Origin of the sequence: Niallia sp. MER 6 (genome assembly GCF_023714395.1) — a bacterium.
Lineage (GTDB): Bacteria > Bacillota > Bacilli > Bacillales > Cytobacillaceae > Niallia.
On record NZ_JAMAUK010000002.1, the window covers coordinates 1 to 56,038 of the forward strand.

Sequence of the window (56,038 nt, forward strand, 5' to 3'; positions counted from 1 at the left end):
CCCACGTGTTACTCACCCGTCCGCCGCTAACTTAAAAAGCAAGCTTTTTAAGTCCGCTCGACTTGCATGTATTAGGCACGCCGCCAGCGTTCGTCCTGAGCCAGGATCAAACTCTCCGATAAAGAGTAAGATTAGCTCATTTGCTAAACTCTAGCTTTTTGTTGCTTTGTTTTCATCTTTATAACGCAAGTTATAAAAACGATTATTGTTGACGTTTTGTTTGTTCAGTTTTCAAAGAGCAATCTGTTTCATTTAATCGCTTGCTTCAGAAGCGACTTTATCAATTTACCATGAAAGCAATCTTAATGTCAACAACTTTTCAGAACTTTTTTATTTCATCTAAAATCCCTTGTTGAGGACGAGAAATAATATACCATGTATATTTTTAATTAGCAATACATTTTTTAAGTTTTTATTCGTAAGAAAACCAAATTTTATCCCAGGCTCTAGTTCCTTCCTATATCTTAAAATAAACACACCATTTGTTCAGTTATTTTTAATAATAAGAAATACTAATTAAAAAATGCCGATATAATGATTGCAAAAACAGGTTACATACTATGAAGATAAAGAAAATTATCCTCCGTCTCCATTACATATGATAATCGGAAACCTCATGTTTTCAACCTCTTAATAATGGTTATATACGCTACAAAATAGAGAGAAAGGAAAATCCACTAAAAAACTTAAGTATCAATTGTGTTTTATTGATAAAAAATACAAGCGGACTAAAAACATAAATAAAAGAGCTTTAAGCCACATAATTATATAACAACCAGATTACAGGAGGTATTATGCTTATCGACATCGACTTCTTAGTTAAATTAGGGATTTCAACAGGACTTGGCTTGATTATCGGTTTAGAAAGAGAAATAAAAAGGAAGCCTGTTGGCTTAAAGACAAGTCTTGTTATCAGTATTGTGAGCTGCCTGCTCACTATTGTTTCTATAGAGGCAGCATATAAGTTTCCCGGGAGCGAGTTTGTAAATATTACAATGGACCCCCTTCGCCTTCCTGCACAAATTGTTTCCGGCATCGGCTTTTTAGGAGCTGGGGTAATATTGAGAAGAGGGAATGACAGTATCTCCGGGCTGACGACAGCAGCACTAATTTGGGGTGCCGGTGGAATTGGAATTGCAGTTGGGGCCGGTTATTACATAGAAGCTATCGCAGGTGTAACCCTTTTATTAGTGAGCGTAAAGTTTGTTCCTTTCCTTATGAGCCTTATCGGTCCTAGACAGCTAAGAGAAAAAGAAATAAAAGTTAAGCTCAAAGCAACGGAAAAGGAAGATGTTGCAACTATTATTGCAGCCATAAGAGAATTGAAAGCAGGCATTAAAAACCTGCGCATAAAAGACTTAGAAACCGGTGAACATTCTATCAACTTAATTTTAATAGTTGATCAAAAAAGAGAGTTAACAGAATTCTATAAAGAAATTTCCGGTATTAATGGCGTCAGGGAAATTGAAATAGAAAGCTTAAATTGATTATATTGACCAAATGGGTGGAGAGGTATCTCCATCCATTTATTGTTTTTTAGTTTAGTTATTGCAATATTTCTGAAAATATGTATAATATAATTTATCATCAACCAAACGGGGGCTTAGCTCAGCTGGGAGAGCGCTTGCATGGCATGCAAGAGGTCGTCGGTTCGATCCCGATAGTCTCCACCAACATACATAAATTCAGAAGACATTTGTCATCAATGGCAAATGTCTTTTTTACGTTCTTTTCCCTCTCATTTTAAATCGATATATTTTTCTTCCAAACCTTTCCTTGTATAATATTTTTATATCGAAAAATTCTAAAAAATACAGTGTAAAAAAAAATTATATTTTGTCGGATTTTATGGATTATTTGTCGCACATTCTGTATAATCATGCTTATTGAATTTTTTCAATAAGTTAAAGGAGGTTTTTCATTTTGGGTAAAGCATTAATTATTGGTGCTGGCGGTGTAGCAAGTGTTGTTGCACATAAATGCTGTCAAGTACCTGATGTATTCGAAGAGATTTGTATTGCAAGCAGAACACTTTCAAAATGTGAAGCGCTTAAAAATAAATTAGACGGCGGCAAAACGAAGGTTTCTATTGCCCAAGTCGATGCAGATAAAACAGAAGAAGTAATTGAGTTGATCAACAGCTTCAAGCCAGATGTAGTTATTAACGTGGCATTGCCATACCAAGACTTAACAATCATGGATGCATGTCTTGCAACTGGTGTTCACTACCTTGATACAGCTAACTATGAGCCGCCAGAAACAGCTAAGTTTGAGTATAAATGGCAGTGGGATTATAAGCAAAAATTCGAAGAAGCTGGACTAACAGCACTATTAGGCAGCGGTTTTGATCCAGGTGTTACTGGTGTATTTACTGCTTATGCACAAAAACATCATTTCGATGAAATCCACTATATCGATATCGTGGATGCTAATGGTGGAGATCATGGTTATCCGTTCGCGACTAACTTCAACCCTGAAATTAATATTCGCGAAATCACTGCAAACGGCCGCTATTTCGAAAATGGCGAGTGGGTAGAAACTGCACCTCTTTCTGAAAAGAGAGAGTATGACTTGGCAGAAATCGGACCTAAAAACATCTATCTTCTATACCATGAAGAATTAGAGTCTTTAGCTGTAAACATTAAAGGTGTGAAAAGAATCAGATTCTGGATGACATTCTCTGACAATTACTTGAACCACCTAAAAGTTCTTGAAAATGTTGGTATGACATCTATCGAGCCTATTAATTATGAAGGCAAAGAGATCATTCCGTTGCAGTTCTTGAAAGAATTGCTTCCAGATCCTGCTTCACTTGGACCTAGAACTAAAGGTAAAACAAATATTGGCTGCATTATCCAAGGTATTAAAGACGGCAAGCCAAAAACATATTATGTATACAATGTATGTGACCACCAAGAATGTTACAGAGAGGTTGGCTCACAAGCAATTTCATATACAACAGGTGTTCCGGCGATGATCGGTGCTATGCTTATCATTAAAGGACAATGGAAAAAGCCAGGCGTATACAATGTGGAAGAATTCGATCCAGATCCATTCATGGATGCATTGAACAAACACGGATTGCCATGGCAGGAGAACTTCACTCCAACTCTTATAGATTGAGAGGAAAGCAATGAAAAACATTGAATTTGATAAAGTACCATCTCCTAGTTATGTAGTGGACGAGCGTCTGCTTAAGAAAAACTTGGAGACATTGAACTATGTTCAGGAAAGAACTGGTGCTAAGATTCTTCTTGCATTAAAAGGATTTTCTATGCATTCTGTATTTCCACTTGTTTCAAAGTACCTTACAGGAGTAACTTCAAGCTCTTTGTTTGAAGCTAGATTAGGTTTTGAAAAGATGGGAAAAGAAGTTCATTCATATGCACCAGCATATGTGGACAGCGAGTTCGATGAACTGATGTTATACACGGACCATATTGTCTTCAATTCTTTTGCACAATGGGACCGTTTTAAAGATAAAGTAAGAAATGCTGACAAAAAAATTGATGTCGGAATTCGTATTAATCCAGAGTACTCTGAGATTGAAACAGAACTTTATAATCCTTGTGCACCGTACTCTAGATTCGGTGTTACATTGGATAACTTCGATGCTGATCGGCTTGATGAAATCGATGGCCTTCACTTCCATACAATGTGTGAGCAAAACTCTGACACTTTAAAGAGAACCCTTAAAGTAGTTGATGAGAAGTTTGGCGAACATATTAAAAAGGTTAAGTGGCTGAACCTAGGCGGCGGCCATCATATTACAAGACCAGATTATGATATCGAAACATTGATTGAATGCATTCTGTATTTGAAAGAGAAATATGATGTTGAGGTCTATCTAGAGCCTGGTGAAGCAATTGCTCTAAATACAGGTTATCTGGTAAGTACAGTTCTTGATGTTATGAAAAACGGAATGGACTTGGCTATTCTTGATACATCAGCTACTTGCCATATGCCTGATGTTCTGGAAATGCCATACAGACCTAATATCATCGGTGCTGGTATGCCTGGTGAATATGAGTACACATACAGACTAGGTGGAATGACTTGCCTATCTGGAGATGTCATCGGTGACTACTCCTTTAAAGAGCCATTAAAGCCTGGCGATAAAATTGTTTTCTGTGATATGGCTCATTATACAATGGTAAAAAATCATATGTTTAATGGTGTAAATCTCCCTTCTATCGTATCTTACAATGACGAAGAAGGCATTAAAGTCGTAAGACAATTTAAGTTTGAGGATTACAGCAACCGCCTTTCATAAGAAATGAACCCCTTCTCTAAATTAGAGAAGGGGTTTTTTCATGCATATTCCTTCCTGAAAAGGGTAAGTGGAAAAGGATAATAGTTAAAACTAGTAGGAAATAGGGGTGACAGGAAATGAAGCGTATGGAAAACAAAGTAGCTGTCATAACAGGGGGGGCTTCTGGTATTGGTAAGGCCTCTGCCATTCGTTTAGCAAGAGAAGGAGCAAAAATCAGCATACTCGATATGAATCAAGAAAGAGGCATCACGGCCACAAACGAGATTGCAGAGCTAGGCGGCGAGGCAATCTTCTTTCAAGTCGATATAACTGATGAAGAGCAAGTGGCAAACGCAATGGAAGAAACCTTTAATAAATGGGGAGAAATTACTACCCTTCTTGCAAATGCTGGGATTGTCGGAACATTGTCTCCAATCGAGGATTTTTCCACAAAAGATTGGGCTAATACAATCAATAACAATGTCGTCGGAACATTCGAGACTGTTAAGCAGGCAATTCCTTATATGAAAAATAACGGAGGAACCATTACTGTTATTAGCTCTGTTAGTGGTAACCGCCGATTTGCTCAAAAAGGTTTTTCCGCTTACAGTACATCCAAGGCAGCAATTGCAGCATTTGCTAAAATGGCTGCAATTGAGTTGGCACCATATAAAATTCGGGTAAATGCCATTTGTCCAGGTACTATTGATACGAATATTTTTGAATCCATTAAAGAATCCAATCATCCAGATGAGATACAGTTTCCATTTGGCATTCCGGAAGAGGCAATCCCGCTAAAGTCAGATGCAGGCAAACCAGAAGAAGTAGCAAATCTATTCCTGTTCTTAGCATCTGATGAAGCCTCTCATCTGACAGGAACTGAAATTTATGTCGATGGTGCAGAAACATTAATAAAAGGATAGCAGGAGGAATAACATGCCTTACAACGATGTGAAAGATCTGCCAGAATCAGTACGCAATAACCTGCCTTTTCATGCTCAGGAAATTTTTAAAGAAGCGTTCAATGCTTCCTTAGATGAATATAAAAAAGAAGAAACAGCGTTTAAAGTTGCTTGGAGTGCTGTTAAGAACAAGTACCATAAAGATAAAGATGGAAATTGGACAGCCAAGGATTAAAAAAAGACATCAGCCTGTCTGCTGATGTCTTTTAAGCAATGCTTAACCGTTTGTAAGTTTCCCTTCTGTTGATACTTGCCATTCAAATCCATATTTATCCTCGACTTGTCCATACAAAGGGCTCCAAAATGTTTCTTGCAGGGGCATTTTTACTTTGCCGCCTTCTTGTAAGGCAGCAAATACTTTCTTTGTGTCCTCAATATTTTCCAAAATGATTGCGGTAGTAACATTCGTGCCTATTGTGTATGGCATTCCTGGAAATGTGTCAGAAAGCATTAAGTCCGTATCGCCTACCTTCAGCTGTGCATTTAACACACGGTCTTTAGCTTCTTCTGGAATTGGCATTTCAGGATTTGGAGGCATGTCACCAAAAAGCTGCATACTTATTACCTCAGCATTTAGTGCATTTTTATAAAATTCCACTGCTTCATTACCATTCCCATTAAAAACGAAATAAGGGTACATTGATTTAATCATGATCCCACTCCTTCTTCCCTGAATATTCACTAATATTCTCTTTCATTTAACAAATTCCTTCTGATTATACAAAAAACAAATTTGACCTCTAAAAGATTAGAGGTCAAAAGGAATGCTTATTGATAGCCGTTTTCACGATTTGCAGCTTCGTCTTTTACTTCTTCTCTGAATGCATTGATTGATTCTTCTCTTCTTTTGTTTTTAGCTTCTATGTTAGCTCTTTCTTCTGAGGAAGCAAATGCCATTGTCTCTTCAGACTTATCAATATTATCTAATGTATTTTCAATCATATCTTGTAGTTTCTCTACATTATCTGCTCTGTTATCTGGATTTGGACGATTATTTGTCATGTCATTTCCTCCTGTAATTTAAAATACTATAGTATTTTGTTTATTTCTTGGTTTTTTATACACAGGAGAAATATGTTATTCCAATACTTTAACATAGATAAAAAGAGGAAAAACATAAATGTCTTTCCTCTATTTATCAGCTTATAATAGGAAGGGTAATCATCACACATGTTCCCCAGCCTTCCTTGCTTTTCACGGACATTTGCCCGTTATTTTCCTGCAAGAGTCGATTACACACCGTTAAACCGATACCGTTGCCTTTTTCTTTACTTGTATAATACGGTTCCCATATTTGACTGAGAAGCTCTTTGTTGATGCCTTCTCCATTATCTATTATTCGGATGCGAACCATATCAGATTTACTATCAATGATCATCTTGACTTTCCCGCTTCCACCATGGATAGCTTCCAGACTATTTTTTAATACATTGATGATTACCTGCTTGAAATGCGATTTCTCCATAGATATAAACGCATTTTTTTCTTGTCTGTTTACTACAATAATTTCCTTATTCTGTTCAATAGCCAATGCCTGGAACAAAAGCTTAATATTTTGCAATTCGACACTCGGAAGAATGGTTAATAATTCAGCTCTTACAGCTGCTTTAGCTTCAGGCTTGCCAAGAATAAGTAATTCCTTTAATACCTGATTAATTCGGTCTATTTCTTCCAGAAGAATATCTTCAAAGCCAGTTTTATCACTTTTTTCTTTTAAAAGCTGGATAAAGCCTCTTATTGTCGTTAATGGGTTTCTGATTTCATGAGCAACACTTGCAGCCATTTCTCCAACAACCTTCAGCTTTTCAGAAGAGATGATCAACTGTTCGCTTCTCTTTTGCTCTGTTATATCCATTCCAAAATAAATAGTGCGTTTATTTTCGTTATTATAATAAAGTTCTTTCCTGTCCCACAGTATATAATGAACCTTCCCATTAACATCAATGTAATTTTGTGGCTTTACTGTTTCCATACTGATTTCTTGCAAAATAGTCGAAATTGATTCGCCTAGCAAATCAATTTCGGTCTTTTTCAATAACTTACATAATGAATCATTTATTTTAATGATTGTATTTCCATCTATTACTAGAAGATAATTCGGGTTTATATTCATAATTGTTTCAAGCTGTTCACTCTGCTTCCGCAATTCTCCGTTCATTGCATTTATCTTGAATGATTGCATTTGAAAAAAGCCAATAAATAATATAATTGCAGCAAAAATAGAATTGAAACTAGAGTAATATAACGGAATAAAAGCAAAACCGCTTAAGTTGCCGTTAATGAATATAAGAAGAGCAGCCGCTACCAACTTTATATAGAATCTTTTATCACCAATGTCACGAACCTTTGTCGTAATAAACAGCAACAGAAATGTATTAAGATAGCCGATAACTATGTTTAACATGAATAGCAGATTACCTACGCCATACACCGGCAGCAAGTGTGATGGTGCTAACAGCTTAGCATCTTTCCATGTGTATGACACAATCCCAAAGTCAGTAAAGTTAACAATATAGACAACTAACGTATAGAGAATAAAAAAAGTCAGAATTCCTTTATTTAAAAGCCATCTGTATTTTTTCAACTCCCTATTTTTCCACACTAAGTAATAGGAGAAATAGTACATTATTGGCATAATAAAAATAGAGCCGCCCCTAAAAAAGCGAAACAGACTATCTATCCATTTGAGGGGAAGTACATTTTCTGCATACAGTGTTGCAACATCCATTTGCCAAAAAGATAACATCCCCAAAAATAGGGATAGGGTTACAGCAAGTCTCGTTTTTGAAAAAAACAGGACAGTCAGGGAAATGATGAGTGGTATCATCGCTACCATCATCAATAAAATAAATTCCATCTTAAATCCCTCCTGTCCGATACCGCCTGATGTATATTCATATGATTACACTTAAATAGCAATACTGCTGTAATCAAGGATGTAGTATTTGTTATCATGATGAGTGGTGTTTCCCCAATATAAGTTTTCTTCTTATTTTACTATGAAATGTCTCTTTTGAGTAAAAAGTCTCGTTTTTTTTCTGAAAGAAAAAAAGCAATATGGCTTTAAGATTACCTTTAGCCATGTTGCTTTTTAATCAGTTCCAGCTGTTAGTTAATGAAACTTTACCTATTGCCTTTCCTGCTTCCAAATATTCATGTGCCTTGTCTGCTTCTGTAAAGGAGAATTCCTCTTCATCCACAAGCGGATTAAGCTCCCCGTTCGCCACAATCTCGGCAATTTTTTGAAGGATAGCTCCATGCTCCTTCCTTGATGATTCATCTATTATTTTCAACAGCATAAACGTAACATGCAAGGATAGACCTTTGGCGTGCATCGGTGAAAGGTCATGTGTTGATCTTGCAGCAATGGCAAGAACTGTACCATGTATGGCTGCTGCTTGGAATGATTTATCTAAATTCGTTCCGCCAACCGTGTCAAAAACAGTTTGAAATCCGTTGCCTTGTGTATATTTTTCAACATACTCACTAATAGATTCTTCCTTGTAGTTAATTACTGTATCTGCTCCTAATGATTTTGCTATTTTTGCTTTTTCATTTGAGGAAACAGTTGTATAAACCTCTGCTCCCTTCCATTTTGCAAGCTGAATGGCAACATGACCAACACCGCCTGTTCCACCATGAATCAACACTTTTTGTCCCGCAGAAATATTCCCTTTTTCAAAAAGGGCATCCCAAGCGGTAATGCTTACTAATGGCAAAACAGCAGCTTGCTTCATGGTGATGTTTTTTGGTTTATGTGCTAATAACCGGGCGTCTGCGAGCATATATTCAGCTAACGCACCACCTGTTCCTTTAAAGCCGCCAGCACAGCCAAATACTTCATCTCCTGCTTTAAAGTTGTCAACACCCTCTCCTACTTCCTCTATAACACCTGCTACATCGCCATGAAGAACTGCTGGTAGCTCTGGGGAAGCGGCAGGAACTGCTCCTGCTCTAATTTTTACATCAATAGGATTTACACTTGATGCCATTACTTTAATAAGTACATAACCTTTTTTAATAGTGGGTCTATCCATTTCTGATTCACGGAATACAGACGCATCACCATATGAATGAACTAGCATTGCTTTCAACATCATCTCTCCTCTCCATTATCTATTATTTTACAGAAAACAGGCATAATCTGCATTGGTTTTAATTTCACCAAAAAAGGTTATTAGAAAAATAACTTGCTAGCTGCATTATTACAGAACAACCATACAGGAGGAGTTATTATGAGTGACATGTCAAATAAGGTAGCAATAATTACAGGTGCGGCATCAGGGATTGGCCATGCAGCCGCTATCTCTCTAGTTAAAAGTGGAGTTAAAGTAGCATTGCTCGATTTAATTCCTGAAAACTTAGAATCTGTTGATAAGGAAATAAAAGAACTTGGCGGAGAAGCAATCATTTTAGAAGCAAATATTTCTGATGCCTGTTCCATGAGTACAGCATTTGATTATGTCATTAAAAAATGGGGTAAGCTTGATATTGTTTTTGCTAATGCAGGAATTAACGGGAAGGTCTCCCCAATTGAACATCTCTCTCCAGAGGATTGGGACATGACTATGGAAACCAATCTTAAAGGAACCTTCCTTACATTAAAATATGCTGTTCCTCATATGAAACAAAATGGCGGAAGTATTATTATTACTAGCAGCATTAACGGCAACCGAACTTATTCAAGCTTTGGTATGTCAGCATATAGTACTTCTAAAGCTGGTCAGGTTGCCTTTGGCAAAATGGCAGCATTGGAGCTGGCTAAATATAAAATAAGAGTAAATATCATTTGCCCTGGTGCAATTGATACAAATATTGAAGAAAACACGTTCCGAGAGGAAGAAAAATTAAAGGAAATTGCCATACCGGTAGAATATCCTGAAGGAAGTCAGCCGCTTGCACAAAAGTCAGGTGAGCCAAAACAGGTAGCTGATTTAGTTCAGTTCCTGAGCTCAGATGCCTCCAGCCATATCACTGGAACAGAAATTTATATTGATGGCGCTGAATCACTGCTTTAATAAACAAAGGCTAAAGGGGTTACTCCTTTAGCCTTTGTTATTTTCTAGCAAGCAAGTGAGTAAGTATTTAAAACGAATTGTGCTACAATACACCTTATAAACTTACGGGAGGTAATAGATAATGAATCAGGTAATAGAGACTTTAAAACAGCATCGTTCTTATCGAAAATACGAAAACAAACCAGTTCCTAAAGAAATGGTTGAGGCTATTTTGGATTCAGCGCAAGCTGCCCCTTCATGGGCGAATGGACAGCAGGTTACTGTTATACTAGTAGAGGATACAGCAAGGAAGGAAAGATTAGCAGAGCTTTGCGGAAATCAGCAGCATATTAAGGAAGCACCAATATTTTTAGTATTCTGCATGGATTTCTACCGGACAGAGCTTGCAGCCAACCTGGAAAACACTGCTTTTGGTGCTGCTGATCAATCAGACTTGCTTCTTGTTGGAGCAACAGATGCTGGAATTGCCTTGGCAAATGCGATAACAGCTGCTGAATCCTTAGGGTTAGGGACTGTTCCTATTGGCGGAATAAGAAGAAATGCACCAGAAGTTGTCGAGTATTTACAGCTTCCTAAATATGTATTGCCTATCTCTGGTTTAAGTATTGGCTTCCCAGCTGAAGATCCTGGTGTTAAACCACGACTTCCTAAAGAAAGCTATGTTCATAAGGAAACTTATAACAGTGATCAAATCGGTTCATTAAAAGAATATAACGATATTTTTAAGCAATACTTGCAAGAACGGGGCAGTGAACAAGCTAACTGGACAAACAGGGTGGCAAACTTTTATAAGCAGCCCTATTACCCAAGTCTAGGACCATTACTGAAAAAACAAGGCTTTACTGCGAAAGATCTGAGCGAATAAAAAAAAACATCCTCCCTTAAATTTCGGAGGATGTTTTTTTGGCTACTGGCCAAGCTTTGGGAAGGTAATTTCAAATTTTGTCCCTTTTTCCAGCTCACTGTCAACCTTAATAGTGCCTGAATGCTTTTCTATAATCCACTTAGCAATAGACAAGCCTAATCCAGTGCCTTCCATATCTGTCCTTGATTGCTCCACTTGATAAAACCGGTTGAAGACTTTTGGTATATCTTGTTTTGGGATGCCAATTCCGTTATCTTTCACCTCTAATTCTACAGTGTGAGTTTTAGCTGTGGCATTTATAGCAATCGTGCCTCCCTCACCTGTGAATTTCATGCTGTTATCCACTAGGATGACAAGCAGTTGGTGAATACGTTCCTTGTCACCGATCAGCTTGATAGGTGACCTTGTATCAGTATAAATTCTTTTGCCTTGAAACTCTGCGATATCGGCATACTGGTCAATCACTTCCTGGATGAGGAGATTCAAGGCAAATTCTTGCTTCGATATTTCCATTTGATTTGAGTCGCTTCTGGCAAGTGTCAGCAAATTTGTGACGAGCTTGTTCAATCGTCGTGTTTCCTTTGAAATGACTGAAATATCTATAGCCTTTTCTTGAATGGTGGCATCAGGCTCTTGGAAGAGCAGGTCTGTTCTTGTTTGGATGACTGCTAAAGGTGTTCTCAGCTCATGGGAGGCATCTGATACGAATTGCTGCTGAGATTCCCATGATTTTTGAATCGGTACAAGAGCTCTTCCAGCAAGGAAATAACCAGCCATTATGGCGAAGATGCTTCCTGCCAGCACACCTACTGTCATAATAATAATCAATCGGTTCAGCATTGATTTTTCTGGATCAATGCTGCGGATAAATTGAATTATTTCCTTTGATCCATCCTCCATTGTTACTTTAACAGCAATCGTGTTATAACTGTAGCCGCTGACTGTCTGCTTCTCTACAATCTTATCGTATTGCTCTGGATAGAAATTCTCGAATTCACTCGCATAATTCATAATGTCTTGGGAAATAACATCAATTTCCTTATCGTCTGTCCACTTAATAACAGAGATTTGCCGGGGCGGCTCTTGCATTGGTCCCCTTCCATCTCTTTGTTCAAAATGGCTGATCGTTTCCGCCGTTTCTTCCAAGGACTGATTAATATCCTTATATATTTGCTTTTCGGTATAATGATAAATCATCACACCGAGGACTACCATTAATAAGATAAATACAAGCGAGTTAAGGAAGGTTAGTTTAATTCTTGTTTTCTGGAACATTATTTATCCCCTTATACTCTTTTTAAAATATAGCCAACACCTCGGACTGTTTGAATATCTTTATGATAGGCGAATTCTTCTAATTTTTTACGCAGTTGGTGGATGAACACTTCCACAATTGCAATCGTCGTATCAGAATCGAATCCCCATATCCGATCAAATATTTGTTCCTTCGTGAGGATTTTCCCAGTATTTTGAATTAAATACTCAAGCAGCTCATATTGTTTGACTGTTAACTTGATTGGCATTCCTTTAACAAGCACATCATTTTCCTTGCCTGTCAGCACGATTTCTTCATACTTAAGCCCTTCATCAATATCTAATGCCCCGCTCCTTCTCAAGAGAGCCTTGATTCTTGCTTCAAGCTCAGGAGCCTGGAAAGGCTTTACTAAATAATCGTCGCCGCCAAATTCCAGCCCTTTTACCCGATCCTCAAGTGAATCCTTTGCTGTTAAGAATAAAACAGGTGTATTGACTTTTTCTTTACGCAAGGTTTGAACAATGTCAAAACCGTTAATATAAGGAAGCATGACATCGAGCACAATCAAATCATAGATATTTTGCTGTGCATAAAACAAGCCGTCTTCTCCATTATCTGCTGTATCAACAGAATACTCCTTCTCCAATATCCCCTTTATGGATTCTAATAAAGGTTTATTATCCTCCACAACTAGTATCTTCATTGTTTCAATCTCCTTTGGCTTTTAAATCTGACAATTGCTTGATTCATTAGCATTATTAAAACATAAGCCTCTATATAAATAAATACTCTCACGAATGTTTTTGTGCCAGCTTGAAAGAGAAGCGATTCGCATCTGCGGACCGCTTCTTTTCTACCATACTATTTTTGTTGATACTCGTACAAGGTTTGCCCCATGCCTCTCATATTAGATAAATCAGTAGCAGAGCTGTCAGTAGTGCTAGTATCAGATGAATACTCGCTGCTAGGTACCTCGACACAGTTTTCTTGAATCCACTCTGTCACTTCACTATTGCCGCCCATTCCTTGACCAGATACTAAGAAATACTTGATTTCTCCTGCTTCAGCCATCTCCTCCAGCTCATCTACTGTCGGTGCCGGATCTGATCCGCCAAAGCCGCCCATTGCCATTACTGCATAGTCTGTGTTCAGCATAATAGAATATGCCGATTGGGCTCTTTGTACTGCCAAGAAGAATTTTTCGCCATTGTAATTGTCTTCAAGATACGACATTAAGCCAGAATCGATACTGTCCATATCGCCCCCGCCGCCTGGTCCGCCTGTAAAACCACTGCTGGCATTATTCTCAGAAGCTCCCGGGAAACCAGTTGGAGCCTCATTAGAATCACTTGGCATTTCATTTGGAATGGAACCTTGCTCCATATTACCACCATCGAAGGCACGCATGCCTCCACCTCCGCCGCCTGGTCCGCCCATTCCACTTGTCGGACCTGCAGTTGGTGTAGATTCATTGCCAGTCTTTGTAATCGTTATAGCAGTCCAATAAATCGGCAGTACTAATAATGCCAATATGCTGATAACTGCTATTGTCTCCTTTATGGATGCACTTGATTTGCCTGCTATTAACAGCATAAACAGTACAACCCCTAAAATAATAGCAACCCACATCCATACAATGGATACAGAAGAGCTGTTCTGATAGACAATCAGCGCTTCAAAGAAGAAAGTAATTAATATTCCAACAGGCAGCAGCCAGCTCTCCCAGCCATTCTCTTCTTTATAAAAGTTCCATAATGTCGTAAAACCGATACCGACAAGTGCGGCAATTGCAGGCCCCATCATACTTAAATAATAATGATGGTAAAATAGCGCGATGCTGAAGAAAACAAACATAGGTGCTAGCCAGAAAAACCAAAATGCTGCAAAATGGTGCTGTATTGTATACTTTCTCGTCTTTAAGAAAGACAAGACTAAACCAATAATGGCAAAGACCACGAATGGCAGCAGCCAGCTAATTTGTCCAGACAGCTCGCTTTGGAATAATCGCAGCGGGCCTGCTTCACCAGTGTTAAACATGCCAGATTGGCTGGAGCTGCCTCCATCTCCTTGCTGTCCACCATTAGGCATAGTAGTAGGAGCTTCCTCACTAGTATTGCTGGAATCTGAAGCACTAGTACTAGTTTCATCAGTCGAAGTCTGAGTCTGCGGTGCTTGAGCATTCCCTCCGCCTCCCATGCCAGAATCTTGACCAGTTAATCTTGATAAGCCATTATAGCCAAAAGCAAGCTCTAGTACAGAGTTCGTTTCACTTCCGCCCATATACGGCCTTTCACTTTTTGGGGTCAAATCAACTGCAAGTGCCCATGACAAGGAGATAACAACTAGCAAAACAGTGGATGCTGCTAAGTGCATCAGCTTTTTCCAGATTTTCAATTCTCTCGTTGCAAAGAAATAATAGAAAGCAAATGCCGGCAACACCATATATGCCTGCAGCATTTTCACATTAAAGCCGACGCCCACAAGAGCAAAGCTTAATAATAGCCAGCCAAGCTTCTGCTTTTCGACTGCTTTCATCAATGCCCATGCTGCTATCATCAGTGTAACAATCAAGATACTGTCTACATTATTAGTTCTGACAACTGCTACAAAAATTGGCGAGCAAGCTAAAACCAAACTGGCAATCAGTGCTGCCGGTCTGCCGAATTTCGGCTTAATCATGATATATAACAACCAGACAGAAACGACACCAGCAAGTGCCTCTGGCAAAAGAAGCACAAAATCATTGAAGCCGAAGATCTTAGCAAAAATCGCTTGAATCCATAAAGCTACTGGAGGTTTATCAACGGTTATAAATCCAGCAGGATCAAAGGAAACAAAGAAAAAGTTATGGAAGCTAGTCAACATGCTTTTCACAGCTACAGAATAATACGAATTCGTGCCAGCATTCTGCAAATTATAGAAATTTAAACCGGCCGAAAACAGCAATATAGCTATTAAAAGGATGTCGACTCTTCCTTTAGTACAATTTTTCATATCTTACTCCATTCTTATAATAATTTTTTTATAAATTAATTTGTGTTTGCCTTCGTAAAAACGAGCATCTTCGTTCCAATAAAGTTGAAGATTGTTCCTATCGCTGTTACTAAAAATTTGCTCAACAGCAAATTTAAGCCCTGCTTTGTATATAAAAAATCGAGCAATATCAATGTTAACGATAATGTGGCAGCATTGACCGCAAGGAAACGAATAAACTCCTTCATGCTTGCCTTATCTTTTTGTTTAAATGTCCATGTTCTGTTTACAAAGTAACTGTTTAATAGTCCACATGAATAGGAAAGTATTTGCGATAGAAGATAATTTGCTCCAACGCTAGTCAAAAGCGCATAAACAACAAAGTCAATGATTGTATTTAACGAACCAACAATTCCAAACTTAAAAAAAACAAGCCACTTCCTAGTCATTTCATCACATATGATTTCGCCGCTGATTCATGCTGGTAAATGTCTTTCACAATATAAAGCGGTCTGTCTTTTGCTTCGTCATAAATACGGCCGATATATTCACCGATTACACCAAGCATCATAAGCGTAATTCCACTAAAGAATAGCTGAATGACAATAATAGAAGACCAGCCAGTAACAGTAGTTGTTGTAAACAGTTTTTGATAAAGCACAATCAGCATGTAAACAAATCCAATCACCGACAAGGAAGCACCTAAATAATTGGCCAGCTTTAATGGTTTATAAGAGAAAGACGTTATTCCGTCCAAAGATAATTTAAGCATTCTTTTTAAAGGATATTTTGTTTCACCAGCAAATCTCTCATCTCTTTCATATTCAACAGCACTCTGTTTAAAGCCAACCCAACTGACAAGCCCTCTGACAAAGCGGTTTTTTTCATGAATATTCTTCATTTGATTACACACCTTGCGGTCAATTAATCGGAAATCTCCTGTATCAATCGGTATTTCAATTTCTGTCATTGCCCTTAATGTCCTGTAAAAGGCCGAGGCTGTCTGTTTCTTAAAAAAGGTCTCTCCTTTTCTGGCAGTACGCTTCGCATAGACGACATCATAGCCTTCTTTCCATTTTTGAATCATTTCTAGAATAAGCTCAGGAGGATCCTGAAGATCTGCATCAATTATGACAATAGCATCTCCTAACGCATAATCCATTCCAGCAGTTATGGCGATTTGGTGGCCGAAGTTTCTGGAGAAATCAACGATTTTAATCCTGTTGTCCTGCTCACTTAAATTCAATAATATTTCGACAGACCGGTCTCTGCTTCCGTCATTGATAAACAATAGCTCATAATTTCCATCTGCATTCTTCATCACTGTCTTAATCCGCTCATACGTATGTTCAATGACTTCCTCCTCATTAAACACGGGAATTACAATCGAATATTTTACTTTCTCGTTCGTCATGAAAATCACTCATCCTTTCTAGTAGCTCGTGACGTTTCGTTCGTCACTTCCGAATGGAATAGCCTGATTTTAGCGAACAATTCTTAATTAATCCTTAACTTATTAACAATATTTAGAAATACAAAAAAGGCTCTATGCATGCTGTTTTGCATGCATAGAGCCTTACTTTTCTAAATAACCTCAGGTAAGATAAAATAATTTCTTAATTTACTGTCGACATGTGCTTGCCAATGGTCTAAAGAAACACCAAGCTCATTAAGGAGCTTATAAGCATTCACCCATGCGCTCATTTCTGCGTTTACTCTGTACGACCAATCATTTAACCATTTATCATAATCTAAATCGCCATTCACATAATCCATTACATGGCCAATCTCGTGTGCAAGTGCATATGTATTCTCCAATGTAATTAAGAATGGAACTGTAATATACATATTAGCATTAAAGCTGATTTTCTTGTCCGCGTCATAAACGACCTTACAGCCGAGCTGTTCTGCCTTCGAAACTACTTCCATGAATTTATCTATTGTAATCATGTATTTAATCATATCCCCTTTTTTGTAAGCTATCTAAAAACGTATATGTCTATATTATCGGTTTTATAAGTGCTGATTAGTATTACCAAACTTTTCCTCGGCAAAAAATCCGACAAAAATGTTTATATGAAGTGAAATCGGCTATATAACCAATGTACAATTTAATAACTAAAATTTCTAAGGAGTGATAATCATGGCAAACAACAACAAAATGAGTCGAGAAGAAGCAGGTAAAAAAGGTGGACAAGCAACTTCTAAAAATCACGATAAGGAATTTTACCAAGAAATTGGACAAAAAGGCGGAGAAGCCACTTCCAAGAATCATGATAAGGAATTCTATCAAGAAATCGGGAAAAAGGGCGGAGAAGCTACTTCTGATAATCATGATAAAGAATTCTATCAAGAAATCGGGAAAAAAGGCGGAGAAGCTACTTCCGATAATCATGATAAAGAATTCTATCAAGAAATCGGCAAAAAAGGCGGAGAAGCCACTTCCGAAAATCATGATAAAGAATTTTACCAAGAAATTGGCCGTAAAGGCGGCAACTCCACTAACAATAACAACAACTAATATTAAAAGTATATCAAATTTAAAAAGAAGAAGAAACCCAAATGCCCAATCGCATTTGGGTTTCTTCTTTATACGGGATAAACCGTTTTATGATCTGCAGTTACTTGCACTTTGTCGGAATCTACTATTTTGATGCTGGCATCTGAAGAATAATACCAAGTTTTTTCGTTTTTTCCAACGATAAATAAATTTAATTCCTCTTTGAAGGCAATCAAGTTCTCAAGCTCTTCTTTATTTGCAGCTGCCGTAATGACCCAGTTATCCCCTTGGGGCAGAACCGAGTAATCCTCTGTCTGCAGAAACAGCCTGCTGCCAATAGCATGTCTGATCATCAGCATCTTATTCCCCTCCCGGCAAATCAATCAGCATAAAGAAACAGTCTTTTGAAGCTGCTAACTGTAACTCAGAAACATCCGTGATACGGGCTGATTCTTGTTTTCCAAGCAGATGTTCATTGTTAAGAAGAACTCTGCCTTCTATCACATACACTAGAATTCTCCTGCCATCTTCCTGGCTGAACTCAAGACTTTTCCCCTGCTCAAGCTTTGATAAATAAATCGTCGCATCTTGATGAATCATCGCCACACCTTCACTTGCTGTTGGAGCAACTACTGGCAATAAGTTATTAGATAATTTACTCACATCATATATTACATCTTCATAGGAAGGAGGCAGCTGTTTCGTCTCAGGAAAGAACCAAAGCTGCAGAAATCTGCCTGGTTCTGTTGTGGATGGATTCACTTCAGAATGAAGAATTCCTGTTCCAGCCGTCATGCGCTGCACCTGTCCAAATTCGATAACTCCACTGTTTCCTAAGCTGTCCTCATGTTTCAATTGTCCATCAATGGCGATAGAAACAACCTCAGCCTCTCTGTGCGGATGGATACCGAACCCTTTATCCGGCTGAATGGTATCATCATTTAATACACGCATAGGGCCAAAATTAACATTCTCCGGGTCGTAATAATTACCAAAGGAAAAGCTGAAATGACTTTCTACCCAGTCATTGCTTGCAGAATGACCATCTGCTTTCGTAAATATTTTAATCATCCTTAACACCTCTTTATTTTATTGTGTTAAACCAAGCAGCTGCAGCATCAACTTCTGTTCGCGTCAATTGATGGCCATAATTCTCCCAATGAACCGTAACATTTGCTCCTGCTCCTTCTAAAAGAGTTGTCAGTTCCTCTGATTCACTTCGAGGGCAGATTGGGTCATTTGTGCCCGCTGAAATAAAGACAGGCACATCAGTAAGTTCAGGCAATGCGATACCTCTTAACGGCACCATCGGGTGATGCAAAATCGCTCCCTTCAAGCCTTTGGCGTAATGAAACAAAATGCTTGCTGCGATATTTGCACCATTTGAATAACCTATTGCAATAATATTGCGACGATCAAAGCCGTACTGTTCTGCGCTGCTGTCTAAAAAGTCATGCAGCTCCTTTGTACGCTCCTTTAGGTCTTCAATATCAAAAACGCCTTCAGCTAGTCGGCGGAAGAACCGAGGCATTCCGTTCTCCAACACATTCCTCGTACACTGAGCACAGATGATTGTGGACTAATCAGCTCTGCCAGTGGCAATAAATCATTCTCCGTTCCTCCAGTTCCATGCAATAGTAATAAGGTTGGCAACTGTTCATTTGTTCCTTTTTTAAAAATATGCTTCATCTTCGTCTCCTAGTCATGAGGCTTAATAAGCCCTGCTTTATTTTGGTCTGTTGATTGTAAACATTTCACCCAGCTTGCTATAATCATTTCCCGCAAGCCTGCTGACAGGCTTTAAAAGCTTCGGATCGATTCTTCCATTTTCATATAATTGATCTTCAATATGGAAGCAAACAGCACGGCCCAGTATTAAATCGCAAGTAGGTATCCCATTATCATCCTTAATCTCTACAATTCCCTCTAATTTACACTCAATCCGGACTTTCGCTTCCTTAATTCCAGGCACTGAAATAACAGAACTTTCAGCAACCGACAGTCCAGCAAGTTCTATCTCACTTTCGTCCGGCGGAAGATTTGCAGCAGTTTCATTAATTGCTGCAATATTATCCTCGTCACAAACATGGATGACAAATTCGCTGTACTCCTTAATATTTTTAGCTGTATCTTTTTCATTACCGCCATTTCTTTGAACTGCAACAGATAAGATTGGAGGATTGGAAGATACGATATTAAAGAAGCTGAACGGTGCACCATTAATAACACCGCCGCTTCCTTTAGAAGTAACAAACGCGATTGGTCTCGGAATAATGCTGCCGATAAAGAACTTATACACCTCTTTCGCAGAAAGCGTGCTTGGATCAATTGTTAACATGCTATTCCTCCATTCATGGCAAACTTCGCCGGTAAAATTTTTATACAAGCTATTTTATCTTGAATTCGAGATAATCATACTATTATTAATTACTGTCTGTCAAGAATGAGTCCTTGCTTCTAGTAAAAATAAAGAAAATTACTCTATTTTTTCCTATTATAGTTTGCTATCATTAATTTGTATAATTTTTACTCTGTTTCCATTAGAAAAACTACTCATTTAGACCTAATTTAATAACTTTTACCTATTACAATTAAACTATATTTTAGATAAAATAAGGTATAATCTTAGAGTCTAGCAAATTAGCTTCTATTGTAAAAAGAGAGAGGGAAATAGTGTGGGTATATTAAATGAAGGAGAGTTTATTGAAACAGTATATTTTAAAGGCTTGCAGCTTTCATTAATTGCAGCAGGTGACGGAACGGAAGTTATTCACCATAAACTGCAGCCAGGTTCTAGCTGGGCGATGGGTCCAGAAGAGGGCTGGGAAGGACTGGAGTATTTTTTTATTGTTTCTGGCAAACTAGTATATCAAAGAGATGAAGTATCTATCGAGCTTATACCCGGACAGTCCTTTTTTGAGAGCCCAATCAAGGAATATACTATTTTCCATGCTAAAGAAGAAACAGAGTTTATTTATGTGACAAGTCAGCCAGTGTTTCACCACTATAGCCAACTTTCTAAAGACTTATTAGAGCTGACTATTTCTATAGAAGAAAAAGACGGGTACACAAGAGATCATTGTGAGAGAATTAAGGACTATTCGATGCTCGTTGGTGAAGTGCTTGATCTTAACACAAAACAAATTGCCCGCCTAAACCTTGCTTCCTTTTTTCATGATCTTGGCAAAGTTAAAGTACCTTTAAATATATTGCAAAAACCTAGTAAACTCACAGATGATGAATGGGAAATCATGAAACTACATACAACTTTTGGTCGTGAGCTGTTAGAAGAAACGAGAATTCCATTACTAGGCGAAATAGGTTTAATAGTTGAACAGCATCATGAAAGGTATGACGGTAAAGGATATCCTAAGGGTTTAAAGGGTGACGAAATTACAGTTGAAGCAGCTATAATTGCTGTCGTTGACTCCTTTGATGCAATGACAACAGATAGGGTCTATAAAAAAGGCAAATCAAAAAAGGCAGCCTTTGAGGAAATTCTAAAAAACAGAGGTACAATGTATCATCCACAAGTAGTTGATGCTTTTATAGCATTACAAGATAAAATAGAAAACTATTAACATGAGGGAGAGACTATTATGAAAAAACTAGTTTGGAGCTTATTGGCTGTCATTTTAATCGTTTCCTTGCAAGTAAAGCCTGCAGAAGCAGCTTATTTGCCAGAATACGATAAATATGTAGAAGTAACCTATGATCAAGCAAGACAAATTGCTGACTTATTAGGGATGAAGAATATTCCTCTTGGTGAACAAACTGCTAAGATTACTTTTGATGTTCAGGAAAAGGTTATTGCTAAAATCGAAAAAATTATCGGTAAAGAAATTGACCATTATTATATCTGGCTAACTGTAGATGGACAACCTGTACTTGGAATTGATCCGCCTATAATACTGGCTTAATCAGAAACAAAAAGGACTTCGGAAACCCCGAAGCCCTTTTTTATTTATTTCTAAACAAAATGATAAATTAGCTTAACCCATCCAAAAAAGGAAATCCACAGTGGTACGCTCAATAAGATGCCCCATTTCAATCCATTAAAAAAATTCGCTTGTTCTTCCATGCCATCCACCCCTTATCAGTAAGTGAGACCAGAGTTAATGATTAGCTTATATCCATTATATACGAAAACGCTTTCATTATGTCTGTATTTATTATTAATATGACCCATTTTTTTATTAAATAAACATCTTTACCTACTTGAAACTTGTAATGGTGCTTCTTACCAAATATATCGTCCTAGCGATTTCTGTTATTTATAGGACTATATACTTATTATTTAAAAACTTTTATTTTTTCTATTCTTTTAAATGAGGGGTCTGAATTAATAACTAATATTTTTTATTTTTTAATGGTTTGTTCATTATTTATTCATAATTACCAAGTAGAATAAATTTATGTTAAGAGTTTCCCCTCTTAAAATATATTTTTTTGGTCCGGCTATTTAAGCCGGATCTTTTTTTGTTTGCAGACAAGAAAAAAACGAACATCGTTAACATGTTCGTTTCTCTATAGAGTCATTTCGTTGCTTCAATTGTTGTATATGAAAAACTGCTGAAGTCGAATAAGCCTTTATCTGTTAATTTCAATGTAGGAATGACAGATAATGATAGGAAGGATAATGTCAGGAATGGATTAAAGTTGCTTGATCCTCCTAATTGCTTCACTTGTTCATTAAGTGTGTTCATTTGGTCATACAGTGTTTCATAGCTTTGGTCTGAGATAAGGCCAGCTATCGGCAATGGCAAGGCTGCGATTAATTGTCCTTCTGCTACTGCTGTTATGCCTCCATTAATATTTTTCAACTCTTCTATCGCAAGCTGGATATCTTCATCATTTGTTCCAACTGCGACAATATTGTGAGAATCATGGGATATGGTTGTTGCAATCGCTCCTTTTTTGAAACCAAATCCCTTTACAATGCCCCGCCCAATATTGCCAGTCCGATGATGTCTCTCCACAACAACCAGTTTTAGCAAATCCTGCTCGACAGATGGCTGAAAAATACCATTTTCCACACTAACCTTTTCTATCAAATGCTCTGTTACAATGCTGTTAGGAATAATGCCAATAACATTGCAAATATCTGATTGGAGCGGCAATTGTAGCTCACTAGTATTAAATGGAGCATAATTCAAGCCAGGCAGGCTGGTATCTTCATAGCCCTGTTTCTTAAACTGCTCTGTTTTCAGCTTGCCGTTTTCCACAATACACTTGCCTTCTTTATATACATGCTCTATCGTAAGCTCCTCCAGGCTGTCTACAATCAGGAAGTCTGCCTTATAGCCTGGTGACACTGCACCGATTCTATCTTGCTTATAACATTCAGCCGTATTAATCGTAGCCATTTGAATGGCTGTGATTGGGTCCAGTCCTTCTTTTATTGCTAAACGAATACAATGGTCAACACTGCCCTCATGCAAAAGATCGTCAATCAGCTTATCATCTGTTACAAAAAGACATCTGCGTGCATTTCTTTCTGTCACAACAGGCAGCAATGCTTTTAAGTCTTTAGCAACTGTTCCTTCCCTAATCATTAAATAAAGACCTAAATCCAGTCTGTCTTTCCCTTCCTGCTCTGTTGTAGCTTCATGATCATTGCGAATTCCTGCAGCACTGTAAACATTTAGGCTCTCACGCTCAATGCCGGCAGCATGGCCATCTATTACCCCGTTATTCTCTTTTGTCAGAATAAGCTTTTTGACCATATCTGCACTGGTGTTTTGGACAGACGGAAAGTCCATTACCTCTGCTAGGCCTAAAACACGCTCATGTTTAAAAAAAGGAGCCAGATCATCAGCGTACAGTGCTGCACCATTACTGTCATTCGGCACGGCTGGCACACAGGAGGGCAGCATGACACGAATATCAAGTGGCAATCCTTCCGACTGGTCAAGCATGTATTGAATTCCCTTTGTCCCGGCAACATTCGCTATTTCATGTGGGTCAGTTATCGCTGTTGTAACACCATGGAGCATGAGGACCTTTGCAAATTCCTGCGGTGCGAGCATGCTGCTTTCAATATGAACATGACCGTCTATCAGTCCAGGAATGATGAATTTTCCTTTTGCATCTATTGTTTGCTTTCCTTCATACTGGCCTATCCCGGCAATAGTATCATCAGATACAGCTAGATCACCCTTCATCAGTTCTCCAGTAAACACATTGACTATAGATGCATGCTTAATAACTAAGTCTGCCTTTTCTCGTTTTGCTGCTATTCTCAATCTTTTTTCAAATTTGCTGCTCATGTGCATTTTCCCCCTTATTTCTTTTTGGTAGTTTCACTTTGCTAAATTTTTGCAAATGCTTTTGTACGTTAAGTTCCATAATTAAAATGATTTACGGGAAATATATAGAAATCGTATGGAAGAGTAAATGCACGAAGATTTAGTTCCAATCAAGCAAATGGAGAATTGGCATTTCATGCCTTTTTGAAATTATTTTTACTATTGTATTATAGTTCGCAACAAGATTCAATTTCTTTTTGAAGTGCCCCTGCACAAAAATATAATTTCATATTGTTATATTTTTTAACATTTTACGATTCATATAAAATAAATTATGGTATTATATTTACGAAAAGATAATAATAAAGGTTTTTTCAATTACATAGTGTCTAATTACGAAAGGAGAAATAAAGATGATCTATAAAGAACTCATCATCGCGATGGGCCGGTCTGGATTATTAGGATTTGGAGGTGGTCCTTCTGTTATACCGCTTATTCGCTATGAAGCAGTAAATAAATTCAAGTGGCTTGATAATGAAGAGTTTGGGGAAATATTGGCGATTGCTAATACTTTGCCTGGACCAATCGCTACAAAAATGGCCGCCTATTTAGGCTACCGCCAAAAAGGTATTTCAGGAGCTATCGTTTCTGTGCTCGCCCATATTCTGCCGACATGCCTGGCAATGGTTGTGCTAATTTCCTTTATTAACGTTGTCAGCCATTCTGCTGTCATCACAAGCATGGTGTCTGCTGTTATTCCTGTTATTGCAGTAATGCTTGGCATGATGGCCTATGAGTTTGCAGAAAAAGCAGTCAAAGGCTTAGGTATCTATGTTGGTGCAGCACTAACACTGTTATGTCTGTTCCTGCTTCAATACATTTCCCTTCACCCAGCTATTGTTGTATTAATCTTCTTGATTTACGGAGCATTTCATTTCAATCTTAAAGATCGTATTCTACATAAAAAAGAAAGAGGCATGTAAACATGGTATTAATCAGCATCTTTTTAAGCTTTTTGTTATCAAATATATTTGGATATGGCGGCGGTCCTGCCTCTATTCCACTCATGTATGAAGAGATTGTTAACCGGTACAATTGGCTGTCAAATGCGGAATTTTCCAATATGCTCGCACTTGGAAACGCCCTGCCTGGTCCAATCGCAACAAAAATTGCTGCTTATGTCGGGTTTGGCATCGGTGGCTGGTGGGGCTTTATTGCTGCACTGGCAGCGACGGTCATTCCATCTGCTGCAGCGCTCATTTTCCTTGCCAATGTGATGAGCAAGCACCGCGATTCGAAAATAGTGAAAGGGATGACACTGTTGGTTCAGCCTGTTATTGCCGCATTGATGATAATCCTTACTTTTGAAATGCTGCAAGACTCCTATATTTCATTAGGCTGGATTCAAACAGCAGCAATCGCTGTAATCGCATTTGCCTTACTGCAAAAATTCAAAGTTCACCCAGCTTTTGTAATCATTCTTGCCTTCCTTTATGGTGGTCTTGTTGTTCCACATCTAAACAGTTAAAAGAGAAAGGAACATATCTTATGACAAATGGACATGATCTTGCACCTAGCAAACTAGATCAGATTGATCATTTAATCTTGTCTTTATTGCATGATAACGGCAGGATTTCCTACACCGATATCGGCAAAGAAGTCGGGATCTCAAGGGTAGCTGTACAGATGCGGATTAATGCAATGATCGAAAATGGCATTATTGAAAAGTTCACGGCTGTAATAAATCCAGAAAAAATCGGCAAAACAGTTTCTGCTTTCTTCAATATTGATGTAGAACCGAAGCATCTCGAAGAAGTTGCCAAACTATTAGCAGACAATGCTGCTGTAGGCAGTCTCTATCATATGACTGGCCCCAGTAAACTGCATATGCACGGATTATTTGCTGATAATCAGGAAATGGAGCTATTCCTTACAGACAAGCTATATGCTATCGAAGGTGTCGTCAGCGTAGATTGCCAAATATTAATTAAAAGATACAAGAGCAGAATGGGAATGAAGCTGTAGCTTGCAGATTATCTCCATACAAAAAAGCAGGGATACATTCTCCCTGCTTTTATTTTTTTTCCTCATTTAAATTAAGAAAATCCCAAACCTCAGCCCAGCTATGAACCCTGTCATAAGAAAGATCTTTATTGTATGATTGATCTTTTACTAACAAGTGAACTCCTGTTTGTGCCAGTGTGTTTAGCACCGCTGGCTTATCATCCATATAGAAATCAAGGTTCAGGCTTGAAATAACATCGATTTTTTCATGATCAGCCATACCGCAGAAGAACTGCTCATCCTTAACTGGAAAGCCTTTAGTCTTCATCCATTCCTTCGTCCGTTCTGCAAATTCCTTATTACGTGCGGTAATATAATACACTTCATGTCCGCTATTTGTCAGCCTTTGCAGAAATTCAACTGCATTCGGATATGGCGGACAATCTGTGAAATAAATTTCTTCGCTTAAAGTGGTCCACATGTTCTTCCCTTCATCAGCATTAAGGCCAAAGGGCTCATGTATTTCCACGGTCTTCAGTGCATGAAAATAATCGAGATGCACTTCCTTTTGCAGTTTCTTATTATATAAATGAAAGGCATGCTCTCTTAAATTTATTAATGTATCATCAATGTCAAAACCGAACTTCATCTATTGCATCCTTCCAATTAATTACTAACGCCAATTGCCGTTGCTTTTGGAAAATGATCCTTAAAAGTAGATTCTCTGTAAAGCTGTTCTGCTTGGACTTTTTCTACCTCTGTTTTCCGAATTGCTTCGTAGGTCTCTAATAGCGCTGGTGATTCGTGATAGAGTAAAATTTGTTTCAGCACTTCTGCAAGTTTTTCTGCATCCTTTAAGGAACTGTTGAGTCCAAATGCGCCGGTTGGACTCATTGTGTGGGCTGCATCGCCTAAGAGCACTGCATTATTATTGATCCACGTGCTGCTTTTAGAGCTTTCCACCTTCAACAGGACAAAATCCTTCCATGCCTTAATATGAGTGCGGACAGTTTCCTCCAACTCAGGAAAAGCAGACAGAAGATTGTCGATAAAGTGCTCAAATGATCCTTTCCGGATTTTTGAGAAGCTTCCCTCCTCAATATTCCAGCCGATCTGAATATAACCTCCATATTGGGTAAACAGAGCAACCTGACTGCCGTTAACAAGAGCCATTTTAATCGTTGGCTCCCAGCCAGATGGAGCCGGAATTTTTGCCCACAGCAAATCATAACCATGCTTGATCGCTTCAACAGGAAAGCGCCCCTGCTTTCTTATCGTTGAAAACCTGCCGTCAGCACCGACAATTATCTTGCTGTTCACCGTTGTTTCTATGCCATTAATCCAGGCGACGACGCCTGAATACTCTCCTGTTTCAGTCTGAATGAGCTCTTTCACAACACTGTCCATTTCCAGCCTGAAGGTAGCCTCTTTCGATGATTCCTCCAACAGCAGCTTCAATAAATGCTTTTGCGGAACATGAATGCCAGTATGGCCTGTTTCTGAATGGGGAAGTATTCTTTTAACCACTTTGCCGTCTGCAATATAATCAACATGAGTCATGCAGAGTATGCCTTTTTCCTTCAGCTTAGCAAAAAGACCTGCGTCTATGAGGACTTGTTCTCCTTCCTCATTTAAATGCTCTCCACGAAATTCTTTATCTACATCATGATGCCGCTCCAGCAGGATTGTGGAAACCCCGGCCTTGCTAAGCAAATAAGCAAGCATTGCACCGCCGGGACCTGCACCAACAATACAAACTTCTGCATTCAGAACTGTCATTTCCCCATCCTCTTCCCTTAAACTTTAGCAGGATATGCGTAGACTTTTAAGTCTTCGCCTACCTTCTCCACTGTTTCAAACCTTAGCTGAACAGCTTCATCTATCGTATCTACATCCTCGCCTCTAAATGGTGTAAAAGATGATTTTCCACCTAAGATTTTCGGCGCAATATAAACAATGTATTTTTGAATAAGTCTCTCTCTCATAAAGCTCGCATTTACTTCACTGCCGCCTTCGAGCAGAATATCTGTTACTCCTGCTTCATACAGCCTTTTCAATGCAGCTTGAAGGTCCATTTTCCCGTTTGTATATGGAACTTGAATAATTTGAACGCCCTTCTGTTTTAAACCTTCAGCCTTCTTGTCATCCTCGGCAAGACCAGTCAAAATAATCGTTTGTGCCTCAGAGCAATCTGCCACATTTGCATCGAGCGGTGTTCGCAGCTTGCTATCCAAAATAATCCTGATTGGATTTTTAGATGGTTGGTCTAATCGAGTCGTTAATTTCGGATTATCTGCTAATACTGTACCTACTCCAACTAGGATAGCATCTACCTCATTGCGAAGGTAATGCACTTCCTTCCGAGCCTCTTCCCCTGTAATCCATTGGCTGTGCCCTGTATAGGCAGCGATTTTTCCGTCTAAAGTCATCGCAACCTTTGATACAACAAATGGAGTTTGAGTAATCATATTATGCATAAAACGCTCATTGAGTTTTTTTGCTTCTTCCTCAAGCACACCAACTTCTACTTCGATCCCCGCTTCTTTTATGATGCCAATCCCCTTACCAGCAACATGAGGATTCGGATCTTGAGCTGCCACTACAACTCTTTTCACTCCAGAATCTTTGACTAAATTCGCACATGGCGGTGTTTTTCCATAGTGGGAGCAAGGCTCCAGCGTAACATATAGTGTAGCCCCTTTAGCATGTTCTCCTGCCATATTAAACGCATGTACCTCTGCATGCGGTTCTCCAGCCTTTCTGTGCAAACCGGAGCCTACTATGACGCCATCCTTCACTAATACCGCACCAACTACTGGGTTTGGATTTGTTTTTCCCTTCGCTGTTTCTGCAAGGTCCAATGCCATTTTCATAAAATCATGATCATTTCTCATCATCGTTTACTCCTCAAATTGTCACAATCTCTTCTTGCAATGGTATATGTCCAGATTTCTGCACTTTCGTGTCCAAATACTTCTCGTTGAACGCTGATCTGTCTCCCCATAACGGAACATTCTCACTTGCAGTTAATCCAATCTTCTTCAATGCTTCCAGCTTTTTAGGATTGTTCGTAATTAGTTTAACAGGCTTTGTGCGCAATGCTTGCAGGACACTGATCGGCTCTTCATAGCTTCTTGTGTCATCAGCAAAATCAAGAGCATGGTTTGCCTCTACTGTATCCAATCCTTCCTGCTGCAGCAAATAAGCTAATGACTTTGTGAACAGACCAATTCCTCTGCCTTCATGGTTGGCAAGGTAAAAGAGGGCACCACTGCCGTGTTCAACAATCATCTTCATTGACTGATGCAGCTGGAATCCGCAGTCACAGCGCTTGCTACCGAAAATATCACCTGTATGACAAATGCTGTGCATGCGGATAAGCGTATCTTCTGTCTGCTCAAAATCGCCATATACTAAAACCGATGATTGCTGCAAGTCTGCAAGATGCATCGAAGGCAAGCTGTTTAACAGCTCCTCTTTTGACTGCTGCTCTTCTATTGGCAGCCATGTGTACCATTGGAAAGTTACAACTTGATCTTCAAGCTGAACAGGCAGCTTGACTGGCCCGACAAGGCATATTTTTTTATCTTCCTTAAACGGAATCATTTTCATTTTATCTTGAAGAAGATCAATCACTTCTTTTTTCATATTTAAGTCTCCTTTAAATTTCATCTATCTTAATTTGTTCCATTCAAATATTTTTATCAAACCACTTACTATATGTAAGTAAGTATATATATATAAGAAAATAGCGTCAAGTAATTAATTTACCCATTTTTCTTTAGCATTTCCTTACATGAGCAATAAGTGATAATTATTATCATATCGGAAGATAGGTATTTGTACAAATAACTAATTTTACTGGTTCCCAAGACAAATTATTAGCTTTTTTTTTACATATTTTAAGTTGTGTGGTTTAATAGTAAAATCTCTATAAGAGTTTATTTCGCTAAAAAATAACTATTTTCAACTCTTCCTTATAAAAAAATAGGAGGCGCTTCCATTGAAAGAGAAAGAAAAAAAGATCATAGACTCTGCGCTGAAACTTTTCGCGCAAAAAGGATATTCCTCCACTTCCATTCAAGAAATAGCAAATGATTGCGGCATATCTAAAGGTGCTTTCTATATATATTTCAAGTCAAAGGATTCTTTATTATTTGCCATTCTTGATTATTATTACAAGGAATTAGTACAGCTTTTTGACAGCATTAGGCTAGAAGACATCACTGCAAAAGAAAAGCTGGTCGAACAGACAGCAGCTTTTTTTGAACATGCTTTGAAGCATAAGGATTTCATTATTATGCAAACCCGTGAGCAGGCGATTCCCCTTAATGATTCCATCAAGCATTTAATTATGCAGATGCAAACAGATATCAGAGAGTTTTCTCTAGCATATCTGCTCGAATTATATGGAGAAAAAACGAGCCGCTTTCATTTAGATTTGCAAATCATGTACGAAGGGTTGCTGCAGTCCTTCTTAAGACTTCTTCTTCATGATCAGATTGACAGGAATGCTAAAGATGTTTCCGAATATTTATGGAGAAGAATGGACTCCATTGCAGCAGGTATTATGGAAGAGAAGCCAATATTCACTGAAGCGAATCTTTACAAATTAATGCATAAGCCAAAAATCGATTTTATGGCAGATGCTACAGAAAAATCCCTGGATATCCTTAATCAAATTCGCAAGCTTACAGAAAGCTATCCTAACAAGGAAACGATTGAAGTTACCCTTGATGTTCTAGAGTCAGAAATCAAAACAGATGCCCCAAGAAGTCCAATTATTCAAGGAATGCTTTCCAATCTTGAAGGACATGAAGAATTGCAGGACTGGATTGAAAAAATTAAAAGGCATTATCAAATAACCTCACATAAGTGAACATATAAAAATCTTTCATTTCATTATGAAAGGTTTTTTATATGTCCATAATGGTTTTATACACATGATGATGAGGTGAAATATATTGCCGAATACCGTACTAACCGCTTTTCTGCGCCTGCCTATCAGTGTGAGGATTTTGTCAATCGCAGCAAGTATTATCCTATTTTTTGGATTAATCATCACCATAGTGGAGCCAAAAACCTTTCCGACTTTTTTTGAGGGGGTTTGGTGGGCTATTATCACAGCCTCCACTGTTGGTTATGGTGATTACGCTCCAAGCACCATTGTAGGAAGAATTGCCGGCATGCTGCTCATATTGACTGGTGCAGGGTTTTTATCGACTTATTTAGTAACTTTGGCAACAGCAGCAGTCGCCAGACAAAATGCCTTTATAGAAGGGAAATCAACTTTCAGAGGACAGAGTCATATCGTGATTATCGGCTGGAATGAGCGTTCGAAGGCATTGATTAATACGATTATCAAGGATGGGAAGAGATCACTCCTCACTCTTATTGATGAATCGCTCCCAAAAAACCCGCTGCCAGAATCGCTTCATTTTATCCAAGGCAATCCAAATATTGATGAAACACTCCTGCGGGCAAATATCTCACAGGCTAACAAGGTAATCATCACCTCTGACCAAAGCAAAGATGAAATGAACGCCGATATGAATTCGATTTTAACACTGCTTGCAATAAAAGGACTGAATCCAGAGGTTCCTTGCATCATTGAGATATTGACTGCTGAGCAAGTGACTAATGCACACAGAGCAGGTGCAGATGAGATTATTCAAACCAATCGCCTGTCGAGCTTTGTCATGCACAGCAGTCTCAATTCGCAAGAAACAATGATTGCCTTTCTCGATTTACTGGGGAACTTCAAGGACAAGAGATTGCAAATTGTTTCTTTGGGCGAATGGAAAAACGACGAGCAGCTGAATTTTGCTGCCCTCAGCTCGTATCTTCTTTTAGAGGACAAACTCTTGTTAGGAGTTAAAAGAGGCAGTCAATCCTACATTAAACCTGGTGCCTCCTTTATAGTAGAAGAAAAGGATGAGCTGATCTTGATTGCCGGCTCATAAATGCATGAAAAAACAGCGCTTGCCATATTTAGCGCTGTTTTTTTGTTTATTAATATTAGTTGTTTAAATAGGTTTTACATGCTTCCATACATTGCAAGCAAACTTCAGCACAATACTGACAATGCTTATGGTCATGTTTTTGGCATTCCTGTGCACAATCCTCACAAACTTGCATACAGATTTTAGCAAGTTCTTTAGCATATGGAGATTGACGGATAATAGCCTGTTCTAGATATCCACAGAATTCCAAGCATTCTCGGTCTGTTCGTATGCAGTCTATCATCATGCTTGATTTATCTTCAGCGAGACATTCATTCAGGCAATGATTGCAGACTATCATACATTCTTGCAATGCCCTTACTAATGTTTGTTCTTGTTCTACTAGCATAGTATCCCTCCTTAACACTTATGTAGTTATTTATCCTTAAATCTCCTCCTAAAAACATGAAATGATAGATTTATAAAATGAGAAAGGGCAATCCATTTCGGATTGCCCTTTTTTACTCTTATTTCAAACGGCTTTCAAGTTCCGCTTTTTTCTCTTCAAAACCTGGTTTACCAAGCAATGCAAACATGTTAACTTTATAAGCTTCTACTCCCGGCTGATCGAATGGATTTACACCAAGAAGGTATCCGCTGATAGCGCAAGCTTTCTCGAAGAAATACACTAAGTAACCGAAAGTATATTCATCCATTTCAGGAATTGTCACAATCAGATTCGGCACACCGCCGTCTGTATGTGCAAGAAGCGTACCTTCAAATGCTTTGTTGTTTACGAAGTCAACTGTTTTGCCAGCAAGATAGTTCAAGCCGTCAAGATCGTTTTCTTCTGCTTCAATTGTTAATTCATGACGAGGCTTGTCCACTTTAACAACTGTTTCGAAAATATCGCGACGTCCTTCTTGAACATATTGCCCTAATGAGTGCAAGTCAGTTGAGAAGTTAGCGGAAGATGGATAAATACCTTTTTGGTCTTTTCCTTCGCTCTCGCCGAAAAGCTGCTTCCACCATTCAGAGAAGTATTGAAGTCCTGGCTCATAGTTGATAAGCATTTCGATTGTTTTGCCTTTATTGTAAAGCACGTTGCGAACTGCAGCATATTGGTATGCAGCATTTTCACTAAGTTCAGATGAGCTGAAGTCTTCACGAGCAGCTGCTGCACCTTTCATCATTGCTTCAATGTCTGCACCGCTTACAGCGATTGGAAGCAAGCCTACTGCTGTAAGAACAGAGTAACGACCGCCGACATCATCAGGAATAACAAAAGTTTCAAAGCCTTCTTCAGTAGCAAGTGTTTTTAGTGCACCGCGCGCTTTATCAGTTGTTGCATAAATTCTTGATTTAGCTTCTTCTGCTCCGTATTTTTGTTCCAAAAGCTTGCGGAAAATACGGAATGCGATAGCAGGCTCTGTTGTTGTGCCTGATTTAGAGATAACATTGATTGAGAAATCTTTGTCACCTAAGAAATCGATAACATCGCTCATATATGTTGAGCTGATGTCTTTACCGATAAAGATGATTTGCGGAGTTTTTCTTTTATCCTTAGACAAAGCATTGTGGAAGCTGTGGTTCAGCATCTCGATTGCTGCACGTGCTCCAAGATAAGATCCGCCGATTCCGATAACAAGCAATACTTCAGAATCGTTTTGGATTTTTTGTGATGCTTTTAAGATACGGGAAAATTCTTCTTTATCGTAATCAACAGGAAGATCAATCCAGCCTAAAAAGTCGCTTCCAGCTCCTGTTTTTTCATGTAGGGAATGATGAGCCACTTTAACTGCATCAGATAGGTATGTAATTTCATGTTCTCCAAAAAAGCTTAATGCCTTTGAGTAATCAAAACGAACGTGTGTCATGAATGATCCTCCATTATATTTATTTTTGTATCCTCTTTCACTTTATCGAAAGTGTCCAAACTAATCAAGAATGAGATTGTTTTGAAAGCGGATACAACTTGAGTTTTTTTCGGTTATTCTTCTTTTAGTCACTATTACCTACTAAGTCCCAGCTATTAACATAGCTGGGACTTAGTAATTTTTTTATAATAAGCTCTGCTTACAAGGAAGCTTTGTAAATGGAGCGAACATCATCCGCCTTCAATAAATTGAAGCGTCCAAATTCTCCTCTTGCCATTGCTCTGTCCACCATCAGCTCAAGCTTGCTGTCATCAATATCATAGTCTGCCAGCCTTGAAGGTGCTCCGATGCTGTTCCAGAATTCTCTAAGCTTCTCAATGCCTTCCAATCCAGCTTCTTCATCTGTTTTACCTTCTGGATCAACCCCAAATACCCGAACAGCAAGTTGCTTGAATCTTGAAGGTTTTACACTTAAGTTATGCTTCATCCAGTTAGGGAATAGAATAGCAAGTCCCCCTCCGTGCGGAATGTCATAAACTGCTGATACAGCATGCTCAATATTGTGAGTTGCCCAGTCTCCCTGGTAGCCCATGTTAAGCATTCCGTTTAATGCCATTGTACCGGAGTACAGGATTGTGGAACGATATTCATAATTCTCTAAGTCGTTAACAAGTTTTGGACCTGTTTCCATTACTGTCTTAAGCAAGGACTCACACATATAGTCTTGGAATTGTGTATTTTCTTCCAAATGGAAATAATGCTCAAGTACATGAGACATCATGTCTACAATTCCATAAATTGTCTGATTTTTAGGTACTGTGTATGTATTCTCTGGATCGAGGATAGAGAAAACAGGGAATGTAAGCGGGCTTCCCCAGCCGTATTTTTCTTGCGTTTCCCAATTAGTAATAACAGAGCCTGAATTCATTTCAGAGCCTGTAGCTGCTAATGTTAATACAGTTCCAAATGGTACAGCATCACTTGGTATTGCTTTTCTTGTTACGATATCCCAAGGATCACCGTCATATTTTGCTCCGACAGAAATTGCTTTCGTGCAATCGATGACACTTCCTCCACCTACTGCTAAAAGGAAATCAATTCCCTCTGTCTTACAGATATCCACACCTCTTTGAACTGTAGTTAAGCGAGGGTTTGGTTCAACTCCTGAAAGTTCAAACACTTCTTTATTATTTTCTTTTAAAAGCTCAATAACTTGATCGTATAAACCGCTGCGTTTAATACTACCTCCACCATATACAAGAAGGACTTTATTTCCGTATGGAGCCAGTTGATCTGCAAGCTGGGACAGTTGGCCTTTCCCAAAGATCAGTTTTGTCGGGTTATAGAATGTAAAATTATTCATGTTCCCTTTTCCTCCTATTATAAAAATTAATGCTCCTTTTGCTTCCCAATACTAGAAACCAGCAGGAGGACACTATTTATTATTTACTAAAGTAATTCGAAAATCAAAAGATAAGAACTGGATTTTTTTATAGTTGCTTACCAAACTTTATAATGCCCCAAAAAAGGAAAAAATGCAGACAAAGAAATGCATAAATATATTCTCTTTGCATCATGATAATAGGGAATCCAATACAAGGAGGAAACAATCATGAGTGGTATTCAAAGAACAGCTTTAGTGTTAACGATTATTGGAGCAATAAATTGGGGACTAATTGGATTTTTTCAATTTGATTTAGTAGCAGCAATCTTTGGCGGTCAAGAATCAGCATTATCCAGAATCATTTACGGATTAGTTGGGATTGCCGGTTTGATTAACTTAGGATTGTTGTTTAAACCAAGTGCCGAAGTTTCTCGTGAACCTGAACCAAGATCTGCTAAATAAGATTTTTCAATAAAAAAAGCAGGATGCTTATGGCATCCTGCTTCTTTTATTATTTCTTAATTAGGTCATTGCGGTTAGACTGGTCAATCCACTCTTGCAATTTGTCTTTAAGTGTATTGAAACCTTGGCTGCTGTCTGCATCTACTTTAACTGGTGCAGCTTGGCGTTTAGCACGAGGCTTTTTAGCTTTTTCAGCATCAGCAGGTGCTGCTGGCGCTTCTTCTGTAGCGCGGATAGACAAGCCGATTTTTCCAGCATTATCATCAACAGAAAGAACCTTAACTTTTACTTCGTCGCCTACTTTAAGAAATTCATTAATATCTTTAACATAGCCGTGTGTTACTTCTGAAATATGAACAAGGCCTTGCAAGTTTTCGTCTAAAGAAACGAAAGCGCCGTATGGCTGAATGCCTGTTACCTTTCCTGTAATTATGCTTCCAACTTCGATTTTATCTGACATGAGAACACTCCTAGTTTTTATATTCATTTTTCCTTTAATATGCATTATAAAATTATATCACAAAACAGACCTTAATACAAAAGTATTTATTATTATCTCTGAATTGTGCTTTGTCAGTTAAAGTTTTTGCAAATTTTTTAAATAAATGCTGACTGATTTTTTCCAAACGAAAGGACCGTTTTAAAAACGGTCCTTGTTTACTTACTGTATCTTTCTGTAAAAGCCTTCATTCTCTTTAAAGCTTCTTGCAGCTGTTCTAAGGAAGATGCATAAGAACAGCGGATATGGCCTTCCCCGCTCTCGCCAAACACATTTCCCGGCACAACCGCTACCTTTTCTTCCATCAGCAGCTTTTCAGCGAATTGTTCTGATGTCAGCCCAGTTGATGTAATATCAGGGAATGCATAAAAAGCTCCACCTGGAATATGACAAGTCAGCCCCATTTCGTTTAATGACTGTACAACGAAATTACGTCTTCTTCGATAGCTCTTCTTCATTTCCTCGACATCGTTGCTGCCTGATCTCAACGCTTCAAGTCCGGCAAATTGCGCCATTGTCGGAGCACACATTAAGCTGTATTGATGGATTTTAAGCATAGCCTGCGTCAATTCTTCCGGTGCGCAAACAAAACCAAGTCTCCAGCCCGTCATCGCGAACCCTTTTGAGAATCCGGATATGAGCAATGTTCTCTCCCACATGCCGTTTAGGGCGCTCATACTTGTATATTCCTCGTCATAGCACAGCTCTGCATATATCTCATCAGAAATTATAAGCAGGTCATGCTTCTTAGCAACGTCTGCGATTGCTGCTAATTCTGCTGCAGACAATAGGGAGCCTGTCGGATTGCTCGGGGAGCATATCATGATTGCTTTTGTCTTATCTGTAATCACTTCCTCCAGCTGCTCTGGCAGAACCTTGAACTCATGTTCTTTTAACGTCTGAACAGGTACCGGCACACCGCCTGCAAGTGTAACTAGCGGTGCATACGCAACAAAACAAGGTTCAAGCACGATCACTTCCTCATCTGGATTTAGAATCGCCCGCAACGCAATATCAATCGCCTGGCTCGCACCAACAGTTACAATAATCTCTGAATTCGGATTATAAGCGACCTGGAATCTTCTGTTCATGTAAGACGATATTTCCTCGCGCAGCTCAAGCATTCCTGGATTTGCCGTATAGGAAGTATAGCCTTGCTCTAAGGAAAGAATAGCAGCTTCCCTTGCTGACCATGATGTAACAAAGTCAGGTTCACCGACTCCAAGTGAGATGACCCCTTCCATATTGGAAGCCAAATCAAAAAATCGTCTTATCCCGGAAGGCTTCATTTCTGCTACTTTGTCGGCGATATAGCTTTTCGTTTGATTCATCACGGTGACACCACTATCCTTTTATCATCATTATTCGGTTCAAAAATTGTTCCATCATGTTTATACTGCTTTAGAATAAAATGGGTTGTTGTGGAAAGAACAGAATCCAAAGTGGACAGCTTTTCCGAAACAAATCTTGCCACATCATTCATCGATTTCCCTTCAATAATCACAGACAGATCATATGTCCCTGACATTAAATACAGCGATTTCACTTCTTGGAAACGATAAATTCTTTGGGCTACTTCATCAAATCCAACTCCCCGTTTTGGAGTTACTTTAACATCAATCATTGCTGTAACGCCTTCATGTCCTTCAACCTTTGACCAGTCAACAATACTTGTATAGCGGACAACTACTTTCAAATCTTCAAGCTTTGCGACAATTTCTTTCGTTGTCTGAAGGTCCTCTTCAATCATTTTAGCTATGTCTTCATCTGTAATACGGGCGTTTTTTTCTAAAATTTCTGCCACTTCAATTTCTTTTTCCGTCAACTTCATCTTTATCCCTCCAGATTATACAGTACTTTTTTATTGCAAATTACAGGGAGCAAGAGCCGTTATCTTTTGTTAACAGCAGCTTTGTCGATATAGAAAGACACTCATCCATTGGTATGAATTCCTCAAAAGAAAACTCATAAATTTTTTGGATTTCTGCTGCAAGCTCTTCCCTATTGTCCAGTTCATGGACGGCATAGACGCAATCGGCTATTTCCGTATCATAATTCCCTTCCCCAAGCTTGAAGGGATCCCATTCATTCAGCAGTTTTACAAGCTCTAGATTAACTTCTTGATTGTTCATACTTTCACCTTTTTACTCCTATTTTGCTGTCCATATTCTATCACAAAATATACGCAGTTAACACGATAACAGCTAAAAAGGGCTATTTTTTTGCGGTCCTAATTTTTACGATACAGAGAACCAATAGGTCAATTTATTTACTCTATACATTTTATTGCAGATTCATTGACAAAATAGAAATCGAGGAATATCCTAAAGGAAAGTTGCACAAAGGAAACATTTTATCACTTAGGAAAAATCAACAGAAATCAGGTGAACATATGGATAAAAGTAAAGAGGCTTCTCACGCAGGGTCTGTATTACATGGTCCTGGAGGGCTAAGAAAGTTCCTGCCGTTTCTTGGTCCTGCCTTTATTGCTGCAATTGCTTATATCGATCCAGGAAATTTCGCAACAAACATAGCTGCAGGTTCTCAATATGGTTATTTATTATTATGGGTTATCTTGTTTTCAAATATTATGGCCTTAATTATTCAGTCACTGTCTGCAAAATTAGGGATTGCTACAGGAAAAAATCTCGCCGAGGTCGCCCGGGAGGAATTTCCTAAGCCTGTCAGCATCGGTTTATGGATTCAAGGTGAAATAGTTATCATTGCTACCGATTTAGCTGAATTTATTGGTGCTGCACTCGGCATTTACTTACTGTTTGGCATTCCGATGCTTGAATCAAGCATTATCGCTGCAATCGGCAGCTTTGCCATACTGGAGCTGCAAAGACGAGGCTACAGATCGCTTGAGGCTGGGATCACAGCAATGCTGTTTATAGTTGTCTTATCCTTTATTGTGCAAATGTTCTTCGCAAAACCAGAGCTCCATTCTGTGCTGCACGGTTTGTTTACACCACAATTCCAAGGAACAGACAGTGTACTGCTTGCAGCTGGAATACTCGGAGCAACGGTTATGCCCCACGCGATTTATCTGCACTCTGCCTTAACGCAAAAACGGATTGTCGGTACAACAGAAAAAGAGAAGAAAATGATTTTCCGCTTTGAGTTTTTTGATATCCTTATTGCCATGCTGATTGCAGGATTTATTAATGCGGCTATGCTTATTGTCGCAAGTGCCTTATTCCATGCAAATGGCTTTATCGTAAATGACTTGGATGTTGCCTTTCAGCATTTCGAGCAGCTTGTAAGTCCAGCTTCAGCTATCCTGTTCGGTCTCGGCCTTTTGATTGCCGGGCTGTCCAGCTCGTCTGTTGGTACTATGTCCGGAGATGTCATTATGCAAGGCTTCATTCAATTTCGAATTCCCATCTATGTCAGAAGGCTGATTACGATTATTCCGCCCATTATTATTATTGCATCAGGAGTAAATCCTACATCAGCATTAGTATTAAGCCAGGTTATCCTTTCATTTGGAATTGGCTTCGCATTAATCCCGTTAATTATGTTTACAAGCAGCAAACGGATTATGGGCAGCCTGCAAAACTCGAAAGCAATTACGATTATCTCTTGGCTGATCGCAGCAGTTATTGTCCTTTTAAATCTTTTTTTACTGTACGATACTTTCTTCTAATAAAAGAAAAGAAGCATGCAAACCAACTGGTTTCATGCTTCTTTTTGCTATCTTTTGACTTCGCCGCAATAAACTCGTTCCCCCGAATTACCTGCCGGCTGTGTCATTCCATCATCTGCCTGGTCAGTGATGACAATGGATGTTCCTTTCGGTTTAAATAATGAATTCTTGCCGTCCCTTAATGTGACTTGCGGTGCCAACAGCTCAGCTTTGACAGTTCCGTCATCCTCAACAATTAGATTGGGAAGGTCTCCTGCATGTGCTCCTTTTGGATGGAGCAGACCATGCTCCTTATCCTCAGGATTAAAGTGATTTCCTGCACTTTGAAATGTAGGAGCCTCACATTTTCCTACCTCATGTATGTGTAGGCCATGTACTCCAGGTGTCAACCCCTTTAAGTTGACTGTAAGCATCACTCCTGCAGACTGCTCCTCCAAATTAATACTGCCTAAAGAATCGCCGACATCATTGAACATTTCCACATCTACCTTTGTTGCTTCTCCTTCCGCACAGCCTGCCATTAAAAGAAGCAATGCTAACATAGGCATGATTTTTTTCATTTACGAACTCCTCCAATACCGATAATAGGAGTATTATTTGTAGAATTGTTTAAATTATGCTGTTTCCCTGTTTCTAACATAGTGATTTATTATGGTACTATTTAAGAAAGAATGTTTTTGGAGGCGAATGATGTGGAAGAGCTAACAATTGGCACAAAGGTTACTGCCATATACAAAACAGGCAAATATATCGGCGAAATTACAGATATACGCAGCAACAGCTACTTAGTGAGGGTATTAGCTGTTCTTAAGCACCCTATGCAAGGTGATTTACATAATCCGAAGCAGGCAGAAAATGTCTTTTTTCATGAGCGAAAAGCCCTCTCATACAGAGAACAGATGAATACTCCCAAACCGATGGTAAAGCCATATGAGGAGGAGACTCCAGAATACGGGACATCCCTTTTGCAGGCTGTCTCGAAAATGAAGGATGAACTGAGTAAAGACAATTCCCCATTTGCAGCAAGAAGCTTAAGCAATCTTGACATACTGGAGCAGGAGTACCGCCGGGCAATTACAAAAGCTTAATTTTTTTCGGGATTTCTTCCTTATATGGGAGGAATCCTTTTTAGGCAAAAAAATAAAAGGGTGGCAACTAGTAGAACAAGCTTAGCTGTCAATCCTTTTTTCATGCAAATTTATTATAAAACTTAGATAGATCAATTAAATCGCCAATCGTTGTCGTTTCCGTCTTTCCTAAATACCTTTTGTCCTTTTCAACAAACTTAAATATGTCATAGGTTGTCAGCGCATCATCTAAGGCGCGGTGATGTCTTCCTGTCCCTTCGCTCCCGTATTCCCGCACTGCTTTCCATAATCCTGTCTGATTCTGGTCTCCGAAAAACCGCTTATATTCCATCGACAAATCTATTTCACTGCAAGCAAGAGGAAATGACGCACCTGCCATAGTGCAATTATTCCTGAGCACCTTCATGTCCATATTACCCCATGTTACAACTGTATTTGAGAAACCGCTGCCCATCTCCTTGATTTTATCGAGCAAACCGTGAAATGGAATTCCGTTATCGACTTGTTCCTGATGTATGTGCAGGAAGGATTTGCATCGCTCTGAAAGAATGGGAAACTTGCTTGGAGCCACATAGGCAGAAAAGGTTTCTCTTATCTTGTCATTAACGACGGCGACGATGCCCACTTCAATTATTTCAGGTTGAAAACCTTTATACTTAGCATTTTTTTCTGGCATGGTAAACTCAAAATCTATAAATAAATATTGTTGCTGCTTCTCCATTTTTTCACCTTCTTTCTCTAAGTAAATCTCCGATCCATCTATCCTAAAAACCTTTTCTTATATTATAACAGAATATTCGCGAAGCTTTAAAATTTTCTATTTATTTTTTTGTTTACTATTATGGTAATATTTTGCCCTTTTTTTCAGCAAAATACTTCATGCATATTTATAAAAAATCCTTTATGCTTTTATTAACGGATTTTAAGTAATGAGGGAAAATTAATGCGAAAAAAACTTGGGGTTTCCTTTATAGTAATAATGCTAATTGCTTTAGTAGCTGTTCTTTATTTTACAGCAGCAGAAAAAAAGAAATATGTCAGCTTCCATCAATTTTTGGACGACAATATACCAGTCTCTTCCATGACACTCGCTCAATCCAGCTACATTTTGGATAATAGTGGAAGAAGCATATCAGAAATCAGCCCGCAAGCAGGGATACGAAAAAACTTGATAAATGAAGAAATCCCCCAATATGTGAAAGATTTGTTCATCTTATCAGAGGATCAGCATTTTTATGAACATGCTGGCTTTGATCTGCCGGCAATCGGGAGGGCTCTCTTGACCAATGCTGAATCAGATACTATTGAACAAGGCGGGAGTACTATTACCCAGCAGTTAGCCCGGAATATGTTTCAATCTTACGATAAAACCTACAATCGAAAACTAAAAGAGCTTCTTTACGCTTATGAGCTTGAAAGAAAGTGGTCAAAAGCAGAAATTCTTACTCAATATATTAATGCCGTTTATTTTGCCAATAATATGTATGGCATTGAAGCAGCAGCGAATTATTACTTCAGCAGCAAATCGAGTGACTTGTCCAAAGCAGAACTGTCTTTTTTGGCAAGCATTCCTAATAATCCAACTATAATGATCCGCTTAAACATTTTGAACAAACAAAAAAGAGACAAGAACGGTTAATATCCTTAATGGAAAAAGAGGGTAAAATATCCAGCAGTGAAGCTAAAAAGATGACAAATGAAAAAATAACACTTCACGTGCAAAAGAAAACAGATCTTTATCCAGACTATGTCTCATATGTGGAGGATGAATTACGAGCACTCGTTTCTGAAGAAAAAGGTTATGCTAAAAAAATAACAAAAGCAAATGACAAGGAAAAGGGAATTCTCAGCAAAGAGCTGGATGCTGAAGTTCAGAAGCTCCTTGAAAGTGGCGTTATTATTCATACAGGAATGGACCGCAGCTTGCAGGAGAAAGCGGTAAAAGCAGTGAAAAGCTCCCTGATAACAACAGATGTAGAAGCAGCAGCAGTTGTTATCGATCACAAGAACCATACAATAGGCGCACTTGTTGGCGGGAAGAACTATAAAAAATATGAGTTTAACCGGAGCTATCAAGCATATCGCCAGCCTGGTTCTGCTATCAAGCCGCTTCTTGTGTATGGACCTTATCTGCAGGAAACAGGTAAAGGAGTTAAATCCACCGTTAATGCGGATGCTTTTTGCAAAGACGGTTATTGCCCGCAAAATTACAGTGGTCAAGACTATGGAAATGTCACATTAGATCAAGCTTTTATTCATTCCTATAATACACCTGCTGTCAGGCTTGCAGATAGTATTGGACTAAAAACTGCTTTCAGCTATTTAGCTCATTTTCCTTTTAAAAAGGTGACAGAAGAGGATGTTCATCTGTCCTCCGCTATCGGTGGATTCACAGTTGGTATGTCTCCGCTTGAGATGACGAATGCTTATACTGTCTTTGGAAATAACGGCAGCTTTAAAAGCTCACATGCCATCACGTCCGTAACAGATGCTGACGGCAATCTGCTTTATGAATGGAAGGAAGCAGAGGAAACGGTCTGGAATAAAGCGACGAATGACAAGATGAGAACCTTGCTAAAACACACAGTGACATCCGGAACAGCAAAGAAGGCAAATTTTCAAGCTCCTTATCTGGGAGGAAAAACTGGTACTACGAATGATTATAAAGATTATTGGATGGTCGGTTTATCTAATGATTTAACTGTTGGTGTTTGGGTCGGAAAGGATGCCCCAACCAATTTGAAAAGCATTGAAAGCAATGCTCCCCATCTTTCTATTTGGAAAAAGATATTGATACCATAAAAAAGCACCTGTTCAAAAAATGGACAGGTGCTTTTTTAGATTGGCAAGCTGCCAATAATAGCGTTATATAGCTTGATACATAATAACAGAAATCCTGTAATCATGACAGCCCATGTTAATACTTGAAAGAAAATATAAAAAATGATTCCGCTAAAATTCAGACTGCCGCTTGCAGAGTTAACGAAATAAACAAAGTAAACAAGTGTCGTCACGACAAAGATAGCAAGAAGAATAATATAGCTGTATACACCGAACAAGGAGAGAATACTGCCGCAAAAATAAATGAAGCTTCCTTTCCTTGTTTTGATTAAGCTGTCCCCTTTTGAATCAATGGAAAAAAACAATAACGATAACCCATTTAAAGTGTCTGCAATCAGTTTAAGTGCAGATAACGCCATAAAAATAAACACGCAAAAAAACAGCAGCAATGCAAGCCTAATCCCTGTCTCTGAGAAAAATTCCAACAAACCCTCATACATCCCCAGCCTTTTAAAAAGGTCAATCACTGTTGACTGGATGCGGATTGCAAAAGATAAGCTAAAAAAACTGATAGAAAAAAGCGGAAAGTAACTAGTCAGATATGTATTCATCTAATTCCTTTAATAACTCCTTATGCTAAACATTGGTAATAAAGATATATAGCTCTTATTGTATTAGGAAATGCCTTATTAAGCAAAAATCCATCTTTCTAAAAGCTTACTCCTCTCTATTTTTTCCTTACATATTGGTTAATACACAAAGTATGAACAATTTTAATGAAGCTTTAAAAACAATATGTACCAATCCAATACAGGGCTTAATAAAGGGGGTTTAAGCACATACTATTATTGTCCTACAAGAAGGGGCAAATTATAACTGGGGTGAAGCTAAATGGAAAATATTCGTGAAGGTTTAATTCCGACTGTTTTAGGTACTGCAGTAACTACAGCTGGCCTTGTAATGAAGCAGAACCGCAAAATCGACTCTATGGTTTCCAATACGGTGTTTGGCTTTGGCTTAGCACATATTGTATTAGGAGCGATTGATTTAGTGGAGCACCGCAACAAGTAATGAATTTATGCATTAGCGCGAAGCGGCTTTTCGTTTCGCCTAGTGCTTTTTTTATTACGCCAAAGGACATAAAAGTGCCTAAAGTGTACATATGAAAAACTGGATAGGAATACGATAAAGTAGCCACTAACAGAAACTGATTGGAGTGAATAATATGTTAAGACCTTCTCATCGTGTTTATCCTTATCAGCCAATTCCCATTCACCCATATTTGCATTATCCTTATCCCATTCGTCAGCTTCCGGAAGTAAAGCCAGATCAGTTTGTTAAAAGTGCGCAAAGCAGCATGGCCCTGTTAACAGATGCAAATACACTTATAACAAGATTCCAATCAAGAGATTATGCAAGAAGAGTTATGCAAGCAGCTCAAGCCTCCAATTCCAGCGCTGTAAATGAATTACTTCGCACAAGCGGAATAAAAAACCTCCCAAAAATTAAATATAATCCGGATGGAATCACACTTGATTTTGACAATAAGAATGCTCCTCCATGCTGTTATTTAACATTGAAGCTGCGCTGGAGTGAATAATAAAAAAAAAAACTCCCGCATACAAATAATGCGGGAAAATACTTTTAATAATAAGGGTATGGGCCGTACGGAGCTGGACCATATGGAACCGGTCCATAAGGGACTGGCGGTCCATAAAAATAAGGTCTTGGTCTAACTAGCGCACCTCCGACTGCTCCTCCTACTAATCCACCTATTAATCCACCAACTAATGGTGCTCCAAAGAAAATTCTTGAATCTTGAGGACGATATCTATATCCATACATATGCACGCATTGCCTCCTCTTCTTTATTTGTAGCAGTATACTCTATTACATATGCATCTGTCCCTCTTTTGGACTGGGCAGCCGCCTTCCCTGTAAAAATTCTCCCTTAATAGGCTTGGGGATTATCATTATTTTTCGCACCTTTCACCCACTGCTTGTTTATACTATAGGGAAAAAACTTGAACTACAGGAGGCAAGGGCATAGAGATGAATGAGTTGTTTGATCTAACAGGCAAAACAGCTATTGTAACAGGCGGGGGACGAGGGTTAGGCAAAGAGATGGCCGCTGCATTAGGCGAAGCAGGTGCCAACATTGTTATTTGCTCAAGAAAGCTAAGCAACAGCAGTGAAACAGTCGAGTTTCTTAAAGAAAAAGGTATACAGGCATTGGCACTTTCTTGTGATGTTTCGAATCAAAAGGATATCGATCAGGTTATCGCAAAAACTGAAGAACAGTTTGGCTCCATAGACATTCTTGTTAACAACAGCGGCACTTCCTGGATAGCACCTACATTAGATTATCCGGAAGATAAATGGGACAAAGTGATGGATGTAAATGTTAAAGGAACCTTTTTGTTTTCCCAAGCTGCTGCCAAAAAAATGCTGCAGCAAAAAAGCGGAAAAATTATCAACATCTCCTCTGTTACAGCTAACTTCGGCACACACCCTCTTTTCTTAGATGCAATTGCCTATAATACGAGCAAAGGTGCGATTATAACTCTAACTAAAGAACTAGCAGTAAAACTAGCTCCGTATAATATCCAAGTCAATGCAATTGCTCCGGGCTTTTTCCCAACAAAAATCACTTCTGTATTAGAGAAACATGAAAAACAGCTATTGATGAAGATTCCAGCACATAGAGTCGGCCATTCCAGTGACTTAAAAGGGTTGACACTATTATTGGCAGGCATAGGTTCGGACTATATAACAGGACAGACTATTGCCATAGATGGCGGTTTGTCATCCATGCTCTAAGCTTTGCAAGGGTGTGACAAATCTGATATTTGAAAAAGAAAGGATGTTAACAAATGGGTCAGGTTACATTAGATGTATATGATTTACTCAAAAAGGGAGGAACCTTCCTTCAGTTTAAAATTAACAATATGATTCAAAATCAGCTCAACCATTATTCATTAATCAATGTTGCAAAAACACAAACAAATGCCCTTACAAAAAAGATAAAAAAACTTCAACAATATACAGAACAAACAGCTGCTGTTTTAAATTTCCCTACTAAGACAGACCTGTCTAATGCCACACAGCTTATCCTGCAATCAGAAGAAAAAATCGACAATATTGACGACCAGCTTTATCAAATTACAAAAATGCTTCATGAAATGAAAGAGCTTGTCGCAAAGATTGCATTAAGCAATCATGAATCAATGGATGCTCCACTTTCTGCAAGCTTAAGTGAAGAAATTGCCAAACAAGAAGAGGAGATTGCCACACTTCAACAAGAGATGCTGCAAGTTAAACAAAAAATGGCCGAACAAAAAGAGCAGCTGATTATAACGGAAACACCTTCTGTTGATCCTTACAAGGTGAACTGATATGGTTTTAAAACGATTCTCTCATTTTTTGGATGCACTTTCGGAGGATGAAATACCTGTCGGCCTCTCTGAGAAATATCCAATCTGGAAGAAAAACAAAGCAACCCTCTGGTATTATCCTTCTAAACATAGAAAGTTTAAAGAACCGATTTTCTTGATATATTCTGTCGTTAACAAAGCATATATTTTAGATTTAGCTCCATCACTCAGTCTGATTGAGGCATTTACAAATGCCGGATATGACACCTATTTAATTGACTTTGGCACTCCAGGTTTCGAAGATCGCAATACTACAATTGATGACTATATTACGAAGTATATTGAAAAAGCATACACAAGAGCACTGCGCCATGCTTGCACAAACGAGATGACAGTTATTGGCTTTTGCCTTGGAGGGACATTGGCAACCGTTTTTGCAGCTATTACCGATCAAAAAATAAAAAACCTTATTTTAGCTGTATCTCCGATTGACTTCTCCCAATTTCCTATCTTTGACAAATGGCAAAAAGCCTTGCGCGACGGGGAAGTGAAAGTAGATGATTTTATTGATACCATTGGAATGGTACCGCCTGATTTCATTAAATACGGAACAAGGCTTATCGTTGCTCCTGTATCATACAGTCACTATCTGGCATTATTAAACCGCAGTGATGATCCAAAATACCGGGAAAAATGGCTGCGGATGAACAAATGGACGCTTGATCATATCCCGCTCCCTGGCAAAGCCTTTAACCAGCTCATGAACGACTATGTCCGCGATAACAAGATTGTTGAAGGCGGTTTAGAAGTTAACGGAATTCCTGTTGATTTTCGGAATATTACTTGCAACCTGCTTGTTTTTTCAACCAAATATGATCCCCTTGTTCCGAGTGAATTGTGCGAGCCGATTATGGATCTTGTGGGAAGTGAAGACAAGACATTCATCCTGTTTGAAGGCGGGCATGCATCGTTAGTTGCCAATAAATCTATGCCTTTCCCAATGGAGGATTGGCTACTCAACCATTGCACTCCAGTTGATGATGATTGTTAAAATGCTAAAAAGCTGCATCCCTTTGGATGCAGCTCTTTTAATATTTTTTATCCCTCTTGATTAAATCTTTCAACCAATAGCGCTAATGTTCTTGTCATAACACCTGTTGCTCCTGCTTTCTGCAGTTCTGAGCTGTTATTTGTATAAGAAGTACCGGCAATATCAAGATGTACCCATGGTGTTCCTTCTGCAAACTCGCCAATAAAAGCACCTGCCACAATGGCATGTCCTTCTCGTCCAGGAGAATTGTTCAAATCAGCAACCGGGCTGTTTCTGACTCTTTTCTTATGGCTTTCAAATATCGGCAGTCTCCAAATAGGCTCTCCTGCTTCATAAGATGCTTCTAGCACTTGTTCAAACAGAGCTTCATCATTTGTCATTGCACCAGTTGTTTCCATACCTAGTGCAACAATCACACCACCAGTTAATGTTGCTACATCCACTAAATAACCTGCACCGTGTTGCTTCGCATATGTGACAGCATCAGCAAGCACGAGACGGCCCTCTGCGTCTGTATTTAATACTTCAATAGTTTTGCCGCTCATCGAAGTGATAACGTCATCTGGCTTAAAAGCAGAACCGCTGATCATATTATCTGTTGAAGCAATGACAGCAACTACATTTTGTTCTGGCTTAAGCTCTCCAATGATTTCCATTGCGCCAAGAACAGCAGCCGCACCGCCCATATCTGTTTTCATGCCGACAATCCCGTCCTTCGGCTTAATAGAATAACCGCCCGTATCAAAGGTGACTCCTTTTCCTACAAGACCGATTACATCTGTCCATTCTTCTTTGCCCTGATACTTAAGGACAATCATTTTTGGCGGTTCGGTCGAGCCTTGATTCACTGCAAGAATAGCTCCCATTCCAAGCTTGAGCATATCCTCCTTCTCCAGAATCTCAACCTCAAAGCTGTATTTTTCTCCAAGCTGCTTTGCATACTCAGCCATATCAGTAGCTGTCAGCATGTTACCAGGCAGGTTGACAAGTGTTCTCGCAGAGTTAGTTCCCTTTCCGTATGTATAGCCTACAATTGCAGCAGCACGTACTTCTTCTTCGTCTGTTGCGCTGTAGAGAATTACTTCCTCAATCTTTTTCTCTGGCTCATTGGATTTTTGCTTATAGCCTTCAAACTCGTATGTAGACAATGCTAATGCTTCTGCTAATGCATGGGAATTGTCAAGAGCATCTAGAGTTTCCGTCACAAAGGATTCTACAAAAACGGCTGCTTGCTGATACTTAGCTTTAGAAAGCTCTTGAAATACAGCTCCATAAATTTCCTGCACTTCATGGAAGGTAAGCTCCTTTTGTTTTCCTAACCCAGCAAAAACAATTCTTTTTGCGCCAATTTTACTGAATGTATGCACAATATGTATGTGTTTTTTCTTTGCAGACAAATCGTTTTCCTTCAGCAGATTAGTTAATTCTCCTCCAAAGACTTCATCAAGCTCTGCTAATTTACCTTCCAGTTTAATAGACTTTTCAAACAATCCAATTACTATACATTCTAATTTATCTGTAAAGTTCCATTCTTGTTTAAAGTTAAACATATATTTTTCTTCCTCCATTCTGTTGCTGCTTCTTTTCTATTATAGCGGACTGCGAGATATTTCGTATAGCTAATTAGTTTTCTTCCCAAGATAATAATGCTTTTTAAGTAGAACTCCAGTAATTTGGTTATGTTATAATAAGAGAAAGCAATATCTTTCAATTAACACTATTTCCATAATTATTGACTTTTATTATTGGATTGGAAGGACTTGCTTTTCAAAAAGATTTAATTTGCTGCAATACGGGTAGTGTTTTATTTTAGAGAGAATACATAACCTTGAGGTGATTTTTTTGGATCTGCTTATCAATTTTCCTTTTTTAGCAAGTCTTGCAGCAATTTTCTTCGCTCAGTTTGTTAAGGTCCCAATTACTTTTTTTGTTACAAAAAAAATTGACTGGTCCTTGCTTACAAGCACAGGAGGCATGCCAAGTTCTCATTCAGCTGCAGTAACAGCACTCTCAACAGGCGTTGCCTTAGAAACTGGCGCTGATTCCCCGATTTTCGCCGTGTCAGCTATCTTTGCGATCATTACTATGTTCGATGCAACTGGTGTTAGACGGCAGGCTGGGGAACAAGCAATAGTGCTGAATCAGCTGGTGGATGATTTCAATAAATTTGTAGATGATGCTAAGGGCTGGCAGCAAAAGCCTGAACAGCAAAAGAGAAAGCAGTTGAAAGAGCTCCTCGGACATAAGCCGATTGAGGTTTTCTTTGGAGGACTTACCGGGATAGCTTTAACACTCATTCTCGATTTAATTTTTCACTAAAAAAAGTTCCACGGAGAAATCTCCTGTGGAACTTTTTTTATTTGCTTTCTGCACTTGTGTATTGCTGGCGGAAAACCTGCATAGATTTCGCTTCATTAAACGCTGTTAATGTTTTCTCTGTCAGTTTCCCTTTGCCCATTTCCACTATGTATACGTCTACTGTTTTCTTGCCCCATTGGCTATATACGTCGTCTACTGTTTCATAGTATAAATCAAGCTTATTCCCTTTGATGGCAGAGCCAGTGTCTGCAACAACTCCAAATCCATAGCCTGGGATAAATAGCACGGTCCCGATTGGGAATACACTTATATCTGCAGCAATCGTGCTGTATAAATCACGCTTCACCTTTACACCAGAATAGGTGATGCCAAATGACGGATGACTAGGGTTTTTTCCTGTTGATTCAAAGCCAGCCGTATAACCAGTAGCCACAACTTGTTTCTTTGGATATTGGGACCAATCTCTTTCTTCAAGCAAAGGAGGATTGCCTGTTACCTCTGTACTAGAAGATATTTGTGTGCTTGCTGCAAAAGCTTCCTTCAAATTCTTAATTCCAAATCCAATCTTTTTAAATGTATGATCTAAATAAGAATCATCCTCTGTTTCATTACTGTCTGAAAGATGGAATGAGCTCGCTTGTACTCCTGAAATGGATTGAAATGTTGTTAGTAGTGCTGCAATGAAAAGTAAGGTCATTCCGACCCTTCTAAAAATTTTTTTACTTGTCATATTTTTCAACTCCTCCAAAACTATTCATTTCCCAAAATGGAAACAATTATTCACAAATAGTTTAAAAGAGAAGCCATTTACCTAGTAAATTAACAAAAATTGCTATAAAATACCGGTTTTTCACTAGTATAATTTGGTTAACAGCCCCCTATTTATCTTTTTCTGCACTCTTTTTTAGGTATTTTACATATTTTAAGAGGAGATTTAAAAGAGAAAAAAACTGCCTCTTCCATTCGGAAAAGGCAGTTTTTGTTTAGCACTCTTCAGGCGTACCTGCGTTAACTGCTGTGCGGAAAGAGGAACCGCATCCGCAAGATGCGATGGCGTTCGGGTTGTCGATTGTGAAACCGCCGCCCATTAAAGATTGTTTATAATCAATTTTTGTGCCTTTTAAGATGGCTGTGTCATTCTTATCAACAAGCACTTGAATACCGTGCTGCTCTGTTACATAATCATTTTCTTCTTTTTCAGGTGCAAAGCCCATCCCGTAAGAAAGTCCGCTGCAGCCTCCTCCTCTGATTGCAACCCTAAGATAAGAGCCTTCCTCTTCGTTGTCTTTCATCATTTCTTTAATTTGCAATGCTGCCGCATCTGTAATATGAAGTACTTCTTCTGTCATAATAAATCCTCCCTTTCTGATGTTTCTTCTTCCTTATATTATATACCTCGCGACAAAACTACTCAACTTGTGCAACTCACCAAATATATACCAATTAAATGCAGAAGCATGACAACTGTTATTTGATAATATTATTAATTTTTTAAATAATCGTTACTTTAATAGGTAATTATCCTTAATGTTATGTATAATAGTAGTATAAATTAACTAAATTATTTTCGGAGAGGTATGAGAAAATGACCACCATTGAACCTCTTTATGATAAAAATTGTCTATGTCCATTATGTACCACCTCTTTTACAACAAAGAAGCTGCGTTCCCGATTTATTAAAGCAAAAGGGTTTGATTCTGACTTTTTTCCATTTTATGAAGAACATAATCCGCTTCTTTATTATGTCAATGTCTGTCCTGCATGCGGTTTTGCGTTCGCAGATCAAGCAGAGGTCCGTTTAAATGAAGCAGAAAAAGCAATCTTAACAGAAAAGATTTCAAGCCAATGGAATCCGCAAAACTTTGGAGAAAGCAGAACGATAAGAGACAGTGTAAAAACATATAAACTTGCTGCATATGCTGGGATTCTAAGACATGAGAAGCATATTTTGATAGCTGGTTTATACATAAGACTGGCGTGGCTTTATCGAATGCTGGAGGACGTAAACGAGGAAACTCGCTTCATGAAGCTGGCGTTATCTGAATACGAGCTGTCTTATTCAACCGGAGACTTCAGAGGAACTCAAGTTTCTGAAATAAAGACACTATATTTAGCAGGTGAGCTTTGCAGAAGAACATCAAAAACAGAACAAGCTGTTAAGTATTTCTCAAAAGTAATCGAACAGCAAAGCAAAACGATTGAAAAAAATATTATCAGTCTCGCAAAAGATGGCTGGCTAAAAATCAGAGAGCTGCAAAAAGCTTAAAAGCAGGCGAGTTTCGCCTGCTTTGTCTGTGTTCCTTCTATTTAAAACATCGGATTTTCTTCTATATGCTTGTACACATTCTGAACAAGCTCTTCAGGTGTTTCACCTGTCACCATTTCTCCGTCTACAAGGGCAAATAAAGATTCCCCGCACTGTCCGCACATGCCTAAACAGCCATAATCTATTACATCCAGTTTATCATCCTGCTCTAATTGGAGCTTTGCCGATTCTGCCCCGGATGCTAGATTGCTTAAACAAAATTCAATAATCGGTTTAAACAATATAATCACCTCTTCAATAACACATATACTAACTTTTTTTATTTTATTTATCAAGCTTAACAGTATGTTTGTTATTTCTTCTTCAATTAAGAATAAACCGCCTAATCCTCATAATATACTTAAAAATAGTTAAGGATAAAATGCTTCGAAAAAGTTGTATATATTAACAACCTTTGTTCAAATACAATATGAATGTCCTTTTTAGGGAGGTTTTATGAAAAAACTAATTATACTTGGAGGCGGCTATGGCGGCATGATGCTGTTGTCCCGCCTGATTTCTAATCTGCCATATAACATAATGGTTATCCTTATTGATAGAGCCCCTTACCATTTTTTAAAGACAGAATACTATGCTTTAGCCGCAGGCACCGTCACAGATGAGCATATTAGGATTCCCTTTCCTAAACATCCCCAAGTTTCCATTCTAAATGCAGAAGTAGCAAGTATTGATTTACCATCACATAAAGTGAATCTCGTAAATGGAGAAAGCATCGTTTACGATGATTTAGTTATTGGCTTAGGCTGCGAGGATAACTATCATGGCATAACAGGAGCCGATAAGTTTACACACAGCATTCAAACGAGAAGCCGCTCACAGATGACTTACTCAGAGCTTAATCTATTGGCGGAGGAATCAAGGGTTGCTATCATCGGCGGAGGCTTAAGCGGGGTGGAGCTCGCCTCTGAAATTGCGGAGAGCCGCCAAGATTTGCATGTTACCTTGTTTGACCGGGGAGATACAATCCTTTCATCATATCCTTCGAAGGTAAGCGATTATGTGGAGAAGTGGTTTGGAGAACGAAATGTGGAAATAATCAAAAATTCCACTATTACCTTAATTGAAGAGAATACGGTATACAATAATGGAGAGCCTTATCCCTTTGACTGCATTGTTTGGACTGCTGGCGTCAAGCCGAACAAAATAGTTCTCGATCTTGCGGCAGACAAAGATAAAAAAGGGCGAATACTTCTCACCGATCATCATCACTTGCCTGATGATGACAAAGTATTTGTAGTTGGAGACTGCGCGAGTCTTGGCCTGCCACCGAGCGCCCAGCTCGCAGAAAAACAGGCTGTGCAAATAGCTGCCGTTTTGATTGCCCGTTGGAAAGGAGAGAGACTTCCTTCCTTTCCAACGCTGAAACTGAAAGGGGTGCTGGGCTCACTTGGAAAAAAGCATGGATTTGGGCTTATTGCCAACACTGCATTGACTGGCCGTATTCCGAGAATTTTAAAGCACGGGGTATTATGGAAAGATAAAAATAAAAAAAAAAGTTACTTCATTCAGCCCAAAAATCGCGGCTGAAGCGATGAGGCTTTGAGCCTTTTGAGGCTGACGAGACAACATCTCTTCAGCCTGTTTTCTTTGGATTATTGTGCGCTATTGTATCCGTACCTTTCAAACTCCTCATAAATCCGTTTCAGCTTCGGATTGCCTTCACCAATTATTTCATCGTCAATTACGACAACTGGATAGAATAAATCTTCTTCAATGACCCTTTTACAAAAGGCGTTTTTATCCTCATCGTAATTAGCTTCAAAGATATCATAATAATGAATCTTGAAATCTTGATCAGGGAATTTCCTTTTAAGAGCAGCCTGCAGCCACTCATATGTATCCTTTGAAGAAGGGAGATTCACACAGCTCGCACAAATTTGTTCTGCACCGTAAATGCTTATTTCTAATTCTCTTTTCATTTTTCTTCCTCTCTTTCCTGTTTAATTCACTCATTGAAGTGTTGACATTATTGTCTCAGGAAGAGACAATGCAATATGAAATAATGTTTAGGTGTTTTCATGTTTCTAGAATAGATTTTTCTCTTTAATGTGATTATAATAAATTATAGGAAAGGAGTCGATATGAATGGCAGAATTAGAAATGAGAGAACAAGTACAGGAAGTACTAGATAAATTACGCCCATTCCTTCTTAGAGATGGTGGGGATTGTGAATTGGTAGATGTGGAAGACGGCATCGTAAAATTGCGTTTGCTTGGAGCTTGCGGAAGCTGCCCAAGTTCGACAATCACGCTAAAAGCTGGTATTGAGCGCGCTCTTTTGGAAGAAGTTCCAGGGGTATATGAAGTAGAGCAAGTATTCTAATACAAACTTTAATAGCTAAAAAGGGCAGCCAATGGCTGCCCTTTTTATATATTGCTGTATGCTTTCCCTTTTACTTCCACACCATTCTTATCAATCTGCACGGGAAGATAATTCATATCAGGCAAAAGCTCCTTCAGTCCAGCGGCAACCGCTTCTGTCTTCCCTGTTTCAATGAAACATAAGACTGTTGGACCTGCACCGCTTAAGGCGACACCGTATGCCCCTAATTTCTGAGCATGCTGTTCTATTATCTCCAGATGCGGGACAAGCTCCTTTCGATACGGCTGATGATATTTGTCCAGCGCCATCATCTTGCCGGCAAGCTTGTTGTTGCCTGTCAGCAATGCGGCCACAAGAAGATTGGAAACAGCACCTGCTGCAACTGCTTCTGCAAATGGCATCGATTTAGGGAGCACATCTCTTGCTGATTTCGTAAGAAGCTCTTCATTCGGTATAACGGCCAGCAATTCCAATTCTACTGAATGGATTACTTCCACATCTGCCTCGCTTCCAAGCTGACATCCAACCACAAGGCCGCCAAATATGCTTGCACCGACATTATCCGGATGCCCTTCCATATTGGTTGCGATGGTAAATTTCTCTTCCTCTGTCAATTGAAGCTCACCTAAGGAATCGGCAAGCTCTATTGCAGCAACAATTGCCGACGCACTAGAACCGAGACCTCTAGCCAGCGGAATTTCGCTTGAAACGCTTACCCTGCAAGGCGGCAATTCTTTATTGTAGCTTTTGGCTACTTGTATAGCTGTTGCGATGATAAAGTTGCTTTCATCTGACGGAAAAGTCTTCAATTTTTCTGAGAGCGGTATTACCTCCCATTTTTCTGCTGGAGAAGCTTCCACAATCAAATATAGGCTCAGAGCCATGCC

At 38.8% G+C, this 56,038-nt stretch carries 64 protein-coding genes, 1 tRNA gene, 1 rRNA gene and 1 pseudogene (1 of these 67 cut by a window edge); 30 read left to right on the plus strand and 37 right to left on the minus strand.

Annotation, left to right across the window (positions count from 1 at the left end; translation table 11 throughout):
- Window positions 1-122 (minus strand): 16S ribosomal RNA (locus M3600_RS02525); the annotation flags it as partial.
- 672 nt (window positions 123-794) lie between these two features.
- Between M3600_RS02525 and M3600_RS02530 the strand changes: the two genes are divergently transcribed.
- The 6 genes from M3600_RS02530 (at window position 795) to M3600_RS02555 (ending at window position 5,389) form a co-directional block, all read left to right on the plus strand.
- Window positions 795-1,487 carry an MgtC/SapB family protein gene (locus M3600_RS02530; RefSeq protein ID WP_233316424.1) on the plus strand — a complete coding sequence of 231 codons (693 nt, stop codon included), beginning with the start codon at window positions 795-797 and terminating at the stop codon, window positions 1,485-1,487.
- A 110-nt stretch (window positions 1,488-1,597) separates the two neighbouring features.
- A tRNA-Ala gene (locus M3600_RS02535) sits at window positions 1,598-1,673 on the plus strand.
- A gap of 250 nt (window positions 1,674-1,923) precedes the next feature.
- Entirely contained in the window at window positions 1,924-3,123 is a 1,200-nt protein-coding gene (locus M3600_RS02540) for a saccharopine dehydrogenase family protein (protein WP_233316425.1), read from the plus strand.
- A gap of 10 nt (window positions 3,124-3,133) precedes the next feature.
- On the plus strand, window positions 3,134-4,273 hold the full coding sequence (gene nspC, locus M3600_RS02545) for a carboxynorspermidine decarboxylase (protein ID WP_233316426.1): 1,140 nt from the start codon (window positions 3,134-3,136) through the stop codon (window positions 4,271-4,273).
- A 116-nt stretch (window positions 4,274-4,389) separates the two neighbouring features.
- Complete coding sequence (locus tag M3600_RS02550; RefSeq protein ID WP_233316427.1) at window positions 4,390-5,175, plus strand: SDR family NAD(P)-dependent oxidoreductase; 786 nt, start codon at window positions 4,390-4,392, stop codon at window positions 5,173-5,175.
- Window positions 5,176-5,188: 13 nt separating this feature from the next.
- Window positions 5,189-5,389 (plus strand): ChaB family protein, encoded by a 201-nt coding sequence (locus M3600_RS02555; RefSeq protein WP_251644694.1) that lies wholly within the window; start codon window positions 5,189-5,191, stop codon window positions 5,387-5,389.
- Window positions 5,390-5,431: 42 nt separating this feature from the next.
- Here M3600_RS02555 and M3600_RS02560 read toward each other — a convergent pair whose 3' ends face one another.
- The 4 genes from M3600_RS02560 to M3600_RS02575 all read right to left on the minus strand — a co-directional run bounded on the left by M3600_RS02560 (window position 5,432) and on the right by M3600_RS02575 (window position 9,308).
- Complete coding sequence (locus M3600_RS02560) at window positions 5,432-5,866, minus strand: VOC family protein (protein ID WP_251644695.1); 435 nt, start codon at window positions 5,864-5,866, stop codon at window positions 5,432-5,434.
- 116 nt (window positions 5,867-5,982) lie between these two features.
- Window positions 5,983-6,216: a small acid-soluble spore protein Tlp gene (tlp, locus tag M3600_RS02565; RefSeq protein ID WP_233316430.1), complete on the minus strand. Its 234-nt coding sequence runs from the start codon at window positions 6,214-6,216 to the stop codon at window positions 5,983-5,985.
- Window positions 6,217-6,352: 136 nt separating this feature from the next.
- Window positions 6,353-8,071: an ATP-binding protein gene (locus M3600_RS02570; RefSeq protein ID WP_237941830.1), complete on the minus strand. Its 1,719-nt coding sequence runs from the start codon at window positions 8,069-8,071 to the stop codon at window positions 6,353-6,355.
- A 238-nt stretch (window positions 8,072-8,309) separates the two neighbouring features.
- Window positions 8,310-9,308, minus strand: coding sequence for a zinc-dependent alcohol dehydrogenase family protein (locus tag M3600_RS02575; RefSeq protein WP_251644834.1), 999 nt, complete (start codon window positions 9,306-9,308; stop codon window positions 8,310-8,312).
- Window positions 9,309-9,449: 141 nt separating this feature from the next.
- On the opposite strand from M3600_RS02575, the gene M3600_RS02580 reads away from it, so the two are divergent.
- Both M3600_RS02580 and M3600_RS02585 read left to right on the plus strand, forming a co-directional pair.
- Entirely contained in the window at window positions 9,450-10,232 is a 783-nt protein-coding gene (locus tag M3600_RS02580; RefSeq protein WP_233316432.1) for an SDR family oxidoreductase, read from the plus strand.
- Between the two features lie 121 nt (window positions 10,233-10,353).
- Window positions 10,354-11,097, plus strand: a complete 744-nt coding sequence (locus M3600_RS02585) for an NADPH-dependent oxidoreductase (RefSeq protein ID WP_233316433.1) — start codon at window positions 10,354-10,356, stop codon at window positions 11,095-11,097.
- Window positions 11,098-11,139: 42 nt separating this feature from the next.
- Here M3600_RS02585 and M3600_RS02590 read toward each other — a convergent pair whose 3' ends face one another.
- From M3600_RS02590 to M3600_RS02615, 6 genes are all read right to left on the minus strand, one after another.
- On the minus strand, window positions 11,140-12,372 hold the full coding sequence (locus tag M3600_RS02590; RefSeq protein ID WP_233316434.1) for a sensor histidine kinase: 1,233 nt from the start codon (window positions 12,370-12,372) through the stop codon (window positions 11,140-11,142).
- An 11-nt stretch (window positions 12,373-12,383) separates the two neighbouring features.
- A complete protein-coding gene (locus tag M3600_RS02595; protein WP_233316435.1) occupies window positions 12,384-13,055 on the minus strand; it encodes a response regulator transcription factor in 672 nt (223 codons plus the stop codon).
- Between the two features lie 158 nt (window positions 13,056-13,213).
- Window positions 13,214-15,346: a glycosyltransferase family 39 protein gene (locus tag M3600_RS02600; protein ID WP_237941831.1), complete on the minus strand. Its 2,133-nt coding sequence runs from the start codon at window positions 15,344-15,346 to the stop codon at window positions 13,214-13,216.
- A gap of 35 nt (window positions 15,347-15,381) precedes the next feature.
- Window positions 15,382-15,774 (minus strand): GtrA family protein, encoded by a 393-nt coding sequence (locus M3600_RS02605; RefSeq protein WP_233316437.1) that lies wholly within the window; start codon window positions 15,772-15,774, stop codon window positions 15,382-15,384.
- Entirely contained in the window at window positions 15,771-16,739 is a 969-nt protein-coding gene (locus M3600_RS02610) for a glycosyltransferase family 2 protein (RefSeq protein ID WP_237941832.1), read from the minus strand. Before M3600_RS02610 ends, M3600_RS02605 begins: the two co-directional genes overlap by 4 nt.
- A gap of 170 nt (window positions 16,740-16,909) precedes the next feature.
- Complete coding sequence (locus M3600_RS02615) at window positions 16,910-17,275, minus strand: type III secretion system effector protein (protein WP_233316439.1); 366 nt, start codon at window positions 17,273-17,275, stop codon at window positions 16,910-16,912.
- A gap of 193 nt (window positions 17,276-17,468) precedes the next feature.
- Between M3600_RS02615 and gsiB the strand changes: the two genes are divergently transcribed.
- Window positions 17,469-17,846, plus strand: coding sequence for a KGG domain-containing protein (gene gsiB, locus M3600_RS02620; protein ID WP_237941833.1), 378 nt, complete (start codon window positions 17,469-17,471; stop codon window positions 17,844-17,846).
- A gap of 68 nt (window positions 17,847-17,914) precedes the next feature.
- Here gsiB and M3600_RS02625 read toward each other — a convergent pair whose 3' ends face one another.
- From M3600_RS02625 to M3600_RS02640, 4 genes and pseudogenes are all read right to left on the minus strand, one after another.
- Window positions 17,915-18,184: a hypothetical protein gene (locus tag M3600_RS02625; RefSeq protein WP_233316441.1), complete on the minus strand. Its 270-nt coding sequence runs from the start codon at window positions 18,182-18,184 to the stop codon at window positions 17,915-17,917.
- Between the two features lies 1 nt (window position 18,185).
- Window positions 18,186-18,896 (minus strand): pirin family protein, encoded by a 711-nt coding sequence (locus tag M3600_RS02630; RefSeq protein ID WP_233316442.1) that lies wholly within the window; start codon window positions 18,894-18,896, stop codon window positions 18,186-18,188.
- 13 nt (window positions 18,897-18,909) lie between these two features.
- Window positions 18,910-19,514 (minus strand): annotated as a pseudogene (locus M3600_RS02635) (alpha/beta hydrolase).
- A gap of 37 nt (window positions 19,515-19,551) precedes the next feature.
- Window positions 19,552-20,163, minus strand: a complete 612-nt coding sequence (locus M3600_RS02640; RefSeq protein ID WP_237941835.1) for a flavin reductase family protein — start codon at window positions 20,161-20,163, stop codon at window positions 19,552-19,554.
- 337 nt (window positions 20,164-20,500) lie between these two features.
- Here M3600_RS02640 and M3600_RS02645 point away from each other — a divergent pair, with 337 nt between their 5' ends.
- The gene (locus tag M3600_RS02645) at window positions 20,501-21,406 is read left to right on the plus strand and encodes an HD-GYP domain-containing protein (protein WP_237941836.1); all 906 of its coding nucleotides are present in this window, start codon (window positions 20,501-20,503) and stop codon (window positions 21,404-21,406) included.
- Window positions 21,407-21,424: 18 nt separating this feature from the next.
- On the plus strand, window positions 21,425-21,745 hold the full coding sequence (locus M3600_RS02650) for an 8-amino-7-oxononanoate synthase (RefSeq protein ID WP_233316446.1): 321 nt from the start codon (window positions 21,425-21,427) through the stop codon (window positions 21,743-21,745).
- 615 nt (window positions 21,746-22,360) lie between these two features.
- Here M3600_RS02650 and ade read toward each other — a convergent pair.
- Entirely contained in the window at window positions 22,361-24,094 is a 1,734-nt protein-coding gene (gene ade, locus M3600_RS02655; RefSeq protein WP_285109584.1) for an adenine deaminase, read from the minus strand.
- 392 nt (window positions 24,095-24,486) lie between these two features.
- On the opposite strand from ade, the gene chrB reads away from it, so the two are divergent.
- The 3 genes from chrB to chrS are packed head-to-tail and all read left to right on the plus strand — an operon-like array spanning window position 24,487 to window position 26,098.
- Window positions 24,487-25,056, plus strand: coding sequence for a chromate efflux transporter ChrB (chrB, locus tag M3600_RS02660; protein WP_233316448.1), 570 nt, complete (start codon window positions 24,487-24,489; stop codon window positions 25,054-25,056).
- Between the two features lie 2 nt (window positions 25,057-25,058).
- Window positions 25,059-25,601, plus strand: coding sequence for a chromate efflux transporter ChrA (gene chrA, locus M3600_RS02665; protein WP_233316449.1), 543 nt, complete (start codon window positions 25,059-25,061; stop codon window positions 25,599-25,601).
- 20 nt (window positions 25,602-25,621) lie between these two features.
- On the plus strand, window positions 25,622-26,098 hold the full coding sequence (chrS, locus tag M3600_RS02670) for a chromate efflux transcriptional regulator ChrS (RefSeq protein ID WP_233316450.1): 477 nt from the start codon (window positions 25,622-25,624) through the stop codon (window positions 26,096-26,098).
- A 49-nt stretch (window positions 26,099-26,147) separates the two neighbouring features.
- Here the strand turns inward: chrS and M3600_RS02675 are convergent, their stop codons facing one another.
- The 4 genes from M3600_RS02675 to M3600_RS02690 are packed head-to-tail and all read right to left on the minus strand — an operon-like array spanning window position 26,148 to window position 29,725.
- Window positions 26,148-26,726 carry a 5' nucleotidase, NT5C type gene (locus M3600_RS02675; protein WP_251644696.1) on the minus strand — a complete coding sequence of 193 codons (579 nt, stop codon included), beginning with the start codon at window positions 26,724-26,726 and terminating at the stop codon, window positions 26,148-26,150.
- Window positions 26,727-26,743: 17 nt separating this feature from the next.
- The gene (locus M3600_RS02680; protein WP_251644697.1) at window positions 26,744-27,856 is read right to left on the minus strand and encodes an FAD-dependent monooxygenase; all 1,113 of its coding nucleotides are present in this window, start codon (window positions 27,854-27,856) and stop codon (window positions 26,744-26,746) included.
- Between the two features lie 17 nt (window positions 27,857-27,873).
- Window positions 27,874-28,971: a bifunctional diaminohydroxyphosphoribosylaminopyrimidine deaminase/5-amino-6-(5-phosphoribosylamino)uracil reductase RibD gene (gene ribD, locus M3600_RS02685; RefSeq protein WP_233316622.1), complete on the minus strand. Its 1,098-nt coding sequence runs from the start codon at window positions 28,969-28,971 to the stop codon at window positions 27,874-27,876.
- Window positions 28,972-28,984: 13 nt separating this feature from the next.
- Window positions 28,985-29,725: a GTP cyclohydrolase II gene (locus M3600_RS02690; RefSeq protein ID WP_233316453.1), complete on the minus strand. Its 741-nt coding sequence runs from the start codon at window positions 29,723-29,725 to the stop codon at window positions 28,985-28,987.
- Between the two features lie 355 nt (window positions 29,726-30,080).
- On the opposite strand from M3600_RS02690, the gene M3600_RS02695 reads away from it, so the two are divergent.
- Entirely contained in the window at window positions 30,081-30,956 is an 876-nt protein-coding gene (locus M3600_RS02695; RefSeq protein ID WP_233316454.1) for a TetR/AcrR family transcriptional regulator, read from the plus strand.
- Between the two features lie 85 nt (window positions 30,957-31,041).
- On the plus strand, window positions 31,042-32,040 hold the full coding sequence (locus M3600_RS02700) for an ion channel (protein WP_251644698.1): 999 nt from the start codon (window positions 31,042-31,044) through the stop codon (window positions 32,038-32,040).
- Window positions 32,041-32,095: 55 nt separating this feature from the next.
- Here the strand turns inward: M3600_RS02700 and M3600_RS02705 are convergent, their stop codons facing one another.
- The 3 genes from M3600_RS02705 to M3600_RS02715 all read right to left on the minus strand — a co-directional run bounded on the left by M3600_RS02705 (window position 32,096) and on the right by M3600_RS02715 (window position 35,259).
- The gene (locus M3600_RS02705) at window positions 32,096-32,428 is read right to left on the minus strand and encodes a four-helix bundle copper-binding protein (protein WP_233316456.1); all 333 of its coding nucleotides are present in this window, start codon (window positions 32,426-32,428) and stop codon (window positions 32,096-32,098) included.
- 118 nt (window positions 32,429-32,546) lie between these two features.
- Entirely contained in the window at window positions 32,547-33,896 is a 1,350-nt protein-coding gene (locus M3600_RS02710; RefSeq protein ID WP_233316457.1) for a glucose-6-phosphate isomerase, read from the minus strand.
- 199 nt (window positions 33,897-34,095) lie between these two features.
- Window positions 34,096-35,259 carry an iron-containing alcohol dehydrogenase gene (locus tag M3600_RS02715; protein ID WP_237941841.1) on the minus strand — a complete coding sequence of 388 codons (1,164 nt, stop codon included), beginning with the start codon at window positions 35,257-35,259 and terminating at the stop codon, window positions 34,096-34,098.
- Window positions 35,260-35,508: 249 nt separating this feature from the next.
- On the opposite strand from M3600_RS02715, the gene M3600_RS02720 reads away from it, so the two are divergent.
- On the plus strand, window positions 35,509-35,742 hold the full coding sequence (locus M3600_RS02720; RefSeq protein ID WP_233316459.1) for a DUF378 domain-containing protein: 234 nt from the start codon (window positions 35,509-35,511) through the stop codon (window positions 35,740-35,742).
- Between the two features lie 49 nt (window positions 35,743-35,791).
- Here M3600_RS02720 and yugI read toward each other — a convergent pair whose 3' ends face one another.
- From yugI to M3600_RS02740, 4 genes are all read right to left on the minus strand, one after another.
- Entirely contained in the window at window positions 35,792-36,202 is a 411-nt protein-coding gene (gene yugI / locus M3600_RS02725; RefSeq protein WP_233316460.1) for a S1 domain-containing post-transcriptional regulator GSP13, read from the minus strand.
- Window positions 36,203-36,399: 197 nt separating this feature from the next.
- Complete coding sequence (locus M3600_RS02730) at window positions 36,400-37,572, minus strand: aminotransferase (protein WP_233316461.1); 1,173 nt, start codon at window positions 37,570-37,572, stop codon at window positions 36,400-36,402.
- Window positions 37,572-38,072, minus strand: a complete 501-nt coding sequence (locus M3600_RS02735; RefSeq protein ID WP_233316462.1) for an Lrp/AsnC family transcriptional regulator — start codon at window positions 38,070-38,072, stop codon at window positions 37,572-37,574. Before M3600_RS02735 ends, M3600_RS02730 begins: the two co-directional genes overlap by 1 nt.
- Window positions 38,073-38,112: 40 nt before the next feature.
- Window positions 38,113-38,373 (minus strand): DUF1871 family protein, encoded by a 261-nt coding sequence (locus M3600_RS02740; protein ID WP_233316463.1) that lies wholly within the window; start codon window positions 38,371-38,373, stop codon window positions 38,113-38,115.
- 260 nt (window positions 38,374-38,633) lie between these two features.
- Here M3600_RS02740 and M3600_RS02745 point away from each other — a divergent pair, with 260 nt between their 5' ends.
- Entirely contained in the window at window positions 38,634-39,890 is a 1,257-nt protein-coding gene (locus M3600_RS02745) for an Nramp family divalent metal transporter (protein ID WP_267913430.1), read from the plus strand.
- 47 nt (window positions 39,891-39,937) lie between these two features.
- Here the strand turns inward: M3600_RS02745 and M3600_RS02750 are convergent, their stop codons facing one another.
- Entirely contained in the window at window positions 39,938-40,450 is a 513-nt protein-coding gene (locus tag M3600_RS02750) for a superoxide dismutase family protein (RefSeq protein ID WP_233316464.1), read from the minus strand.
- 132 nt (window positions 40,451-40,582) lie between these two features.
- Between M3600_RS02750 and kapB the strand changes: the two genes are divergently transcribed.
- Window positions 40,583-40,978: a kinase-associated lipoprotein KapB gene (kapB, locus tag M3600_RS02755; RefSeq protein ID WP_233316465.1), complete on the plus strand. Its 396-nt coding sequence runs from the start codon at window positions 40,583-40,585 to the stop codon at window positions 40,976-40,978.
- Window positions 40,979-41,078: 100 nt separating this feature from the next.
- Here kapB and kapD read toward each other — a convergent pair whose 3' ends face one another.
- A complete protein-coding gene (gene kapD / locus M3600_RS02760; protein ID WP_233316466.1) occupies window positions 41,079-41,699 on the minus strand; it encodes a 3'-5' exonuclease KapD in 621 nt (206 codons plus the stop codon).
- A gap of 222 nt (window positions 41,700-41,921) precedes the next feature.
- On the opposite strand from kapD, the gene M3600_RS02765 reads away from it, so the two are divergent.
- The gene (locus M3600_RS02765) at window positions 41,922-42,617 is read left to right on the plus strand and encodes a biosynthetic peptidoglycan transglycosylase (protein ID WP_251644699.1); all 696 of its coding nucleotides are present in this window, start codon (window positions 41,922-41,924) and stop codon (window positions 42,615-42,617) included.
- Between the two features lie 50 nt (window positions 42,618-42,667).
- Window positions 42,668-43,780 (plus strand): transglycosylase domain-containing protein, encoded by a 1,113-nt coding sequence (locus M3600_RS02770; RefSeq protein ID WP_251644700.1) that lies wholly within the window; start codon window positions 42,668-42,670, stop codon window positions 43,778-43,780.
- A 35-nt stretch (window positions 43,781-43,815) separates the two neighbouring features.
- Here the strand turns inward: M3600_RS02770 and M3600_RS02775 are convergent, their stop codons facing one another.
- Entirely contained in the window at window positions 43,816-44,370 is a 555-nt protein-coding gene (locus tag M3600_RS02775) for a DUF5366 family protein (protein WP_233316468.1), read from the minus strand.
- Window positions 44,371-44,650: 280 nt separating this feature from the next.
- Here M3600_RS02775 and M3600_RS02780 point away from each other — a divergent pair, with 280 nt between their 5' ends.
- Both M3600_RS02780 and M3600_RS02785 read left to right on the plus strand, forming a co-directional pair.
- Window positions 44,651-44,830, plus strand: coding sequence for an asparagine synthase (locus M3600_RS02780; RefSeq protein WP_233316469.1), 180 nt, complete (start codon window positions 44,651-44,653; stop codon window positions 44,828-44,830).
- 154 nt (window positions 44,831-44,984) lie between these two features.
- Window positions 44,985-45,359, plus strand: a complete 375-nt coding sequence (locus tag M3600_RS02785) for a YuzC family spore coat inner layer protein (RefSeq protein WP_233316470.1) — start codon at window positions 44,985-44,987, stop codon at window positions 45,357-45,359.
- Window positions 45,360-45,403: 44 nt separating this feature from the next.
- Here the strand turns inward: M3600_RS02785 and M3600_RS02790 are convergent, their stop codons facing one another.
- Window positions 45,404-45,604, minus strand: a complete 201-nt coding sequence (locus tag M3600_RS02790; protein ID WP_233316471.1) for a hypothetical protein — start codon at window positions 45,602-45,604, stop codon at window positions 45,404-45,406.
- A gap of 201 nt (window positions 45,605-45,805) precedes the next feature.
- Between M3600_RS02790 and M3600_RS02795 the strand changes: the two genes are divergently transcribed.
- The 3 genes from M3600_RS02795 to M3600_RS02805 are packed head-to-tail and all read left to right on the plus strand — an operon-like array spanning window position 45,806 to window position 48,184.
- Window positions 45,806-46,579 carry an SDR family oxidoreductase gene (locus tag M3600_RS02795; protein WP_233316623.1) on the plus strand — a complete coding sequence of 258 codons (774 nt, stop codon included), beginning with the start codon at window positions 45,806-45,808 and terminating at the stop codon, window positions 46,577-46,579.
- A gap of 53 nt (window positions 46,580-46,632) precedes the next feature.
- Window positions 46,633-47,154, plus strand: a complete 522-nt coding sequence (locus M3600_RS02800; protein ID WP_233316472.1) for a hypothetical protein — start codon at window positions 46,633-46,635, stop codon at window positions 47,152-47,154.
- A gap of 1 nt (window position 47,155) precedes the next feature.
- Window positions 47,156-48,184, plus strand: a complete 1,029-nt coding sequence (locus M3600_RS02805) for an alpha/beta fold hydrolase (RefSeq protein ID WP_233316473.1) — start codon at window positions 47,156-47,158, stop codon at window positions 48,182-48,184.
- Window positions 48,185-48,231: 47 nt separating this feature from the next.
- Here the strand turns inward: M3600_RS02805 and M3600_RS02810 are convergent, their stop codons facing one another.
- Window positions 48,232-49,734 carry a leucyl aminopeptidase gene (locus M3600_RS02810; protein WP_251644701.1) on the minus strand — a complete coding sequence of 501 codons (1,503 nt, stop codon included), beginning with the start codon at window positions 49,732-49,734 and terminating at the stop codon, window positions 48,232-48,234.
- 292 nt (window positions 49,735-50,026) lie between these two features.
- On the opposite strand from M3600_RS02810, the gene M3600_RS02815 reads away from it, so the two are divergent.
- The gene (locus tag M3600_RS02815; protein WP_233316475.1) at window positions 50,027-50,503 is read left to right on the plus strand and encodes a divergent PAP2 family protein; all 477 of its coding nucleotides are present in this window, start codon (window positions 50,027-50,029) and stop codon (window positions 50,501-50,503) included.
- A 37-nt stretch (window positions 50,504-50,540) separates the two neighbouring features.
- Here M3600_RS02815 and M3600_RS02820 read toward each other — a convergent pair whose 3' ends face one another.
- Together M3600_RS02820 and M3600_RS02825 are read right to left on the minus strand one after the other, a co-directional pair.
- The gene (locus M3600_RS02820; RefSeq protein WP_233316476.1) at window positions 50,541-51,233 is read right to left on the minus strand and encodes a 3D domain-containing protein; all 693 of its coding nucleotides are present in this window, start codon (window positions 51,231-51,233) and stop codon (window positions 50,541-50,543) included.
- Window positions 51,234-51,486: 253 nt separating this feature from the next.
- Window positions 51,487-51,852 carry a HesB/IscA family protein gene (locus M3600_RS02825; protein ID WP_233316477.1) on the minus strand — a complete coding sequence of 122 codons (366 nt, stop codon included), beginning with the start codon at window positions 51,850-51,852 and terminating at the stop codon, window positions 51,487-51,489.
- A 236-nt stretch (window positions 51,853-52,088) separates the two neighbouring features.
- On the opposite strand from M3600_RS02825, the gene M3600_RS02830 reads away from it, so the two are divergent.
- Window positions 52,089-52,769 carry a DUF2225 domain-containing protein gene (locus M3600_RS02830; RefSeq protein WP_251644702.1) on the plus strand — a complete coding sequence of 227 codons (681 nt, stop codon included), beginning with the start codon at window positions 52,089-52,091 and terminating at the stop codon, window positions 52,767-52,769.
- 41 nt (window positions 52,770-52,810) lie between these two features.
- Here M3600_RS02830 and M3600_RS02835 read toward each other — a convergent pair whose 3' ends face one another.
- Window positions 52,811-53,050, minus strand: a complete 240-nt coding sequence (locus tag M3600_RS02835; protein ID WP_251644703.1) for a YuzB family protein — start codon at window positions 53,048-53,050, stop codon at window positions 52,811-52,813.
- Between the two features lie 214 nt (window positions 53,051-53,264).
- On the opposite strand from M3600_RS02835, the gene M3600_RS02840 reads away from it, so the two are divergent.
- A complete protein-coding gene (locus M3600_RS02840) occupies window positions 53,265-54,356 on the plus strand; it encodes an NAD(P)/FAD-dependent oxidoreductase (RefSeq protein ID WP_237941846.1) in 1,092 nt (363 codons plus the stop codon).
- A gap of 65 nt (window positions 54,357-54,421) precedes the next feature.
- Here M3600_RS02840 and M3600_RS02845 read toward each other — a convergent pair whose 3' ends face one another.
- A complete protein-coding gene (locus tag M3600_RS02845; RefSeq protein ID WP_233316481.1) occupies window positions 54,422-54,748 on the minus strand; it encodes a YuzD family protein in 327 nt (108 codons plus the stop codon).
- Between the two features lie 166 nt (window positions 54,749-54,914).
- On the opposite strand from M3600_RS02845, the gene M3600_RS02850 reads away from it, so the two are divergent.
- Window positions 54,915-55,151 carry a NifU family protein gene (locus M3600_RS02850; RefSeq protein ID WP_233316482.1) on the plus strand — a complete coding sequence of 79 codons (237 nt, stop codon included), beginning with the start codon at window positions 54,915-54,917 and terminating at the stop codon, window positions 55,149-55,151.
- Between the two features lie 44 nt (window positions 55,152-55,195).
- On the opposite strand, the gene thrB is transcribed toward M3600_RS02850, so the two are convergent.
- A protein-coding gene (gene thrB / locus M3600_RS02855; RefSeq protein WP_233316483.1) for a homoserine kinase crosses the window boundary here: on the minus strand, window positions 55,196-56,038 show its 3' portion. The gene runs 75 nt beyond the window's last position; 843 of the gene's 918 nt are visible here — the last part of the coding sequence; its start codon lies off the right edge, out of view; the stop codon is at window positions 55,196-55,198.

Excerpts from the sequence above, each read along its gene's own strand:
- M3600_RS02530 (WP_233316424.1), top strand. The coding sequence starts at position 795 with ATGCTTATCGACATCGACTTCTTAGTTAAATTAGGGATTTCAACAGGA.
- nspC (WP_233316426.1), top strand. The coding sequence starts at position 3,134 with ATGAAAAACATTGAATTTGATAAAGTACCATCTCCTAGTTATGTAGTG.
- M3600_RS02550 (WP_233316427.1), top strand. The coding sequence starts at position 4,390 with ATGAAGCGTATGGAAAACAAAGTAGCTGTCATAACAGGGGGGGCTTCT.
- M3600_RS02555 (WP_251644694.1), top strand. The coding sequence starts at position 5,189 with ATGCCTTACAACGATGTGAAAGATCTGCCAGAATCAGTACGCAATAAC.
- M3600_RS02560 (WP_251644695.1), bottom strand. The coding sequence starts at position 5,866 with ATGATTAAATCAATGTACCCTTATTTCGTTTTTAATGGGAATGGTAAT.
- tlp (WP_233316430.1), bottom strand. The coding sequence starts at position 6,216 with ATGACAAATAATCGTCCAAATCCAGATAACAGAGCAGATAATGTAGAG.
- M3600_RS02570 (WP_237941830.1), bottom strand. The coding sequence starts at position 8,071 with ATGGAATTTATTTTATTGATGATGGTAGCGATGATACCACTCATCATT.
- M3600_RS02580 (WP_233316432.1), top strand. The coding sequence starts at position 9,450 with ATGAGTGACATGTCAAATAAGGTAGCAATAATTACAGGTGCGGCATCA.
- M3600_RS02585 (WP_233316433.1), top strand. The coding sequence starts at position 10,354 with ATGAATCAGGTAATAGAGACTTTAAAACAGCATCGTTCTTATCGAAAA.
- M3600_RS02590 (WP_233316434.1), bottom strand. The coding sequence starts at position 12,372 with ATGTTCCAGAAAACAAGAATTAAACTAACCTTCCTTAACTCGCTTGTA.
- M3600_RS02595 (WP_233316435.1), bottom strand. The coding sequence starts at position 13,055 with ATGAAGATACTAGTTGTGGAGGATAATAAACCTTTATTAGAATCCATA.
- M3600_RS02600 (WP_237941831.1), bottom strand. The coding sequence starts at position 15,346 with ATGAAAAATTGTACTAAAGGAAGAGTCGACATCCTTTTAATAGCTATA.
- M3600_RS02605 (WP_233316437.1), bottom strand. The coding sequence starts at position 15,774 with ATGACTAGGAAGTGGCTTGTTTTTTTTAAGTTTGGAATTGTTGGTTCG.
- M3600_RS02610 (WP_237941832.1), bottom strand. The coding sequence starts at position 16,739 with ATGACGAACGAGAAAGTAAAATATTCGATTGTAATTCCCGTGTTTAAT.
- M3600_RS02615 (WP_233316439.1), bottom strand. The coding sequence starts at position 17,275 with ATGATTACAATAGATAAATTCATGGAAGTAGTTTCGAAGGCAGAACAG.
- gsiB (WP_237941833.1), top strand. The coding sequence starts at position 17,469 with ATGGCAAACAACAACAAAATGAGTCGAGAAGAAGCAGGTAAAAAAGGT.
- M3600_RS02625 (WP_233316441.1), bottom strand. The coding sequence starts at position 18,184 with ATGCTGATGATCAGACATGCTATTGGCAGCAGGCTGTTTCTGCAGACA.
- M3600_RS02630 (WP_233316442.1), bottom strand. The coding sequence starts at position 18,896 with ATGATTAAAATATTTACGAAAGCAGATGGTCATTCTGCAAGCAATGAC.
- M3600_RS02640 (WP_237941835.1), bottom strand. The coding sequence starts at position 20,163 with ATGTTAACAATTGATCCAAGCACGCTTTCTGCGAAAGAGGTGTATAAG.
- M3600_RS02650 (WP_233316446.1), top strand. The coding sequence starts at position 21,425 with ATGAAAAAACTAGTTTGGAGCTTATTGGCTGTCATTTTAATCGTTTCC.
- ade (WP_285109584.1), bottom strand. The coding sequence starts at position 24,094 with ATGAGCAGCAAATTTGAAAAAAGATTGAGAATAGCAGCAAAACGAGAA.
- chrB (WP_233316448.1), top strand. The coding sequence starts at position 24,487 with ATGATCTATAAAGAACTCATCATCGCGATGGGCCGGTCTGGATTATTA.
- chrA (WP_233316449.1), top strand. The coding sequence starts at position 25,059 with ATGGTATTAATCAGCATCTTTTTAAGCTTTTTGTTATCAAATATATTT.
- chrS (WP_233316450.1), top strand. The coding sequence starts at position 25,622 with ATGACAAATGGACATGATCTTGCACCTAGCAAACTAGATCAGATTGAT.
- M3600_RS02675 (WP_251644696.1), bottom strand. The coding sequence starts at position 26,726 with ATGAAGTTCGGTTTTGACATTGATGATACATTAATAAATTTAAGAGAG.
- M3600_RS02680 (WP_251644697.1), bottom strand. The coding sequence starts at position 27,856 with ATGACAGTTCTGAATGCAGAAGTTTGTATTGTTGGTGCAGGTCCCGGC.
- ribD (WP_233316622.1), bottom strand. The coding sequence starts at position 28,971 with ATGAGAAATGATCATGATTTTATGAAAATGGCATTGGACCTTGCAGAA.
- M3600_RS02690 (WP_233316453.1), bottom strand. The coding sequence starts at position 29,725 with ATGAAAAAAGAAGTGATTGATCTTCTTCAAGATAAAATGAAAATGATT.
- M3600_RS02705 (WP_233316456.1), bottom strand. The coding sequence starts at position 32,428 with ATGCTAGTAGAACAAGAACAAACATTAGTAAGGGCATTGCAAGAATGT.
- M3600_RS02710 (WP_233316457.1), bottom strand. The coding sequence starts at position 33,896 with ATGACACACGTTCGTTTTGATTACTCAAAGGCATTAAGCTTTTTTGGA.
- M3600_RS02715 (WP_237941841.1), bottom strand. The coding sequence starts at position 35,259 with ATGAATAATTTTACATTCTATAACCCGACAAAACTGATCTTTGGGAAA.
- M3600_RS02720 (WP_233316459.1), top strand. The coding sequence starts at position 35,509 with ATGAGTGGTATTCAAAGAACAGCTTTAGTGTTAACGATTATTGGAGCA.
- yugI (WP_233316460.1), bottom strand. The coding sequence starts at position 36,202 with ATGTCAGATAAAATCGAAGTTGGAAGCATAATTACAGGAAAGGTAACA.
- M3600_RS02730 (WP_233316461.1), bottom strand. The coding sequence starts at position 37,572 with ATGAATCAAACGAAAAGCTATATCGCCGACAAAGTAGCAGAAATGAAG.
- M3600_RS02735 (WP_233316462.1), bottom strand. The coding sequence starts at position 38,072 with ATGAAGTTGACGGAAAAAGAAATTGAAGTGGCAGAAATTTTAGAAAAA.
- M3600_RS02740 (WP_233316463.1), bottom strand. The coding sequence starts at position 38,373 with ATGAACAATCAAGAAGTTAATCTAGAGCTTGTAAAACTGCTGAATGAA.
- M3600_RS02745 (WP_267913430.1), top strand. The coding sequence starts at position 38,634 with ATGGATAAAAGTAAAGAGGCTTCTCACGCAGGGTCTGTATTACATGGT.
- M3600_RS02750 (WP_233316464.1), bottom strand. The coding sequence starts at position 40,450 with ATGAAAAAAATCATGCCTATGTTAGCATTGCTTCTTTTAATGGCAGGC.
- kapD (WP_233316466.1), bottom strand. The coding sequence starts at position 41,699 with ATGGAGAAGCAGCAACAATATTTATTTATAGATTTTGAGTTTACCATG.
- M3600_RS02765 (WP_251644699.1), top strand. The coding sequence starts at position 41,922 with ATGCGAAAAAAACTTGGGGTTTCCTTTATAGTAATAATGCTAATTGCT.
- M3600_RS02770 (WP_251644700.1), top strand. The coding sequence starts at position 42,668 with ATGACAAATGAAAAAATAACACTTCACGTGCAAAAGAAAACAGATCTT.
- M3600_RS02775 (WP_233316468.1), bottom strand. The coding sequence starts at position 44,370 with ATGAATACATATCTGACTAGTTACTTTCCGCTTTTTTCTATCAGTTTT.
- M3600_RS02780 (WP_233316469.1), top strand. The coding sequence starts at position 44,651 with ATGGAAAATATTCGTGAAGGTTTAATTCCGACTGTTTTAGGTACTGCA.
- M3600_RS02785 (WP_233316470.1), top strand. The coding sequence starts at position 44,985 with ATGTTAAGACCTTCTCATCGTGTTTATCCTTATCAGCCAATTCCCATT.
- M3600_RS02790 (WP_233316471.1), bottom strand. The coding sequence starts at position 45,604 with ATGTATGGATATAGATATCGTCCTCAAGATTCAAGAATTTTCTTTGGA.
- M3600_RS02800 (WP_233316472.1), top strand. The coding sequence starts at position 46,633 with ATGGGTCAGGTTACATTAGATGTATATGATTTACTCAAAAAGGGAGGA.
- M3600_RS02805 (WP_233316473.1), top strand. The coding sequence starts at position 47,156 with ATGGTTTTAAAACGATTCTCTCATTTTTTGGATGCACTTTCGGAGGAT.
- M3600_RS02810 (WP_251644701.1), bottom strand. The coding sequence starts at position 49,734 with ATGTTTAACTTTAAACAAGAATGGAACTTTACAGATAAATTAGAATGT.
- M3600_RS02820 (WP_233316476.1), bottom strand. The coding sequence starts at position 51,233 with ATGACAAGTAAAAAAATTTTTAGAAGGGTCGGAATGACCTTACTTTTC.
- M3600_RS02825 (WP_233316477.1), bottom strand. The coding sequence starts at position 51,852 with ATGACAGAAGAAGTACTTCATATTACAGATGCGGCAGCATTGCAAATT.
- M3600_RS02830 (WP_251644702.1), top strand. The coding sequence starts at position 52,089 with ATGACCACCATTGAACCTCTTTATGATAAAAATTGTCTATGTCCATTA.
- M3600_RS02840 (WP_237941846.1), top strand. The coding sequence starts at position 53,265 with ATGAAAAAACTAATTATACTTGGAGGCGGCTATGGCGGCATGATGCTG.
- M3600_RS02845 (WP_233316481.1), bottom strand. The coding sequence starts at position 54,748 with ATGAAAAGAGAATTAGAAATAAGCATTTACGGTGCAGAACAAATTTGT.
- M3600_RS02850 (WP_233316482.1), top strand. The coding sequence starts at position 54,915 with ATGGCAGAATTAGAAATGAGAGAACAAGTACAGGAAGTACTAGATAAA.